The sequence below is a fragment of the Kitasatospora sp. NPDC094028 genome (genome assembly GCF_049543595.1).
Taxonomy (GTDB): Bacteria; Actinomycetota; Actinomycetes; order Streptomycetales; family Streptomycetaceae; genus Kitasatospora.
Window position 1 is genome coordinate 1 of record NZ_JBMVFA010000039.1, and the last position, 55,675, is coordinate 55,675.

The window sequence follows — 55,675 nt, forward strand, 5'->3', positions numbered from 1 at the left end:
GTGTGTGAAGCGGCAAACTCCACTACGCCCGGAGGTCCCTCCTTGATCAACTACCGAGAGCCAGTGTCACTAACGTGTCGGCCGAGTACACCTAGCCGAGCGGGTCCGGAGCCGCGGTGATGCCCAGCTTGGCCAGCTCGGCCTTGCCGCCGTCGAAGGCGGTCAGTACCAGCGGGCCCTGCTCGGTGACGGCCACCGAGTGCTCCCAGTGCGAGGCCCAGGTGCCGTCGTTGGTGACGACCGTCCAGTCGTCCTCCAGCACGGTGGTGTGCGGGGTGCCCAGCGAGACCATCGGCTCGATCGCCAGCACCGTGCCGGGGACGAGCTTCGGGCCCTTGCCCCGGCCGCGCTCGACGTAGTTCAGCACGTGCGGCTCCATGTGCATCGCGGTGCCGATGCCGTGGCCGCCGTAGCCCTCGGTGATGCCCCACTTGCCCTTGGGCGGCAGCGGCTGGCGGCGGATGTAGCCCTCGATCGCCTTGGAGACGTCGACCAGGCGGTTGTTCTTCTTCATCTGGGCGATGCCGGCCCACATCGAGCCCTCGGTGACCCGGCTCAGCATCTCGACCTCGGGGCGGACCTCGCCGACCGCCACGGTGATCGCCGAGTCGCCGTGCCAGCCGTCCAGGATGGCGCCGCAGTCGATCGAGATCACGTCGCCCTCCTGCAGCACCCGGTCGCCCGGGATGCCGTGCACGACCTCGTTGTTCACCGAGGCGCAGATCACGCCCGGGAACCACAGGCCGCCGTGGTGGGCGCGGAAGTTCGAGGTGGCGCCGTGGTCGGTGATCACCTTGTCGGCGATGTCGTTGAGCTCCTGGGTGGTCACCCCGGGAGCGACCGCCTCGCGGCAGGCCTTCAGCGCCTCGGCGACGACCAGTCCGGCCGCTCGCATCTTGGCGATCTGCTCGGGGGTCTTGATCTCCACCATCAGGTCACGCCTTCCAAATCCGGATTACCACTGCCTACCACCGTACGACGTCGAAAACGGCCGGGCCGCCCGCTCCACGGGCGACCCGGCCGTACGTGCGTACGTCGCTGAGGAACCTCAGCCGTTCTGCTTCAGCGCCTCGATCGCGCGCTGGGTGACCTCGTCCACCTTGCCGAGAGCCGAGATCGTGGCCACCAGGTCCTGCTGGACGTAGTAGTCGATGATCGGCTCGGTCTCCGTGTGGTACACCTCCAGGCGGGTGCGCACCTTGTCCTCGGTGTCGTCCGAGCGCTGGTACAGCTCGCCGCCGCACTCGTCGCAGACGCCCTCGACCTTCGGCGGGTTGTAGTCCACGTGGAACACGTGGCCGCCGTCGTTGCGGCACAGCCGGCGACCGGCGATCCGGCGGACGACCTCGTCCTCGGGGACCTCCAGGTCCAGCACGCCGTCCAGCTTGATGCCCTGCTCGGCGAGGAACTCGTCCAGCGCCTTGGCCTGGCCCAGGTTGCGCGGGAAGCCGTCGAGCAGGAAGCCGTTGGCGGCGTCCGGCTGGAGCATGCGGTCCTTGGCCATCCCGATGGTGACCTCGTCCGGAACCAGGCGACCCGCGTCCATGTAGCTCTTGGCCTCGAGCCCCAGCGGGGTGCCCTGACCGATGTTGGCGCGGAACAGGTCTCCGGTCGAGATGTGGGGAATGGACAGGGTCTTGGCGAGCAAGTGCGCCTGAGTACCCTTCCCGGCCCCGGGAGGACCAACGAGGACGATACGCATCAGCGGAGGAACCCTTCGTAATTGCGCTGCTGGAGCTGGCTCTCGATCTGCTTCACAGTTTCGAGTCCGACGCCGACGACGATGAGCACGCTGGTGCCGCCGAACGGGAAGTTGGTCTGCTGTCCGAAGGCGACCAGGGCGATCATCGGGATCAACGCGATCAGGCCCAGGTAGAGCGAACCCGGCCACGTGATTCGGGTCAGCACGTAGTTCAGGTACTCGGCCGTCGGGCGGCCGGCCCGGATGCCCGGGATGAACCCACCATACTTCTTCATATTGTCGGCAACTTCTTCGGGGTTGAAGGAGATGGCGACGTAGAAGAAGGCGAAGAAAACGATCAGCAGGAAGTAGGTGGCCATGTAGATCGGGTGGTCACCCTTGACGAAGTGCCGGTTGATCCACACCGCCCAGCCCGCCTGGCTGTTGGTCAGCTGGACCACCAGGGCCGGGATGTACAGCAGCGACGAGGCGAAGATGACCGGGATGACACCGGCCTGGTTCACCTTGAGCGGGATGTACGTCGAGGTCCCGCCGAAGGACCGGCGGCCGATCATGCGCTTCGCGTACTGCACCGGGATCCGGCGCTGGGCCTGCTCGACGAAGATGACCAGCATCACAACGATGACGCCGACCGCGATCACGGACAGGAACTCGACCCAGCCGCCGCCGATGGTGCCCGACTGCTTGATGTTCCACAGCGAGGACGGGAACTGCGCGGCGATCGAGGTGAAGATCAGCAGCGACATGCCGTTGCCGATGCCGCGGTCGGTGATCAGCTCGCCGAGCCACATGATGACGGTGGTGCCGGCGGTCATGGTGACGACCATGACGGCGATCCGGAACACGCCGGTCTCCGGCACGATCTCGTTCGCCACCGGGCAGCCCGAGAACAGCGCGCCGCTGGAGGCCGTCGCGACGATGCCGGTGCCCTGGAGCACGGCGAGCGCGATGGTCAGGTAGCGGGTGTACTGGGTGATCTTCGCCTGGCCGGCCTGGCCCTCCTTCTTCAGCATCTCCAGTCGCGGGATCACGACGGTGAGGAGCTGGAGGATGATGCTGGCCGTGATGTACGGCATGATGCCGAGCGCGAAGATCGTCAGCTGGAGCAGCGCGCCGCCGCTGAAGAGGTTGACCAGCCCGAACAGGCCGTTCCTCTTGCTGTCGCTCACACAGACGTTGACCGCCTGGAAGTTGACTCCCGGGATCGGGATGTGCGAGCCCAGCCGGAACAGCACCATGATGCCCAGCGTGAACAGCAGCTTCTTGCGCAGGTCGGGCGTCTGGAACGCCCGCGCGAACGCACTGAGCACGGTGCCTCCTGCGCCTCCCGCGCGTCGTCGGCGGGAGGGTCGGTCCTGATTGGGGGAGTTTGCGGTTCGGGCTCCCGTACAGACGGCACAGGCGAGCCTACGCGCAGCCTACAAGGGAACTCCACGGACTCTAACAGTGCGCGGCCACTCCGAAGAAGCGTGAGCCGGGACTCCCCCACTCACGGGGTACGGGATGCCCGGGTTTGCCACACAAAAGAACGAGGGTCGGCACCGGCTGATTTCGGCCCGCCGGTGAAAGCCCGGGTAAAAGGACGAGCCCCGCACCCCCCGGAGGGGGTGCGGGGCTCGAAGCCGGTGATCGGCGGGGTCAGGGAGCTCAGACGAGCTCGGTGACCGTACCGCCGGCGGCCTTGATCTTCTCGGCGGCGGAGCCGGAGACGGCGTCGACCGTCACCTGCAGCGCAACCGAGACCTCGCCGGTGCCGAGCACCTTGACGAGGGAGTTCTTGCGAACCGCGCCCTTGGCGACCAGGTCCTCGACCGTGACCTCGCCACCCTGCGGGTAGAGCTCGGCCAGCTTGTCCAGGTTCACCACCTGGAACGTGATCTTGAACGGGTTCTTGAAGCCCTTCAGCTTCGGCAGACGCATGTGGAGCGGCATCTGGCCACCCTCGAAGCGCTGCGGAACCTGGTAGCGGGCCTTGGTGCCCTTGGTACCACGACCGGCGGTCTTACCCTTGGAGCCCTCACCACGACCCACGCGGATCTTGTCGGTCTTGGCACCCGGGGCGGGACGCAGGTTGTGGATCTTGATCGGGTTGTCGCCCATGATCAGTCCACCTCCTCAACCGTCACCAGGTGACGGACCGTGTGGGCCATCCCGCGGATCTCGGGACGGTCCTCCTTCACCACGACGTCGTGCATGCGCTTGAGACCAAGCGAACGCAGGGTGTCACGGTGGTTCTGCTTGCTGCCGATGTACGACTTGGTCTGCGTGATCTTCAGGCGAGCCATCAGGCGCTCACCCCAGCAGCACGAGCCCGCAGCAGGGCGGCGGGAGCCACGTCCTCCAGCGGCAGGCCACGACGGGCGGCGATCTCCTCGGGGCGAACGAGGCCCTTCAGAGCCACCACGGTGGCGTGCACGATGTTGATCGCGTTGTCCGAGCCGAGCGACTTCGACAGGATGTCGTGGATGCCGGCGCACTCCAGGACGGCGCGCACCGGACCACCGGCGATAACACCGGTACCGGGGGCGGCGGGCTTCAGCAGCACGACGCCGGCGGCCTTCTCACCCTGGATGGGGTGCGGGATGGTGCCCTGGATACGGGGGACCTTGAAGAAGTTCTTCTTGGCCTCCTCGACACCCTTCGCGATGGCGGCCGGAACCTCCTTCGCCTTGCCGTAACCGACACCCACGGTGCCCTCGCCATCGCCCACCACGACGAGCGCGGTGAAGCTGAAGCGACGGCCACCCTTGACAACCTTGGCGACACGGTTGATCGCGACGACGCGCTCGACGTAAGCGGTCTTCTCGACGGCCTGGGCGTTGCCCTGACCGTCACGCTTACGGTCGCGCCGCTCGCCACCCGTGCCGCGACCGGCGCCGCCTTCGCGGCGCTGGGGTCCAGCCATTGGAATTACCTCTCTCGTTTACGTCCGTCGACAGAGTCGACGAGCGGCTTAGAAGTCGAGCCCGGCCTCGCGAGCCGCGTCCGCCAGGGCGGCGATGCGGCCGGCGTACCGGTTGCCCGCGCGGTCGAAGACGACCGACTCGATGCCGGCGGCCTTGGCGCGCTCGGCGACCAGGCTCCCGACCTTCTTGGCCAGCTCGGTCTTGTCGCCCTCGGCGCCCTTGATGGACACGTCGAGGGTGGACGCCGACGCCAGGGTGTGACCCTTGGCGTCGTCGATGACCTGGGCGACCATGTGACGGTTCGAGCGCGTCACGACGAGACGCGGACGCACCTCGGTGCCGACGACGCGCTTGCGAACGCGGATGGCGCGGCGCTTGCGAGCGGCGCTCTTGTAGGCGTTGCCCTTGCCGATCTTGACAGAGACACTCATCGCTTACTTACCACTCTTTCCGACCTTGCGGCGGATGACCTCGCCCGCGTACTTGACGCCCTTGGCCTTGTACGGGTCGGGCTTGCGCAGCTTGCGGATGTTCGCGGCGACCTCGCCGACCTTCTGCTTGTCGATGCCGTCCACGTGGAACTTGGTGGGGGACTCGACGACGAAGGAGATGCCCTCGGGCGCGGTGACCAGGATCGGGTGGCTGTAGCCAAGCGCGAACTCCATGTCGGAGCCCTTCGCGTTGACGCGGTAGCCGACACCGCTGATCTCCAGCGACTTGCGGTAGCCCGCGGTCACACCGGTGATCATGTTCGCCACCAGCGTGCGGGTCAGGCCGTGGAGGGCCTTCGAGCGACGCTCGTCGTTCGGGCGGGTGACGAGCACAGTGCCGTCCTCGCCCTTGCCGATTGCGATGGGCTCGGCGACGACGTGGGTGAGCGAGCCCTTCGGGCCCTTCACCGAGACCGTCTGGCCATCGATGGTGACGTCCACGCCAGCGGGGACCTGGATGGGCAGCCGTCCAATGCGCGACATTGCTGTACCTCCGTTTCCCGAATTACCAGACGTAGGCGAGAACTTCTCCGCCTACGCCCTTCTTGGCGGCCTGCTTGTCGGTCAGGAGGCCGGAGGACGTGGAGATGATCGCCACGCCCAGGCCGCCGAGAACCTTCGGCAGGTTGGTGGACTTTGCGTAAACACGCAGACCCGGCTTGCTGATGCGCTTGATGCCGGCGATGGAGCGCTCACGGTTGGGGCCGAACTTGAGCTCGATGGTCAGCTTCTTGCCGACCTCGCCCTCAGCGGGCTCCTCAACCTTGTAGGAGGAGATGTAACCCTCCTGCTGCAGGATCTCGGCGACGTGCGCCTTGATCTTGCTCGACGGCATCGCGACAGAGTCGTGGTACGCCGAGTTCGCGTTACGCAGACGCGTGAGCATGTCTGCGATGGGGTCGGTCATGGTCATGATGGCCTCAGGCCTCTCTCGCCGTGGTTTCTCCGCGCCAGGTCCCCCTCCCGCACTCCGGGGAGTTCGGTAGGGGCACAAGCGCAGGGGACCTACGTCGTAGTAAGACTGGGTGCGAGCCCTCCCCAAGAGGGCCACGGGCATCCATGGGGAAGCCGTGGCAGGGGGCCCGACCCCACTACCTTACGGGAATCCGTACGGCAGCCCAAAAACGGGCGGTGTGGGATCGGGCACCTCTGCGTCGCTAGCGGTGCCTAGAGCGCTGGATTACCAGGAGCTCTTGGTCACGCCCGGCAGCTCGCCGCGGTGCGCCATCTCACGGAGGCACACACGGCACAGGCCGAACTTGCGGTACACCGAGTGCGGACGGCCGCAGCGCTGGCACCGGGTGTAGGCCCGGACGCCGAACTTCGGCTTGCGCTCGGACTTCGCGATGAGGGACTTCTTCGCCATTGGCTCACGCCTCCTTGAACGGGAAGCCCAGAGCGCGCAGGAGCGCCCGGCCCTCGTCGTCGGTCTGAGCGGTGGTCACGACGGTGATGTCCATACCGCGCTGACGGTCGACCTTGTCCTGGTCGATCTCGTGGAACATAACCTGCTCGGTCAGACCGAAGGTGTAGTTGCCACGGCCGTCGAACTGCTTCGGGGAGAGGCCACGGAAGTCACGGATACGCGGCAGAGCCAGCGACACCAGACGGTCCAGGAACTCCCACATGCGGTCACCACGGAGGGTGACGTGGGTGCCGATCGGCTGGCCCTCGCGCAGCTTGAACTGCGCGATGGACTTGCGAGCCTTGGTCACGGCCGGCTTCTGACCGGTGATCGCGGTCAGGTCGCGGATCGCGCCCTCGATCAGCTTGCTGTCACGGGCGGCCTCGCCGACACCCATGTTGACCACGACCTTGACCAGGCCGGGGATCAGCATGACGTTCTCGTACGAGAACTGCTCCTGCAGCTGGCCCTTGATCTCGGAGTTGTAACGCTCCTTGAGGCGGGGGGCCACCTTCTCAACAGTCGTCTCAGACATCAGATGTCCTCACCGGTCCGCTTGGCAACGCGGATCTTGTTGCCCTGGTCGTCGAAGCGGTAGCCGACGCGGGTGACGACCTTCTTGCCGTCCTTCTCCACGACCAGCTGGACGTTGGAGACGTGCACCGGGGCCTCGACGGTCACGATGCCACCCTGGGTACCCGGACCCGGCTTGGTGTGCTTCTTGACCCGGTTGACACCCTCGACCAGGACCTTGTTCTCAGCCGGCATGGCCTGGATGACCTTGCCCTGCTTGCCCTTGTCCTTGCCGGTGATGACCTGGACCAGGTCACCCTTCTTGATCTTCATGCTGTTCGCCATGGGTTAGAGCACCTCCGGCGCCAGCGAGATGATCTTCATGAACTTCTTGTCGCGCAGCTCGCGGCCGACCGGGCCGAAGATGCGGGTACCGCGGGGGTCACCCTCGGTGTTCTTCAGCACGACAGCGGCGTTCTCGTCGAAGCGGATGTACGAGCCATCCGGACGACGACGCTCCTTGACGGTGCGGACGACGACGCACTTGACGACGTCACCCTTCTTGACCGAACCACCGGGGATCGCGTCCTTGACGGTCGCGACGATGACGTCCCCGATTCCGGCGTAGCGGCGACCGGAGCCACCGAGAACACGGATGCAAAGGATCTCCTTGGCACCAGTGTTGTCGGCAACACGCAGTCGCGACTCCTGCTGGATCACAGCTTTCTCCTGATCGTCAACGAGAGTCGACGGGCCGGCCGCTGCTCACACCGGCGTCCCGGGGGGACCCGCTGCACATACGGCCGTACCACATCGGCTTCGTTACTTGGCCTTCTCGAGGATCTCGACGACGCGCCAGCGCTTCGTCGCGGACAGCGGCCGGGTCTCCATCAGGAGGACACGGTCGCCGACACCGCACGCGTTCTGCTCGTCGTGCGCCTTCAGCTTGTTGGTACGGCGAATGACCTTGCCGTACAGCGCGTGCTTGACGCGGTCCTCGACGGCGACGACGACGGTCTTGTCCATCTTGTCGCTGACGACGAGACCCTCGCGGGTCTTGCGGAAACCGCGCGTCTCGTTGGTGTTCTCAGTCATCAGGCGTTCTCCACCGTCTCGATGCCCAGCTCGCGCTCGCGCATCAGGGTGTAGATCCGCGCGATGTCCTTACGGACCAGCTTGAGCCGGCCGTGGTTGTCGAGCTGCCCGGTCGCCGCCTGGAAGCGGAGGTTGAACAGCTCCTCCTTGGCCTCGCGGAGCTTGGCAACGAGGGCCTCGTTGTCCAGCTGACGAAGCTCAGCAGCCTTGGTAGCGGCCGACATCAGCTTTCACCGTCCTCGCGCCGGACGATCCGGCACTTCATCGGAAGCTTGTGCGCGGCACGGGTGAGCGCCTCGCGCGCAGTCTTCTCGTTCGGGTACGACAGCTCGAACATGACCCGACCCGGGTGCACGTTCGCGATCCACCACTCCGGCGAACCCTTACCGGAACCCATGCGGGTCTCGGCCGGCTTCTTGGTGAGCGGGCGGTCCGGGTAGATGTTGATCCAGACCTTGCCACCACGACGGATGTGACGGGTGATCGCGATACGAGCGGACTCGATCTGACGGTTCGTCACGTAGGCCGGGGTCACGGCCTGGATGCCGTACTGGCCGAACGCCAGCTCGGTGCCACCCTTCGAAGCGCCGCGACGCTTCGGGTGGTGCTGCTTGCGGTGCTTGACCCTACGGGGGATCAGCATTGGGGTCAGGCCTCCGTTCCGGTGTTCTCGGCAGCCGGAGCCTCGGCGACCGGGGCCGCGGGGGCCTCGGCAGCGGCGGGACGACGGCCGCGGCCACCGCGCTCGCCACCACGGCGCTCGCCACCGCGGGCGGGACGACCACCCTCGGGACGGGCCGGGCGGTTGCCCGAGCGGGCAGCGGCGTTCTCAGCGCGGACCTCGGCGATGTTCTTGACGTCGCCCTTGTAGATCCAGACCTTCACGCCGATGCGGCCGAAGGTGGTCTTGGCCTCGAAGAAGCCGTAGTCGACGTTCGCGCGCAGGGTGTGCAGCGGCACACGGCCCTCGCGGTAGAACTCCGAACGGCTCATCTCGGCGCCGCCGAGACGACCGGAGCACTGGACCTTGATGCCCTTGGCGCCGGACTTCATGGTGCCCTGCATCGACTTGCGCATGGCACGGCGGAAGGAGACGCGGGAGGACAGCTGCTCCGCGACGCCCTGAGCCACGAGCTGGGCGTCCAGCTCGGGGTTCTTGACCTCGAGGATGTTCAGCTGGACCTGCTTGCCGGTCAGCTTCTCCAGGTTGCCCCGGATCTTGTCGGCCTCCGCGCCGCGGCGGCCGATCACGATGCCCGGACGGGCGGTGTGGATGTCCACGCGGACGCGGTCACGGGTGCGCTCGATCTCAACCTTCGAGATGCCGGCGCGCTCCATGCCCTTCGTCATGAGACGACGGATCGCGACGTCTTCCTTGACGTAGTCCTTGTACAGCTTGTCGGCGTACCAGCGGGACTTGAAGTCCGTGCTGATGCCGAGGCGGAACCCGTGCGGGTTAACCTTCTGGCCCATTACCGGGTCCCTTCCTTGCTGCTGACGACCACGGTGATGTGGCTGGTCCGCTTGCGGATCCGGTAGGCGCGGCCCTGGGCACGCGGACGGAACCGCTTCAGGGTCGGGCCCTCGTCAACGTACGCCTCGGAGATGTAGAGGTCGTCCACGTTGGAGTGGTTGTAGTTGTGCGCGGCGTTGGCAATGGCGCTGTCGAGCACCTTGCCGACCGGCACGGTGGCGGCCTGCGGAGCGAAACGCAGGACGGCCTGGGCCTCCGTGGCATTCATGCCACGGATGAGGTCCACCACGCGGCGGGCCTTCATGGGCGTCACGCGGATGTACCGCGCCTGTGCCCTGGCTTCCATGGTTGTCCCCTTAATGGAGTAAGTCATTGAGTCGTTCTGGCGCTAAAGCTCAGTACCTCTGCGGCGGAGCCGCAGCAGGGGCACCTAGCGGCGCTTCGACTTCCGGTCTTCCTTCACGTGGCCACGGAAGGTGCGGGTCGGAGCGAACTCGCCGAGCTTGTGGCCGACCATCGACTCGGTGACGAACACCGGGACGTGCTTGCGGCCATCGTGGACCGCGATCGTGTGACCGAGCATGCTCGGCGAGATCACGGAACGACGGGACCAGGTCTTGATGACGTTCTGAGTACCCGCCTCGTTCTGAGCGTCCACCTTCTTGATGAGGTGGCCGTCGATGAAGGGGCCCTTCTTAAGACTGCGCGGCATCTGACCTGCTCCTAGCGCTTCTTGTTGGTCTTGCGGCGGCGCACGATGAGCTTGTCCGACGCCTTGTTCGGGCGACGGGTGCGGCCCTCGGGCTTACCCCACGGCGAGACCGGGTGGCGACCACCGGAGGTCTTACCCTCACCACCACCGTGCGGGTGGTCGATCGGGTTCATGGCGACACCACGCACGGTCGGGCGGACGCCCTTCCAGCGCATACGGCCGGCCTTGCCCCAGTTGATGTTCGACTGCTCGGCGTTGCCGACCTCGCCGACAGTGGCGCGGCAGCGGGCGTCGACCAGACGGATCTCACCGGAGGGCATGCGCAGGTGCGCCATCTTGCCCTCACGCGCCAGCAGCTGGATGCCGGAGCCGGCCGAGCGGGCCAGCTTGGCACCGCCGCCGGGACGCAGCTCCACCGCGTGGATGGTGGTACCGACCGGGATGTTGCGCAGCGGCAGGTTGTTGCCCGGCTTGATGTCGGCGCCAGCGCCGTTCTCAATCCGGTCACCCTGCGTGATGCCACGCGGCGCGATGATGTAGCGCTTCTCGCCGTCCGCGTAGTGCAGGAGCGCGATGCGCGCGGTGCGGTTCGGGTCGTACTCGATGTGCGCGACCTTGGCCGGCACGCCGTCCTTGTCGTGACGACGGAAGTCGATCACGCGGTAGGCGCGCTTGTGACCGCCACCCTGGTGGCGAGCGGTGACACGACCGGCGTTGTTACGGCCGCCCTTGCTGTGCAGCGGGCGAACCAGCGACTTCTCCGGAGTGGACCGCGTGATTTCTACGAAGTCGGCCACGCTGGAGCCGCGACGGCCCGGCGTAGTCGGCTTGTACTTGCGGATGCCCATTTGGCTCTCTCGTCCTCGTCCTAATCGACGATCACGATCTCCTGATTCAGGAGACCGGACCACCGAAGATGTCGATGCGGTTGCCCTCGGCCAGCGTCACGATGGCGCGCTTGGTGTCCTTGCGCTTGCCAAAGCCCGTCTTGGAGCGCTTGCGCTTGCCCTGACGGTTGATCGTGTTGACAGCCTCGACCTTGACCGAGAAGACCGCCTCGACGGCCTGCTTGATCTGGGTCTTGTTGGCGCCCGGCGACACGATGAACGTGTACTTGTTCTCGTCGAGAAGGCTGTAGCTCTTCTCGGAGATGACCGGCTTCACCAGGACGTCACGGGGGTCCGTGAACGTCTTGCTCGTAACGTCGCTCATCAGGCGGCGCTCCCTTCGAGCTCGCCCTCAGCGGCAACGGCCTTGGCGGACGCGGCCGGACCGGCCACGAAACGCTCGAAGGCGGCCTGGGTGAAGACCACATCGTCGGAGACGAGCACGTCGTAGGTGTTCAGCTGACCGGCGTCCAGGATGTGCACGTGCGGCAGGTTGCGAGCGGACTTCAGGCCCAGCTCGTCCTCGCGCTCGACGACCAGGAGGACGTTCTTGCGCTCGGTGATCTTGCCGAACAGGCTCTTGGCGGCCTTGGTCGACGGCGCCTCGGTCGCGGTCACGCCGGTGACGACGTGAATGCGGTTGTGGCGGGCCCGGTCGGTGAGCGCACCGCGCAGGGCGGCGGCGATCATCTTCTTCGGGGTCCGCTGCGAGTAGTCACGCGGCACGGGACCGTGCACGACGCCACCGCCGGCGAACTGCGGCGCACGGGTCGAGCCCTGACGGGCGCGGCCGGTGCCCTTCTGGCGGTACGGCTTCTTGCCGCCACCGCGGACCTCGCCACGAGTCTTGGTCTTGTGGGTGCCCTGACGGGCCGCAGCGAGCTGCGCCACGACGACCTGGTGCATCAGCGGAACGCTGACCTTCGCGTCGAAGATCTCGGCCGGCAGCTCGATGCTGCCGGTCTTGTCGCCAGCCGGCGACAGGATGTCAATGGTGCTCATATCCTTCACAGCCCCTTCGCCGCGGTGCGGACGAGGACGAGGCCGCCGTTCGGGCCCGGGACGGCGCCCTTGATGAGCAGCAGACCCTTCTCCGCGTCGACCGCGTGCACGGTCAGGTTCTGGGTGGTCACACGCTCGTGGCCCATCCGACCGGCCATGCGCAGGCCCTTGAACACACGGCCCGGGGTGGCGCAGCCACCGATGGAACCGGGCGAGCGGTGCTTGCGCTGGGTGCCGTGACCGGCGCCGAGACCCTTGAAGTTGTGACGCTTCATGACACCGGCGAAGCCCTTGCCCTTGGAGGTGCCGGTCACGTCGACCTTGACACCCGCCTCGAACAGCTCGGCGGTGATCTCCTGGCCCAGGGTGTACTCGGACGCGTCCGAGGTACGGAGCTCGACCAGGTGGCGGCGCGGGGTGACACCGGCCTTGGCGAAGTGGCCCGCGAGGGGCTTGTTCACCTTGCGGGGGTCGATCTCGCCGAAGCCGATCTGGACGGCGTCGTAGCCGGCCGGGCTGTCGGCGGTGTGGACCTGGGTCACGACATTGGGCCCAGCCTTGACGACGGTCACCGGAACGACCCGGTTGTTCTCGTCCCAGACCTGGGTCATGCCGAGCTTCTCGCCCAGGATGCCCTTAATCTGCTTAGCCATCTTCGGTGCGCCTCTCAGAGCTTGATCTCGATGTCGACGCCAGCCGGCAGGTCGAGACGCATGAGCGAGTCAACCGTCTTCGGCGTGGGGTCGAGGATGTCGATCAGACGCTTGTGAGTACGCATCTCGAAGTGCTCGCGCGAGTCCTTGTACTTGTGCGGCGAGCGGATGACGCAGTACACGTTCTTCTCAGTGGGCAGCGGCACCGGGCCCGCGACCTGCGCACCAGTACGGATCACCGTCTCGACGATCTTCTTCGCCGAGGAGTCGATGACCTCGTGGTCGTAGGCCTTGAGCCGGATGCGGATCTTCTGTCCCGCCATGGCTACTCAGTAGTCCTTTGTCCTTAGTCACTGCACGACCCCCTCTCCGACCCCCGCGCTCGGGCGTGTCGCCTTCGCGCTTGCAAAAAACCGGCGAAGTACTTCGTCGGTTTCAAACTTTCGGGGTGGGGGGCGCCGGGTCGAGGCCCCGCACACGCTTCCCGGAAGATTCCCGTACGTCCGCCCCGCAGCTGCCGTGGCGTAGAACTCACGCTTGACGGCCATCACGGGAACGACGAGTACATGGGACTCGCTTCCGGTCCTCCCGGCGGGAGGCGCGCAGCATCGGCACTCAACCGAGCAACTTGGACATACTGCCACATGGAGCAGCCCGGATGCCAATCGGGGCCGGTGAGGTGCTCCTCACCGGCCCCGATCGGGTGGTCCGTGCGCCGCTCGGCGGTCAGCGCTGGCGCCAGATGACCCAGCCGCCCTGCTTGTCCGTCCGGTCGACGTACCAGTTCGCCGGGTGGGTCGGCCAGTACGACTCGGGGGTCGCCTTCGGGTCGGTCGGCATCGGCGTCAGGACGGCCGTGGCGCCCTCCGGGACGGGCTGCCAGCGCGGGTCCCGGTACCAGACCCGGCCCGGGTAGATCTCGTAGGTCTGGGTGGCCCGCAGGCCCCAGTCCACGTCCCAGGCGATCACCAGGTTGTCCTTGGGCTTGATCCCGGCGGCCTGGGTGAACCCCGTGGCCGCGGGCTTGCGCCACTTCGAGAACGGCTGGGAGACGTGCTCGGTGATCGTCGAGATCGAGAAGCAGGCGAAGAACGCCAGCGTGACGCCGATCGCCCACATCACCTTGCGGCCGCCCGCGAGCAGCAGCAGCACGACGCCCGCCAGGACCACGAACGCGGCGGCCGTCGTCCGCATCATGTTGAGCTTCGACCAGTCCGCGGCCAGGAAGGCGGCGTCCGGCATGCCCCACAGCACGAACACCTGGGTGCGCAGCTTGGAGCCGGCCGACCAGATGACGCCCTGCGCCAGCAGCAGCGTGAACCCGGCGGTGGCGATCGCCGCGTACCCGAGGCGCTTGCGCGGGAAGCGGGCGAGGATCGCGGTGCCCGCCACGAAGGCGGCCGGGATCAGGTACGAGGTGTACCGGGCGTACACCCAGTCGTCGATCCGGGCGTCGTCCGGCAGCGCCGCGGCGGAGGCCAGCGCGGTGCCGAAGAGCAGCGCCACCATGACGCCGCCGACGATCCGGTCCGGCCGCTGGAAGCGGCCGCTGAACACCGCGAAGACGCAGACCACGATGGCCAGCCCGCCGATGCCCCAGGTCGAGACGATGAAGTACCAGACCTGGCCGACCGTCCGGGTCAGGGTGCGATGGAGGATGCTGAAGTCCTTCAGGCCGTCCATCAGGAAGGTGCCGACCTGGCTCGGCGGCACCGTGAACTGCCGCTCCAGCCACCAGGCGAGCGCCTTCGCGCCGCCCGCGCCGACGCCGAGCGCGCCGAGCCCGACCAGCGTGGTGCGCCAGGGCGCCCAGCGCAGCACCAGCACGCCGACCAGGACCACGCCGGTCACCGCGACCACGACGCCGCCGCGGTCGTGGGTGGCCATCGAGTAGCCGGCCGCGAGGCCCATGCCGATCGCGTACCAGTAGCGCCGCTTCACCGGGCCTTCGGTCAGCCAGCCGTGCATGCACAGCAGCCAGCTCAGGATCAGCACCGGCAGGACCGTGTCCGACATGGCGAACTGCGAGTAGAAGATCACCGGCGGCAGCAGCGCGGCGACGCCGCCGAACACGTACGCCAGCAGTCGGCGCACGCCCAGGCGGCGCAGCGCCAGGTAGGCCAGCGGGAACACCAGCGCGTTGAGCAGCGCGTTGATGCCGAGGATCAGGTGGTAGACCGTGGTCGGGTCGGAGGAGAGCCGCATCGCCGGGGAGATCAGCAGCGGGTAGCCGCCCGGGATGACCACGCCGACCGGGACCTCGGTGGTCGAGCGGCCGGCCAGGACGCGCGACAGCACGAGGTAGGTGTCCTCGTCCGGGTGCACCGAGGGGAAGTCCAGGCCCCGGACGAGCACGAGGCGGAAGACGACCTCCAGCGCGTAGCCGACGACCAGCGCCACCGGCCAGAACCACCGGCGGGTCCGGATCTCGTCGAACCGCCGCACCAGGCGGTCCGTCAGCTCGGACCGCCCCTCCCCCGGCTCGGGTCGTCTGTTCTGCTGGGCACCGCGGTGCTCACCGACGGTGTCTGCTGTTGTCTGCACTGAAGTCCGACTCTTCCCCTGGATGGTCCGGGCTACGAGAGACCCGGCAGGCCGTTCGGCCCCGATCGCGGCCGTGCGGTCGCCCGGAGGCGCCGGCGAGGACGGCCGTTCGTGGAGTTCACGCTAACAAGTTGCACAGAACCCGTGCACGAACACGGGCTGTCCAACCTCCCCCACCCTCGTGACGCCCCGGGCACCCGGCCCGGTTCAGCTCCGCCCGGCGAGCTGCCGGGCGGGCGTCGCCGCCTTCTTGGCGGCGGGCTGGATCGCCTTGATGTGCTTGGGCATCCGGCGGATCATCGCGAGCAGCAGGACCAGGCCGGCCCGGGCGAGGTAGATGGTCGCCTTGATCGGGGAGGCGCTGGGCGTGCCGGTGGTCCGTTCGCGCATCGCGACCGGGACCTGCCGGATGACGAAGCCGCAGCGGGCCGCGCCGACCATGCTCTCGATCGTGTCGCCCAGGTACTCGACCGGGTACCACTGCGAGAAGAACTCGATCATCGGCTTGTTGCAGGCCTTGAAGCCCGAGGTGGTGTCGGTCAGCCGGGTGCGGGCGATCCGGGAGAGCACCACCGAGAGCAGCTTCATCGCCCAGGAGCGCGGGCCGCGCACCCGGTACGAGCCCTCGCCGGCGAAGCGGGCGCCGATGACCAGGTCGGCCTCGTCGAGCTTGGCGATCAGCGACGGCACGTACGAGGGGTCGTGCTGGCCGTCCGCGTCGCACTGCAGGGCGATGTCGTAGTCGTGCAGGTGCGCGTAGCGGTAGCCGAAGCGCATGGCGCCGCCGACGCCCAGGTTGTACGGCAGCTGCGCGACCTTGGAGCCGTGCGCGGCGGCGACGGCCGCGGTGTCGTCGACCGAGCCGTCGTCGACGACCAGGGTGTCCACGCCCGGCAGCTTCTGCTGGATCTCGCGGAGGATCTTGGGCAGTCCCTCGGCCTCGTTCCAGGCCGGGAGGATGATCAGTACCCGCTTGCCGTCGATCATGCCGTCACCCCGGGGTCGGTCGCCTTGGCGGCGTCGTTGTTGCTGCGCGCGATCGGGTAGTCGTGGTGCTCGGCCAGGTACGCGCGCATCATCGCGACGTCCTCGGCCAGGGTGCGGGTCTCCGCCTCCAGCCGGGAGGCCTCCCAGCTCAGGTGCAGCGAGACCAGCAGCAGCAGGACGAAGCCCGCGAACAGGACCAGGCTGACGCCGGAGGCGATGCCCAGCTTCCGGGCGGTCGAGTCCAGGATCGTCGGGAAGAAGCCGAGCGGCGCGACGACGACGCCGATCGCGAGCCAGATCGCCGCGTACTTCTCCCGCAGCTGCTGGCGACGCAGCAGCTCCAGGATGTAGACGAGCACCAGCACGCCGGTGATCGAGGTGATGACGGTGAGATGCACGACTGAGGGCGCCTTTCAGCGACAGTGGCGTGGCCAAGTAATCACAGTGTAAAAGGCGTGGCGCTACGTGCCTGCCGCCGCCGGTTGTGGTAGCCCCGGTCGACGGAGCCTCAGACCTCGGACGACTGAGGAGTCGCCAGCGGTTCCGGCTGTTCCGTCACGGGCCCGGCCGGAGCGGCCAGGGAGCGGTTCAGCGCCCATAGCATGGCAGCCGCGCTCACGGCGGCACCAGCCAGGTAGGCGAGTTCGACCCGGGTCGCGATCGCGCCGGGCACCACGGTGACGGCGACCAGGACCACGGTGCCGGCGAGCCAGGAGGCCAACTGCCGCTGGTGACGGCCGAGCGAGAGCAGCGCCTGGCCGAAGACCGTGGCGAGCATGTAGCAGAGCGTGCCGAGCGACAGCCACAGGAAGTCGACCGGACCGAGCACGTCCTGCGCCTTGAAGAACAGTCGGATGGCCCACGGGCCGAGCACCACGGTCGGCACACCGGCGGCGGTGCACATCAGCACCACGATGCCGCCGGTGCGCAGCAGCACCTTGCGGAACTCCCCGTGGTTGCCGGCCGCCGCGGCGCCGGACAGCGAGGAGACCAGCGAGGCCTGGATGGCGGCGTACGCGAAGAGCGGCACCCGGGCCAGCACCACCGCGTTGAGCAGCGCCGCGATCAGCGCCTTGGAGGACGGCGAGAGCACGCCGACGCTGACCACCGCGGCGTTGACCATGAGCTGCGCCAGCAGCGTCGAGCCGGTCAGCAGGCCGAGGCCGGTGACGACGTCGCGCCAGGCCGGGGCCGGGCCGCCGCGCCGGTCGGCGAGGACCGAGCGCATCCCGATCGCCGAGGCGGCGAGCGGCGCGATCACCAGGATCAGGCTGAACGCGAACGCCGAGTGCACGCCGAACAGCGGGATCAGCGCGGCCAGGCCGATCCGCAGACCGCCGTCGACGCCCAGCTGGAGGCCGTACGCACCGAACTTGCCGAGGCCGGCCAGCGCGCCGCGGGCGACCGAGCTGACCGCCAGGCCGACCAGGGCGCCGCCCATGCCGACCACCAGGCCGAGGTCACCGGAGAAGAACCGGTCGGCGATCGGACGGGCCGCGGCCGCGACGCCGACCAGCACCACGGCGAGCACCGCGACGGTGGCCAGCAGCACCCGCCGGATGGCCGGCCCGGGGCCCTGGCCGGCCACGTCACGGGCGGCCACCAGCCGGTTCAGCTCCAGCTCGACCGGCGAGAAGAGCCCGTACCCGACCGACATGACCAGGGTCCACAGCATCGAGACCCCGGCGACCTGCGTGGTGTCCAAGCCGTGCCCGGCGAGCGCCAGGAAGATGTACGAGGAGGCACCGAGCACGACGGTGCCCCCCGCGACGAGCCGCACACCGGGGGGCAGCGCCCCCAGCAGCTTGGCCACCGGGTTCGTCATCGCAGGGCGGCCTTGGCCTTCAGCGGCTCCCACCAGGCGCGGTTCTCGCGGTACCAGGCGATGGTGGCCGCGAGGCCGTCCTCGAAGCGCACCTGCGGGGTGTAGCCCAGCTCCTCGCTGATCTTGGTGATGTCGAGCGAGTAGCGCAGGTCGTGGCCCTTGCGGTCGGCGACCGGCTCGACCGAGGACCAGTCCGCGCCGGCGGCCTGCAGCAGCAGCTCGGTGAGCTCCTTGTTGGTCAGCTCGGTGCCGCCGCCGATGTTGTAGACCTCGCCGGCCCGGCCCTTGCGCATGGCGAGCTCGATGCCGCGGCAGTGGTCGGAGACGTGCAGCCAGTCGCGGATGTTGCCGCCGGTGCCGTACAGCGGCACCTTCTTGCCGTCCAGCAGGTTCGTGGTGAACAGCGGGATGACCTTCTCCGGGAACTGGTAGTGCCCGTAGTTGTTGGAGCAGCGGGTGACCACCACGTCCATGCCGTGGGTGCGGTGGTAGGCGAGCGCCAGCAGGTCGGAGCCGGCCTTGGAGGCGGAGTACGGGGAGTTGGGGGCCAGCGGCCACTCCTCCGTCCAGGAGCCCTCGGAGATCGAGCCGTACACCTCGTCGGTGGAGACGTGGACGAAGCGGGCGACACCGTGCTTGCGGGCGGCGTCCAGCAGCACCTGGGTGCCGAGGACGTTGGTCACCACGAACGGGCCGGCGCCCTCGATCGAGCGGTCGACGTGCGACTCGGCCGCGAAGTGCACGACCACGTCGTGCCCGGGCATCACCTGGTCGACGGCCTCGGCGTCGCAGATGTCGCCGCGGACGAAGGCGTAGCCCTCGTGCCCGGCGACCGGGGCCAGGTTGGCCTCGACACCGGAGTAGGTGAGCTTGTCGAAGACGGTGATCTGATCCGTTGCGTCGGCGCCGAGCAGCTGCCGGACGAACTCTGAACCGATGAAGCCGGCGCCGCCGGTGACGAGGATGCGCATAGTGCGGGCAGTCTACCGGGGCGAGGAGAACCCTCCGCCCCGGCCCGGCAGAGGCCCGCGGGCCTCACATAAGCTGCGGGGCATGCGTGGAATCCTCTTGGCCGGCGGCACCGGCTCCCGACTCTGGCCGCTGACCCGGGCTGTCTCGAAGCAGCTCCTCCCGGTCTTCGACAAGCCGATGATCTACTACCCGCTGTCCACCCTGGTGATGGCCGGGATCAGCGAGATCCTGATCATCACGACCCCCCAGGACCAGGAGCAGTTCCAGCGTCTGCTCGGCGACGGCTCCCAGTTCGGGCTGAAGCTGGAGTACGCCGTCCAGGAGAAGCCCGAGGGCATCGCCCAGGCCTTCGTCCTCGGCGCCGACTTCATCGGCGACGAGCCGGTCGCGCTGATCCTGGGCGACAACATCTTCCACGGCAGTGGCCTGGGCACCCGGCTCGCCCAGCGCACCGACCCGCAGGGCGGCATGGTGTTCGCCTACCCCGTCGCCGACCCGACCGCCTACGGCGTCGTCGAGTTCGACGAGGCCGGCCAGGTCATCTCGATCGAGGAGAAGCCGACCGCGCCGAAGTCCCGCTACGCGGTGCCCGGCCTGTACTTCTACGACAACCGCGTGGTGGAGATCGCCCGCGACCTGACGCCGAGCGCCCGCGGCGAGCTGGAGATCACCGCCGTCAACGAGGAGTACCTCAAGCTCGGCGAGCTGCACGTCACCGTGCTCGACCGCGGCACCGCCTGGCTGGACACCGGCACCTTCGTCTCGATGGTCCAGGCCTCGGAGTTCGTCCGGGTCATCGAGGAGCGCCAGGGCTTCAAGATCGGCTGCATCGAGGAGGCCGCCTGGCGGGCCGGCCTGATCGACGACGCGCAGCTGCGCGAGCTGGCCGAGCCGCTGTGCAAGAGCGGCTACGGCCAGTACCTGATCGCGCTGCTCGACGAGGAGGCGGCCAAGTGAAGTTCCGCGAGCTGTCCATCGAGGGCGCCGTCGAGGTCACCCCGCAGCTGCACGGCGACCCGCGCGGCCTGTTCATGGAGTGGTACCGCTTCGACCACCTGCAGGAGGTCGTCGGCCACCCGCTGCGGCTGGCCCAGGGCAACCTGTCGGTGTCCGCCAAGGACGTGGTGCGCGGCATCCACTTCGCCGACGTCCCGCCCGGCCAGGCCAAGTACGTCAGCTGCGTGCGCGGCGCCGTCCTGGACGTGATCGTCGACCTGCGGGTGGGCTCCCCCACCTTCGGGAAGTGGGAGTTCGTCCGGCTCGACGACGTCGAGCGCAAGGCGGTCTACATCGCCGAGGGCCTCGGCCACGGGTTCTGCGCCCTGACCGACGACGCCACCCTGTCGTACGTCTGCTCCGAGACCTACAACCCGACCGGCGAGCACGCGGTGCACCCGCTCGACCCGGACCTCGGCATCGAGTGGCCCACCGACGCCCCGCAGCTGTCCGCCCGCGACGCCGCCGCGCCCTCGCTCGCCGAGGCGATCGCGAGCGGTCTGCTGCCGGACTACGAGAAGTGCCGCGCGTACACCGAGGGCCTGCGCAAGGGCTGAGCTCGACCGATGCCCGGACCACGGCCCCACCGGGCGGTGGTCCGGGCATCACCGTCGGTGGGGGCCCGCGCGCGGCTCAGTATGATGGGCGCGCCGCGGGGCCCCGCCCCGCCCGCCGGCCCGAACCGACCTCCGGATGTGCCTCCACCATGACCACCCTGGAAATCCTGCTGCCGTACTACGGCGACGTCGCTCTGATGCAGGAAGCCGTCCGCAGCGTGCTGGCCCAGACCGACCCGGACTGGCGGCTCACCGTCGTGGACGACGGGAAGGAGCCCGGGGTCCCGGAATGGTTCGCCGAGCTGGGCGACTCCCGGGTGCGGTACTTCCGCAACGAGCAGAACCTCGGCGTCACCGGCAACTACCGCAAGTGCCTCGGGCTGGCCGAGTACGAGCACCTGGTGTTCATGGGCACCGACGACGTCATGCTGCCCAACTACGTCGCCACCGTCCGCTCGATCCTGGCCCAGTACCCGGGCGTCGCGATGATCCAGCCCGGCGTCCAGGTCATCGGCAGCGACGGCCGGCCGACCACCTCGCTCGCCGACGAGTCCAAGCGCCGCATCTACGCGCCCAAGCAGCGCGGCCGCGTGCTGATGGGCGGCGAGGACCTCGCGGTCAGCCTGCTGAAGGGCAACTGGCTGTACTTCCCGTCGATCTGCTGGCGCACCGAGGCCGTGAAGACCACCGGCTTCCGCGACAACCTGGAGATCATCCAGGACCTCGCCCTGGTCATCGACCTGCTGCAGGCCGGCGAGCAGATGGTCGTCGACGACGAGCGCGCTTTCCAGTACCGCCGGCACGCCGTCAGCATCTCCTCCTCGTCCGCGTTCAGCGGCACCCGCTTCACCGAGGCCCGGCGCTACTTCCTGGACGCCGCCGACCGCCTCGACGCCCAGGGCTGGCCGCGGGCGGCGCGCGCCTCCCGGGTGCACCTGTCCGCCCGCATCCACGCCCTCACCCTCGTCCCGGGCGCGATGCGCGCCGGCCAGTGGGAGGGCGCGAAGACCCTGCTGCGCAACGCCACCAGCACGGCCCGCCGGCCCCGCTGACCCCTTCGTCTCCCCCTTGGAGTCCTCCGCAATGAGCGCACCGCACACGGCACCGGCCCGGGTGGCCGTCCTCGGCGGCACCGGCTTCATCGGCCGGGTGCTCGGCGCCCGGCTGCTGGAGCGCGGCGCCGAGGTGGTCAGCCTCGCCCGCAAGGCCCCGGCCGAGCCGGCGCCCGGCCGCTTCCTCGCCTTCGACCTCTCCACCGGCGACCCGGCCGAGCTCACCGCGCTGCTGGAGCGCGAGCGGATCGACACCGTCGTCAACGCGGCCGGCGGCATGTGGGGCCTGAACGACGAGCAGATGTACCAGGCCAACGTCGTCCTCACCGAGAAGCTGGTCGAGGCCGTCGCCGCGATGGCCGCCCCGGCCCGGCTCGTCCACCTCGGCACCGTGCACGAGTACGGCATGGCCCCGGTCGGCACCAGCCAGCGCGAGAGCGACCCGGCCGCCCCGGTGATGGAGTACGGCAAGCTCAAGCTGGCCGCCACCGAGGCCGTCGTGCGCGCCGTCGAGGCCGGCCGGATCTCCGGCGTCGTGCTGCGCCTCGGCAACGTCGTCGGCGCCGGCCAGCCCGGCCACAGCCTGCTCGGCGTCATGGCCGGCAAGCTCGACGCCGCCCGCCGGGCCGGCGAGGCCGCGCAGCTCTCGCTCCAGCCGCTCACCGCCCTGCGCGACTTCGTGGACCTCACCGACACCCTCGACGCCGTCCTGCTGGCCGCCGCCGACCGCTCGGCCCCGCCCGTCGTCAACGTCGGCACCGGCTCCGCCTCCACCGCCCGGCACCTGGTCGAGCTGCTGATCGAGGAGAGCGGCGTGCCGACCGAGATCACCGAGGTCCCGGCCCCGGACGGCACCGGCCCGGAGACGGAGTGGCAGCAGCTCGACGTCACCGTCGCCCGGGAGAGCCTCGGCTGGACCCCTCGCCGCACCCTCCGCGACGCCGTCCGCGAGCTCTGGCTCGCTCAGACCGCCGCCCCGGCCGAGTAGGGCAGCGCCCGACAGAGCAGCACCGGCGCCGGACGGACCCACCCGTCCGGCGCCTCCGCCATCGCGGCAGCACCGACCAGTCCCTGAGGAACCCCCATGAGACCGCGCAGTCTGCTCCAATCCCGGGGCACCCTGGCCGAGTTGTTCTCCGGCCGTGCCAACAGCTTCGGCCTGCTGCGGGTGCTGCTGGCCTCCTCCGTGGTGGTCTCGCACGTCTACCCGCTGGCCTGGGGCCACCTGGACCCGCTGTGGAAGAAGAGCGGCGAGCAGACCGACATCGGGAAGATGGCCGTGATCGGCTTCTTCGTGCTCTCCGGGTTCATGATCACGGGCAGCGGCCGGCGCACCACCATCGGCCGCTACTCCTGGCACCGGGCGCTGCGCATCCTCCCCGGCCTCTGGGGCTCGCTGGTCATCTCCACCCTGGTGATCATGCCGCTGCTGTACCGCTGGCAGCACCACACCCTGAACGGCTTCTGGAGCGACCCGAACGGCCCGAAGACCTACCTGCTCGGCACCTGGAACACCTCGCTGACCGGCGGCTGGGACGTCTCCGGCGTGATCCACGAGGGCATCCGGCGCGGCACCAACTTCGACGGCAGCGTCAACGGCGCGCTCTGGTCCCTCAAGTACGAGATCCTCTGCTACATCGTCGTCGGCCTGCTGGCCGCCGGCGGGGTGCTGCTGCGGGCCCGCCGCTTCGTCCCGCTCGCGGCGGTCGCGCTCTGGGTGCTGATCCTCAACGACTGGATGGACGCGCCCGGTTGGCGCGGCATCCCCGGCGACATGGGCTCCGGCGTCAACCTCCCGGGCCTGGGCTCACTGAGCATCCACTTCATCGTCCACCTGGGCTTCGTCTTCCTGATCGGCGCGACCTTCCAGCTCTACCGCGAGCGCATCCCGATCAACGACGCGCTGGCGCTGGCGTCCGCGGTGGCCTTCTTCGCCACCCTGCGCTGGGGCGGCGTCTTCGTGATCGGCTACCCGGCCTTCGCGTACCTGCTGCTGTGGCTGGCGATCCGGCTGCCCGGCCCGTTCCAGCGGATCGGGCGCAAGCGGGACTACTCGTACGGCATCTACATCTACGGCTTCACCGTCGAGCAGGCGCTGGCGATGCTCGGTTACGCCAAGTACGGCAAGCCCGCCTTCCTCGCCTGCGCGCTGGCCGGGACGGTCGTGCTGGCCGCGCTGTCCTGGCACCTGATCGAGTCCCCGGTGATGAAGCTGAAGGACTGGACGCCCGGGCCGATCCGCCGGCTCAAGGCCCGCAAGGCGGCCGCGACCGCCCCGGCGACACCGGACACCGCCGCCGCGCCGACCGAGCGCCGCGAGGCCGAGGCCGTCCGGCCGCCCACCGTGTCCGCGTAGCGCCCGCCCGACGAACGGAAGAGCGCCCGGTGCCTGAGGCACCGGGCGCTCTTCCGTTCCCCGCGGGGCTCAGTCCTTGAAGACCCAGACCTTCATCAGCAGGAAGCGGACCACGGTGGCCAGGCCGTTGGCGACGATCAGGCCGCCGACCTCGACGACCTTGGAGGCGTTCGGCGCCGCGTAGTGCAACAGCGCCAGCACGCCCGAGCTCAGACCGAGCCCGATCAGGAAGGCCACCGCGCCCTGCAGCTGGTGCTTGAGCGCCCCCTCCGAGCCGGTGATGCCGAAGGTGAAGCGGCGGTTGGCGGCGGTGTTGGCGACGGCGCTGACCGCGAGCGCGATCAGGTTGGCGATCTGCGGATCGACCACCAGCCGGGCCACCACGTAGAGGCCGAGGTAGAAGAGCGTGCTCAGCACCCCGATGATCATGAAGGACGGGAGCTGCCGCTTGGCCGCGGAGCCGGACTGCTCCGCGGCCCCCGCCTCGTCGGTGGCCGCGGCGGCCCGCTTGTCGGTGGAGACCATGTCTGTGCCCATGCTTCGTCGTCGGGTCGGGTCGGTGGTCAGGACAGCTCGTACACGGCCACCCGGCCGTTGTCGAACACCTTCGGGGCGAGCTTCGCCAGCAGCGGCGACTCCGTGCCCGCCTTGCGCTGGACCACCAGGTAGCGGACGTGGTGGTCGTCGTGCAGCCGGCGCAGGACGTCGGCGGTCGGGTGGTAGAAGGCGTCCTCGTTGAGCTTGAGCAGCCCCTCGTCCCAGAACGGCGCGGTGGTCGCCGCGGCGCCGGCGGCCGTCGCCATCAGGCGCGGCGCGTACGCCCAGCCCTCGATCAGGACGGACCGCTCCGAGTAGGCCCCCAGCCAGTGCGAGCGGTAGTTGCCGCAGGCCGGGCCGTTCTTGTAGTCCTCGAACTCCCAGCAGTGGCTGTTGGTGGCCAGGACGTCCTTCGGGTCGCTGTGCGCCCGCACCCAGCGGGCGCCGTCGATCTGCGACTTCGGCAGGATCCAGGAGCCCTCCCAGACCACGTGCCGGGCCTGCAGGACGTCCAGCCCGAGGCCGGGCAGGCCGATCGCCAGGGTGGCGGTCAGCAGCACCACGCCGCCGCGCCGCCGCAGCGCCGGCACCGCCCGGGCCACGGCCCACCACAGCACCCCGCAGACGGCGGCGATCGCGGCCAGCACGCTGGCGGCGAGCAGCGCGGGCAGCAGCGGGTCGTACGAGTGCCAGGCCTGCTCGTGGCCGAACAGCTCGACCGCCCACGTCGCCCAGTCCGCGGCGTGCCGGTAGATCAGGTACGTCAGGCCGCCCGCGAGCGCGAGCGCGCCGGCCAGCAGCGCGGCCACGGCCCGGCGCGGCAGCGCGGCCCGCTCGACGGCCTCGCAGTAGCCCCAGGCCGACAGCAGGGCGCCGAACGGCAGGCCGGCGATGGTGAAGTAGCTGGAGTTGAAGCCGTTCACGGCCAGGTAGGCGGCCGGCCCGGCGACCGCGCCGCCGAGCAGGAACCACTGCACCGGCTCCAGCCGGAACCGCCGGTGCCACATCAGCGGCAGCGCGCCGACCACCTTCAGCTGGTGGTTCAGCAGGAAGGCGCCCAGGGTCGCGGCGACCACCACGGCCTGCACCGCCGCCGTCCGGCTGTGCTGCGGATCGGCCCAGTACTGCTGGACGTTGCCGAACGGTATGACCTCCAGGCCGTAGCTCTCGAAGTCGAAGATGACGGCCGTCGCGAACAGCTGTGCGGCGCCGATCACCGCCCCGAGGCCGACGATCGGCCAGGGGATGCGCCGGGTGCCGATCAGCACCATCAGCCCGGCGAAGGCCAGGCCGGCCAGGGTCACCGGCAGCGAACTCGCCTTGGCGGCGCTGGAGGCGAGCGCGAAGAAGGCGGTGAGCACGAACGCGCCGCGGCCCAGCGCCGGAGCGCGCCCGTCGTCCGCGGGCCCGCCGTCCGCCCGGCCGCGCCGCAGCACGTCGCCGACCACGCCGATCAGGGCGATCAGCAGCGGCTGGCTGTAGGTCAGCGAGAGGCTGACGAAGGACATCAGCCGGACGGCGGGTGCGCCGAAGGTCCAGCTGCTGACGTTGTTCGGGTAGGTCGCGGTGAACTCGCCGACCGCGAAGACCAGCACCGCCGCGACCGGAGCGGCCCAGGCCCGGCCGCTCAGCCGCTGGGCGACCACCGCCGTCACCAGGATGCCCAGCGCGGCCAGCGCCGGGACCATCAGCCGCATCTCGATCACGGTCAGGTCGATGTGGCCGACCAGGTCGCCCATCGCCATGTGGACGAAGGTGAACCAGTGGTAGTGCAGCGGCTCCCCCGCCGCCTGCGGCAGGGTGGGCGGGAAGTCGTGCTTGGCGTTGCCCGCGAGCGACAGCAGGTACGGCAGGTCCCCGTACTGCCGGGTGGTGTCACTGTCCGGCAGGATCGGGAAGCGGGAGAGGAAGACCTCGTAGTAGTACAGCGAGGTCAGCGCGACGACGCCGGCCACCGACCAGGACCAGCCCGCCGACTGGCGCCGGTAGCCGCGCGGCCGCCAGTGCCGGCGCAGCCCGGGCACCGCCACGAACGGCACGACCACCAGCAGCGGCCAGGCGATCGCCGCCTTCTGCAGGCCGAGCGGCATCAGCACCGCCCACGCCGCCAGCTCCAGCACCAGGCCGGTGGCGGCGCCGAGCGCCAGGTCCTCGATCAGCGTGTACGGCCGGCGCCGCAGCGCCCGGAACACCAGGGTGCCGGGCAGCAGCACGCCCCAGGCCGCGTAGAAGGTGTAGCGGGCGATGTCGCCGGGCTGGGTGTCCGCGGCCAGCAGCAGGGCGACCAGCAGCAGGTAGGCGGCAGCGGCCGGGGCGAAACGCAGCAGCCGGCGGAGCACCGGTTCCCCGGGCCCGCCGGCCGTCACCGCCGTGGCGCGGGCCGGCGCGTCCCGCAGGCGCACGTCTCCCGGCTCCGGCGAGGTCCCGGTACTGTCGGTGCTCCCCATGCTGTCCATTCCGTTGTCCTGGCCCCTCGGGCCGGTGGCGCCGTGAGACGGCCGACGTCCGCGGCCGGGGCGGTGGGCCCCGGCCGCGGACGGCGGTGGTGCTCAGCCCGCGTAGGTGGCGGTCCGGCGGCTCGTGCGGTTGTTGTCCTCGGCCGAGTCGTAGCCGACGAAGTAGGCCGGGCGGGCCTGGGACGCCGAGTAGATCCGGCCGACGTACTCGCCCAACAGGCCCATGCAGATCAGCTGGACGGCACCGAGGAAGAGCATCCCGATGAACAGCGAGGACCAGCCGGGCACGGTCTTGCCGAGCGCGTACTCGACCGTGGTGTAGATCCCCAGCGCGAAGCAGAGCAGGAAGCTCAGCACGCCCAGCCAGGTCGCCAGCCGCAGCGGGGCGGCGGAGAAGTTGGTGATGCTGTCGACGGCCAGCCGGAGCATCTTCGACAGCGGGTAGTGGGTGCTGCCGGCCACGCGCTCCTCGCGCACGTAGACGACCTCGCCGCTGGGGAAGCCCAGCCACGGCACCAGCAGGCGGTAGACCGGCTGGTGCTCGGGCAGCGCCTTCAGCGCCTCGACGGCGGCCCGGCTCAGCAGGCGGAAGTCGCCGGCCTGGTTGGGCATCTTCTTGCCGACGAGCTTGCGCATCAGCCAGTAGTAGGCACCGGCCGTGCGCCGCTTGAAGACGGTGTCGGTGCCGCGGTCGCCGCGGACGCCGTAGACGATGTCGAGGTTCTGCTCGCGGGCGAGCGAGAGCATCTCGGGGATCTTCTCCGGCGGGTCCTGCAGGTCGGCGTCGATCGAGACGACGTAGTCGCCGAAGGCCCGGTGGATGCCGGCGGTCAGCGCGGCCTGGTGCCCGGAGTTGCGGGCGAAACGGACGATCCGGAACTCCGGCCAGTCCTGGTGGATCTTCTGCATGAGCGCCGGGGTCGCGTCCGTGCTGCCGTCGTCGATGCCGACGACCTCGTAGCTGATGCCGAGGTCGTCGAGGATCGGACGCAGCCGCTCGACGGTCAGGGGCAGCGCCTCCTGCTCGTTGTAGATCGGCATGACGACCGACAACAGCGGCGCGGGCCCCCCGGCCAGACCGTTCTCGGATGCTGCGTTGAACATCGTGCTTGCCTGTCCCCATGTATCGAGTGCGATCGAGAAGGTGCTCCGCCGGGAGAACGCACCGACCGGAGCCTCTCCCAGCGCCCCGGAAATCGTGGACGACAACGAGGGAGAGCCCAATGAGCGGCCAGGATAGCAGTCGGTTCTGGACAAACATTCAACAGGCCGTTACCGGAATCGAACGGAATCACCATGTCCGGACACACCGAAGGGCCCCGCACACCCGGAGGTGTGCGGGGCCCTTCGGCTCAGCCTGTGCGAGGCAGGCAGGTCAGAGCATCAATTACTTGATGATCTTGGTGACCTGGCCGGCGCCGACGGTGCGGCCACCCTCACGGATGGCGAACTTCAGGCCCTCCTCCATGGCGATCGGCTGGATCAGCGCGACCGTCATGGCGGTGTTGTCGCCCGGCATGACCATCTCGGTGCCCTCGGGGAGGGTCACGACGCCGGTCACGTCCGTGGTACGGAAGTAGAACTGCGGGCGGTAGTTGTTGAAGAACGGGGTGTGGCGGCCACCCTCGTCCTTCGACAGGATGTAGGCCTGGGCCTCGAAGTCGGTGTGCGGGGTAACCGAACCCGGCTTGATGATGACCTGGCCGCGCTCGACGTCCTCGCGCTTGATGCCACGGAGCAGCAGACCGACGTTCTCACCGGCCTGGCCCTCGTCGAGCAGCTTGCGGAACATCTCGATGCCGGTGACCGTGGTGGTGGTCTTGGTCTCCTTGATGCCGATGATGTCGACAGTCTCGTTGACCTTGAGGATGCCACGCTCGATGCGGCCGGTGACGACGGTGCCACGACCGGTGATCGTGAAGACGTCCTCGATCGGCATCAGGAACGGCTGGTCCACGGCGCGAGCCGGGGTCGGGATGCTCTCGTCGACGGCCTTCATCAGGCCGAGGAGCTTCTGGCCCCACTCGGCGTCGCCCTCGAGGGCCTTCAGCGCGGAGACGCGGACGACCGGCAGGTCGTCGCCCGGGAACTCGTACTCGGAGAGCAGCTCGCGGACCTCGAGCTCGACGAGCTCCAGGATCTCCTCGTCGTCCACCATGTCGGCCTTGTTCAGGGCGACGACGATGTACGGAACGCCGACCTGGCGGGCCAGGAGGACGTGCTCCTTGGTCTGCGGCATCGGGCCGTCGGTGGCGGCGACCACCAGGATGGCGCCGTCCATCTGGGCGGCACCGGTGATCATGTTCTTGATGTAGTCAGCGTGACCCGGGCAGTCGACGTGCGCGTAGTGACGGTCCTCGGTCTGGTACTCGACGTGCGCGATCGAGATGGTGATACCGCGCTGACGCTCCTCCGGGGCCTTGTCGATCTGGTCGAACGGCGTGAAGGGGTTCAGGTCCGGGTACGCGTCGTGCAGCACCTTGGTGATGGCCGCGGTCAGCGTGGTCTTGCCGTGGTCGATGTGACCGATGGTGCCGATGTTGACGTGGGGCTTCGTCCGCTCGAACTTCGCCTTGGCCACTGAGTCCTCCTGAGGACAGTTCCTGTACGCCGTGCTGACGTCAGTTGGTCTTTGATCGGGCTTGGTCCGGGTGCCGGAAGCACCTCGTACCGTCCCATGGGTGGGGGCCGGAGGCCCTGGGAGAATCCGTCCGGATCCTCCCAGGTCGCCTCCTAATAGCCTAAAGGGTCGGAATCATCCCGAAAGTCGGGACGTCACTCGCCCTTGGACTTGGCGATGATCTCCTCAGCCACGGCCTTGGGGACCTCGGCGTACGAGTCGAACTGCATCGAGTAGCTCGCGCGACCAGAGGTCTTGCTGCGCAGGTCACCGACGTAGCCGAACATCTCGGAGAGGGGCACCAGCGCCGTGACGACGCGGGCACCGTGGCGCTCGTCCATGGACCGGATCTGGCCACGACGAGAGTTGATGTCACCGATCACGTCGCCCATGTAGTCCTCGGGCGTGGTGACCTCGACGGCCATCATCGGCTCAAGAAGGACCGGCTTGGCCTTCCTGGCGCCTTCCTTGAAGGCCATCGAACCGGCGATCTTGAACGCGAGCTCGGAGGAGTCGACGTCGTGCGACTGACCGTCGAGCAGGCTCACGCGGACACCCTGCAGCGGGTAGCCGGCGAGAACACCGAACTCCATGGCCTCCTGGCAACCGGCGTCGACCGACGGGATGTACTCGCGCGGAACGCGGCCACCGGTGACCTTGTTGACGAACTCGTAGCCCTCGGCCTGCTCGAGCGGCTCGATCGCGATCTGCACCTTGGCGAACTGACCGGAACCACCGGTCTGCTTCTTGTGGGTGTAGTCGATGCGCTCGACGGCCTGACGGATCGTCTCGCGGTACGCGACCTGCGGCTTGCCGACGTTGGCCTCGACCTTGAACTCACGCTTCATACGGTCGACCAGCACCTCGAGGTGCAGCTCGCCCATACCCGCGATGATGGTCTGGCCGGTCTCCTCGTCCGTGTTGACCTGGAAGGACGGGTCCTCCTCGGCGAGACGCTGGATGGCGACACCCAGCTTCTCCTGGTCACCCTTGGACTTGGGCTCGATCGCGACGCGGATGACCGGGGCCGGGAAGTCCATGGACTCCAGGATGACCGGGTTCTTCTCGTCGGACAGCGTCTCACCGGTGGTGGTCTGCTTCAGGCCCATGACGGCGACGATGTCGCCGGCGCCCACCGACTCGATCTCCTCACGCTTGTTCGCGTGCATGCGGTAGATCTTGCCGATGCGCTCCTTCTTGCCCTTGACGGCGTTCAGCACCGAGGTGCCGGACTCCAGGCGGCCGGAGTAGATCCGGACGAAGGTGAGCTTGCCCAGGTGCGGGTCGGACATGATCTTGAACGCCAGCGCGGACAGCGGCTCGTCGTCCGACGCCTTGCGGGAGATCTTGGTCTCCGGGTCGTTCGGCTTCGTGCCCTCGATGGACTCGATGTCCAGCGGCGACGGCAGGTACTTGACGACCGCGTCGAGCAGGGGCTGAACGCCCTTGTTCTTGAAGGCGGTACCACAGAAGATCGGGGTGAAGTCCGAGTTCAGGGTGCCCTTGCGGATCGCGTCCTGCAGCAGCTCGACCGGGATCTCGGCCTCTTCGAGGGCGAGCTCCATGATCTCGTCGCTGACGTTGGAGACGGTGTCGATCAGCTGGGTGCGGTACTCCGCGGCCTGCTCCTGCAGCTCGGCCGGGATGTCGACGATGTCGTACATCTCGCCCTTGGCGGCCTCGGCCGACCAGACCAGCGCCTTCATGCGGACCAGGTCGACAACGCCCTGGAAGTCCGCCTCGGCACCGATCGGGAGCTGCATCACCAGCGGGGTGGCGCCGAGGCGCTCCACGATGGTGTCGACGCAGAAGAAGAAGTTCGCGCCCGTGCGGTCCAGCTTGTTGATGAAGCAGATGCGCGGGACGCCGTAGCGGTCAGCCTGCCGCCACACGGTCTCGGACTGGGGCTCGACACCGGCGACACCGTCGAACACCGTCACGGCGCCGTCGAGGACGCGCAGCGAACGCTCCACCTCGACGGTGAAGTCGACGTGACCCGGGGTGTCGATGATGTTGATGGTGTTGTCGACGCCGTCGACGGTCCAGTGACAGGTCGTCGCGGCCGACGTGATCGTGATGCCGCGCTCCTGCTCCTGCTCCATCCAGTCCATGGTGGCAGCGCCATCGTGGACCTCACCGATCTTGTACGACACACCGGTGTAGAACAGGATCCGCTCGGTGGTGGTGGTCTTGCCCGCGTCGATGTGCGCCATGATCCCGATGTTGCGGACCTTGGCGAGGTCAAGGGAGGTTGCAGCCATGGTGGCTCGTTCTCTCTCTGTCTAGTGACGGGGTACGGACTACCAGCGGTAGTGCGCGAAGGCCTTGTTGGACTCGGCCATCTTGTGGGTGTCCTCGCGACGCTTCACGGAAGCGCCCAGGCCGTTGCTGGCGTCGAGGATCTCGTTCATCAGGCGCTCGGTCATGGTCTTCTCGCGACGGGCGCGGGAGTAGCCGACCATCCAGCGCAGCGCCAGGGTGCTGGCGCGGCCGGGGCGGACCTCGACCGGGACCTGGTAGGTCGCGCCACCGACACGGCGGGACTTGACCTCGAGGGCCGGCTTGACGTTCTCCAGCGCACGCTTCAGCGTGACGACCGGGTCCGAGCCGGTCTTCTCACGGACGCCCTCGAGGGCGCCGTAGACGATCCGCTCGGCGGTGGAGCGCTTGCCGTGCAGCAGGATCTTGTTGACCAGCTGGGTGACGACCGGGGAGCCGTAGACCGGGTCGATGATGACCGGGCGCTTCGGGGCGGGGCCCTTACGAGGCATTCTTACTTCTCCTTCTTGGCGCCGTAGCGGCTGCGAGCCTGCTTGCGGTTCTTGACACCCTGGGTGTCGAGCGAACCGCGGATGATCTTGTAGCGGACACCAGGAAGGTCCTTCACACGACCACCGCGAACCAGCACGATGGAGTGCTCCTGCAGGTTGTGGCCCTCGCCCGGGATGTAAGCGGTGACCTCGATCCCGCTGGTGAGGCGCACACGGGCGACCTTGCGGAGAGCCGAGTTCGGCTTCTTCGGGGTGGTCGTGTACACACGCGTGCAGACCCCACGGCGCTGCGGGGAGCCCTTCAGCGCGGGAGTCTTGTTCTTCTCGACCTTGTCCTGCCGGCCCTTTCGGACCAGCTGCTGGATCGTAGGCACCGTTTCTCCGTTTTCTGTGTGCCAAGGCTTGGTGGAACTAACCTGTGGTGATCCCTCGCACTCGGCCCCGTGGTCGACCCACGCGGTCGGGTGTGTTGGGTTTTTTCCGGCACGGAATCCCATGAGCTGATGTACAGCGACGGCGCTCAACGCGCGGAGCGCTGGAGGGCGCTCCGGCTCGGCGCGGCGACCGGTGTGCATGCACGCACAAGGACCCGGGGACACCCCAGGCACAAGGTCAGAGCGTACCTAGCGCATGGGGCGCGGTCAAAACAAATGCAACGCCGCAGGTCGTGACGCCCGGCCGGATGTCGTGGGGGTGTCCCGCACACGACCTGCCGGTGTCGGGCCACCCTTCATCCGCTCTACCACAGCAGGGTGCCGCCCGCCACCCGGGCCGGTCACCGGGGCGACGGCCCGCCGCCCGCGGCGACCGCGACGACGAACAGCAGGAACCCGAGGACCCAGAACACCAGGCCGACGTACCCGATGACCAGCCCGGCGACGGCCGCCCAGTCCCCGTCCAGGTTCCGCCGGCGGATCTGCTGCCGGGCGATGTGGCCGGTGACCACCGCGACCGGCGAGAAGCCGGTCAGGCTCAGCACGAAGGAGGCCACCGCCAGCCCGCTGGTGGGGCCGGGCGGCGGCGGGGGCGGCGGCAGGAAGGTCGCCGGGACGGCGGGCTGCGGCAGCGGCGCGCCTGGCACCGGGCCGGCGGGCAGGTCGGTCACCAGCACGGCCAGCTGGCCGTAGGTGAGGGCGGCGGCGGCCGCCTCGTGGCGCTGCTCGTACTCCTGGGCGGAGAGCCGGCCCTCGGCGAAGGCGGCCTTCAGCACGTCGATCGTGCGGTCCCGGTCCGCGTGCCCGGCGCGCATCCCGGCCTGGCCGCCGGCCTGCGGAACGGGTCCCCAGCCGGCGTGCGGCCGTGCGCCCGGATCTCCCCACGGTTGAACGGACATCCGCCACCTCCCGGCACCGCCTCGCGCTCACGCACGCACTGGCTCTCATAGTGCAGGACGAACGACGCGCCTGAGTAGTTGCCAATTCGACCCATCGGCCCGGCAGATCGGGCCCCGGGGGGCGGCAACGAGAACCCGGTTGGCGGACACGCTCAGGGAATACTCAACTCTGATCACTTCCCGGCCGCCCAGTGCCAGGCTGGGTCGGGAACGATCCATCGTCGACGGGGCCCGTCGACGCACCGTCAACAAGCACCAGTAGAGAAGGCCGCCATGCAGGCGTCAGCGCCGCAGTCGTCGAACCCGCCCGGGCCGGGCAGCCCGTCCGCCGTCAGCATCCAGGGGCTGTGGAAGCACTTCGGCAGCCAGGCCGCCGTCGCCGGGCTGAGCCTGGAGCTGCCGGCCGGCGCCTTCATCGGGCTGGTCGGCCCCAACGGCGCCGGCAAGACCACCACCCTGTCCATGGTCACCGGCCTGCTGCGGCCCGACCAGGGCACCGTGCTGATCCACGGCACCGACGTCTGGGCCGACCCGGTCACCGTCAAGGCCCGGATCGGCATCCTGCCCGAGGGCCTGCGGATGTTCGAACGCCTCAGCGGGCGCGAGCTGCTCCAGTACCTCGGCCGGCTGCGCGGCCTGCCCGGCGCCGAGGTGGACCGCCGGGCCGAGGAGCTGCTGGCCGTCCTGGACCTCGGACGGGACGCCGACAAGCTGGTCGCCGACTACTCCACCGGCATGCGCAAGAAGATCGGCCTGGCCGCCGCCCTGCTGCACAACCCCGACGTGCTGTTCCTGGACGAGCCCTTCGAGGGCGTCGACCCGGTCTCCGCGCAGACCATCCGCGGCGTGCTCAAGCGGTACGCGGCGGCCGGATCCACGGTCGTCTTCTCCAGCCACGTCATGGAGCTCGTCGAACAGCTCTGCGACTGGGTCGCCGTGGTCGACGCCGGCCGGGTCATCGCCCAGGGCCCGCTGGACGCCGTCCGCGGCGGGCGCAGCCTGCACGAGGCCTTCCTCGGCCTGATCGGCGTGCGCGAGGACGACGGCCAGGCCCTCGGCTGGCTCGGGGGCGGGCGATGACCGCTCCCGCCGTCCCGGACGGGCGCACGGTCGTCCGCGGCCTGGTCGCGCTCAAGCTCGCGCTGCTGCGGGGCGGGCTGCGGCGCAGCCCCGGCCGGACCGCCCTGTACGTCGTCGGCGGCGTCCTCGGGGTGCTCCTCGCCTCCGGCGTCGCCCTCGCGATGGCCATGATGAACGGGAAGTTCGAAGGCTCCGGGGACGCCGGCGTGATGCTGCTCGGCGTCCTCACCCTGGGCTGGATCGCGCTGCCGCTGTTCCTGTTCTCCAGCGACGAGAGCGCCGACCCGACCCGGCTCACTATGCTGCCGCTGCGGCCCGGCCCGCTGCTGCGCGGCTCGCTGCTGGCCGCCCTGATCGGGCCCGGGCCGGTGGTCAACCTGGTGCTGGTCACCGGCGCGGCGCTGTCCGGCGCCACCGGCGCCGCCTCGGCCGCGGCCGCGCTGATCGGCGTGCCGCTGACGCTGCTCTGCCTGGTCGTGCTCTCCCGCGCGGTCGCCGCCGGGAACGCCCGGATGCTCTCCAGCCGGCGCGGCAAGGACTTCGCGATCTTCGGCGGGCTCCTCTTCGCCCTGCTCGTCCAGGCCGCCAACGTCGGCTCGCAGAGCATCTTCGGCCGCCCCGGCCCCGACCACGACCTCGACCTCAGCCCGCTGGAGCCGATCGCCTCCGTGCTGCGCTGGATCCCGCCGATCAGCGCCACCGACGCCACCCGCACCGCGGGCGAGGGCCGGTACGGGCTCGCGCTGCTGCAGCTCGCCGCGACCGCGGCCCTGCTCGCCCTGCTGCTGCGCTGGTGGCGCCGCAGCCTGCAGGAGCTGATGGTCACCGCCGACTCCTCCACCCTGGACGTGGCGCGCGGGGTGCAGGGCTCGGGCGTCTGGCGCTTCCTGCCCGAGGGCCGGGTCGGCGCCGTGATGCAGCGCCACCTGCGGTACGCCTGGCGCGAGCCACGGGCCAAGGCCGCGGTCTTCACCAGCATCGGCATGACGCTGGTGCTGTGCGTGATGTCGGTGGTGCAGGGCTGGGCCAGCGTCTACCTGCTGTCGATGACCGGGGTGTTCCTCGGGCTCCAGATGCTCAACCTGTTCGGCATGGACGGCTCGGCGTTCTGGATGGTCGCCGCCGGCCTGCGCGACCGGGCCGACGCCCGGGACGAGCTGCGCGGCCGGGCGTACGCGGTGCTGTCGTACGCCGTCCCGGTCACCGTGCTGCTCGGGCTGGTGCTCGCGGCCGTCACCGGCGACTGGGCCGGGCTGCCGTCCGCGATCGGCCTGGCCCTGGGGCTGCTCGGCTGCGGCGTCGCGCTCGGCGCGGTGTTCAGCGTGATCGCGCCGTACACCATGCCGGCCGACAGCAACCCGATGCGCAACGCCGCCCCCGGGCAGGGCGGGCTGATCCTGCTCAACCAGTTCGGCTCGATGCTCGGCGTCGCGGTGCTCGCCCTGCCGGTCGGCGGCTACCTCGGCTGGGCGCTGCTCTCGGACGGGCCGAGCTGGCCGGTGCTGCTGCTCGGGCCGGCCTACGGCGCGCTGGTCGCCGTGCTCGGCATCCGGGTGGCGGCCGACCTGCTGCTGGAGCGCCTGCCGGAGATCCTGGCCAAGGCCATCGAGCGCTGAACCGCCCCGCTCCCCCGAGCGCCCGGCCCCGCGGTGGGGCCGGGCGCTTCGCCGTCCGGCCCGTGGTCTCCGGGCGGGAGTCTCCGGGCGGGCCTCCGGCATCATGGGCGGGAGGGCCGGAACCGTCGAGGAGAGCAGGGACACACCGTGGGCAAGCGCGCGCAGCAGGGCGGGGACGCCGGGGCGCTGCTGGAGCAGGCGGTGCGGTCCGTCCTCACCGCGTCGGACGGCACGCTGGACCTGGCGCTGGACACCGGGGCATCGCTGCTGGCCGCCTCGGCCGGGCAGTGGTCGGCGGTCAGCCGGGCACTGCTCGGGTACGCGGACACCGCCGTGGGCCGCTGCTGGTCCGCCGGGTGGCGCCCGGCCGACCTGGTGCGGGTGGTGCGGCGCGAGCTCAAGCCCGTGCACCTGGCGCTCGCCGTGGACCTGATCGCCGCCGAGAACCGCCGGCACCCGGCGGCGGGCCCGGACCGGCGCTGGCGGGAGCAGTTGCGCGAGCTGGAGGCCGAGGTGTGGTGGCCGGGCGACGAGCAGTTCCTCGGCGCCTTCGCGCACCGGCACCGGCTGGACCGCTTCGCGCTCGCCACCGCCGCCCTGGAGCTGCTGCGCAGCTGGGGCCGGCTGCCTCCGATCGCCCCGGTCGGTCCGGTGCCGGGTCAGGACGGCCGGAGCGCGCGGTCCGTACCGGCCGAGCGGCCCGCCGGCCCGGTGACCGGCGAGCCGCGGATGCTGGCCCGGATCCGGGCGCTGCTGGCGAAGGCCGAGTCCACCGAGTACCCGGAGGAGGCCGAGGCGCTGACCGCCAAGGCGCAGCAGCTGATGGCCCAGCACAGCATCGACGAGGCTCTGCTGGCGGCGGCCGGCGCCGACCGGGACACCCCGGCGGCGGTGCGGATCGGCGTGGACAACCCGTACGAGGGCCCGAAGACGATGCTGCTGGACGCGGTGGCGGCGGCGAACCGCTGCCGGGTGGTGTGGGCGAAGGAGTTCGGCTTCTGCACCGTGATCGGCTTCGACGGCGACCTGGACGGCGTCGAGCTGCTGTACACCTCGCTGCTGGTGCAGGCCACCCACGCGCTCAACAAGGCGGGCTCCGGCAAGGATTCGCGCAGCAAGGCGTTCCGGCAGTCGTTCCTGGTCGCGTACGCGGCGCGGATCCGCGAGCGGCTGACCGCCGCCACCGAGCGGGCCACCAGCGACGCGGCGGCCGGGCGGCACCTGCGCGAGGACGGCACCGAGGAGCAGCTGCTGCCGGACGCCCGGCTGCTGCCCGCGCTCGCGGCGCGCTCGGCGGCGGTGGACGACGAGGTCGGCCGGCTGTTCCCGAAGCTGGTCTCGCAGCGGGTGCGGGTCAGTGACGGCGAGGGCTGGGCGGCCGGGCGGGCGGCCGCGGACCGCGCCGCGCTGCACGGACGTGCCGGGGAGATCCGCGCGTAGGGCCCGGCCCCGAACCTGGTAGAACGTACACCGCCACGAACGAAGGGGGATTCGACGTGACGGAGCCGACGGCGGAGTCGGGGTACCGGGACCGGGTGCGCGGGGCGCTGCTCGGCGGAGCGATCGGCGACGCGCTGGGCTGGCCGGTGGAGTTCCAGCAACTGCACCAGATCCAGGACCGGTTCGGGCCGGACGGGGTGACGGCGCTGCCCGCCGGGCCCGGCCCGGTGGAGGTCACCGACGACACCCAGATGACGCTGTTCACCGCCGAGGGCCTGATCCGCGGGTTCGTCCGCGGCTGGACGGGCGGCGGCGGCTCGGTGCCGGAGGCCGTCCACGGCGCCTACCGGCGCTGGCTGCAGACGCAGTACCAGCCGAAGCCGGACGCCGAGCCGCAGCAGCGCCCGTACGACGGCTGGCTGCTGCGGCAGCCGTTCCTGTACGCGCGGCGGGCGCCGGGCAACGCGTGCCTGAGCGGGGTGTCGGAGCACCCGGTGTTCGAGGCGCCGTCCGCGATCGGCCGGCCGGGGCCGATCAACCCGGGGTCCAAGGGCTGCGGCACGGTGATGCGCTCGGCGCCGTTCGGGCTGGCCCGGCTCGGGGTCGAGCAGTCCTTCGGACTGGCGGTGCAGTGCGCCCAGTTGACCCACGGGCATCCGACCGGCTACCTCGCGGCGGGTGCCTTCGCGGCGCTGGTCGAGCGGCTGGCGCAGGGCACCGAGCCGTGGGCGGCGGTCGGCGAGACGGTGGACCAGATCCGGGAGCTGCCGAGCTCGAAGGAGACCGTCCAGGCGCTGGCCCGGGCGGTGCGGATCGCCCAGGAGTCCGAGCCCGTGGCGGAGGCGGTGGAGCGGGTCGGGCTGGGCTGGATCGCCGAGGAGTGCCTGGCGATCGCGGTGTACTCGCTGCTGGCGGCCACCCTCGACCCCGACCCGGTGCGCACCGCGCTGCTGCTGTCGGTGAACCACTCCGGGGACAGCGACTCCACCGGCGCGGTCTGCGGCAACCTGGTCGGGGCCGCGTACGGCGCCTCGGCGCTGCCCGCCGAGTGGGCCGGGGCGGTCGAGGGCCGGGCCGAGCTGCTGACGGTCGCGGACGACCTGCTGGTGCTGTTCGGCAGCCGCGACCCGCGGCACCCGGCGCTCGGCGGGCGCTACCCGGCCTGGTGAACTCCGCTACCCGGCCTGGGGGTCGGTGACCTGGCCGAGGAACAGCGGCCGCCCGCCGGCGGTGTCCCGGACCAGGAACAGGAACGGCCGGTCGATGTGCAGCTCGACGGGCTTGCTCGGGGCGGGCGCCGCCGCCGCGCCGACCCCGACGCCGCTGCCGGCCGCCGCGACCGTGCCCTCCTCGTCGACCTGGACGGTGGCCTTCTGCACCACCGTGCTGACGGCGAGCTTCTCCTTGGCGATGCCGCTGAGGTCGGCGTCGTCGAAGACCGAGTGGACGCCGAGCGAGCGCAGCGCGGGGGTGAGTTCGTTGGCCGTGTCGAAGTGGAAGCGCGGCAGCTGCAGGTCGACGGACCGGGTGTCGAGGGCGCCGAGGATCCGGTCGAGCTGGGGCTGGTCCAGCCCCTTGGTGAAGGCCGCGAAGCCGCCCTGCGCGGGGACGATCAGGTCCATCACCAACGTGCCGCCCGCGTAGGGGAGTTCGACGGCCTGCCAGGGTTGGCCGACGATCCCGCCGGAGCCGTCCGCGTACTTGAACTCGCCGGTCTGGCCCATCAGGGGGACGGCCGGGGTGGAGCCGTCGAGCTTGTGGAACGGGCGGTCGGCGGTGTGCCCGGGCTTGAACGCGGAGGCCCACTTCGCCTTGAGGTAGAGCGCGTCGGTGAGGACCAGCCGGGTGTTCGGGTTGATCGCGTCGCGGGCGAAGAGGTCCTTGATCCGTCCCTCGGTGGCCTTCTCCACGGCCGCGTTGACGGCCTTGCGGCTGCCCTCCGGGTCCTTCGTGAAGTCGGTGGTGTGCAGGCCGGCGTCGAAGGCGGCGGCGAGGGTGGCCAGGTAGTCGGGCTCGACGGGGAAGCCCTTCTGCGTCCAGACCTCGTCGCTCTGGCGCAGGGTGAGCCCGTCGCCGGTCGTCGGGGCGGAGCAGTTCAGTGCGCCGGTGGCGAGGGCGTACTGCTTCGGGTCGAGGTCGGTGTGCAGGGCCTTGGCGAGCTCGTCGGCGGTCGCGCCGCGGGCGCCGGGGAGCACCATGGCGAGCGCGGTGGCCAGGCCGGCCGGGGAGAGCACGAGGTTGTGCCCGGCGGCGTCCGGCTTCGCGGTGAGGGTGTGCAGGAGGTCGAGCCCGAAGGCGTCGGTGGCCTTCGCGGTGGCGGCCGCCCGGGCCGGGTCGACGGTGGGCCGGTCGGCCGGCGCGGAGGCCTTCAGCTCGGTGCCGGTGCCGGCCGCGGTGCTGCCGCAGCCGGCGATCAGGGGCGCGGCGAGCGCGGCGGCGAGGAGCAGCGCAGCCGGGCGGCGGACGGTGTGGCGACGGTTTCCCGTGCTGCTGTTCGTCATGGTCCTTCGACGCGGCGCCCCCGGTTCGGGTTCCCCGGCCCGGGTCGCCGGCTCAGTCCCAGAGCGCCCCGAACTCCAGCAGTTCGTCCCGGTGCTCGATCCGCTCGACCCAGTCGGCCGGCCAGGCCGACTCCCCGTGGTGGGCGCCCGCGAAGGCGCCGGTCAGGCAGGCCAGCGAGTCGGAGTCGCCGCTGGAGACGGCGGCCCGGCGGACGGCGGCCACCGGGTCGTCGGGCAGCAGCAGGAAGCAGAGGAGGCCGGTGCCGAAGGCCTCCTCGGCGACCCAGCCCTCGCCGGTGGCCAGGCAGGGGTCGGCCTCCGGGTCGGGGGCGGCGAGCGCGGCCTCCAACTGGTCGAGGACGGCCAGGCAGTCGTCCCAGCCACGGGCGATGACGGCCTGCGGGGAGGCGCCGTGCCAGCGGTCGGCGAGATCGCCGAGCCAGAACTCGTCGTACCGGTCGCGGCCGGCCAGCGCGTAGGAGCGCAGCGCGCCGGGCAGCGCGGCCGGCGCGATGCCCTCGGCGAGCCGGCGGACGGCGTACGCGGTGAGGTCGCTGGCGGCGAGCGCGGTCGGGTGGCCGTGGGTGAGCGCGGACTGCAGCTGGGCGGCGCCGGAGGACTGGCGGGCGTCCAGGTCGCGGATCAGCCCGACCGGGGCGACCCGCATGTTGGCGCCGCAGCCCTTGGAGCCGGTGTCGCTGGCCTGCTGCCAGCGGTACTCGGGGTGGCTGAGCCGCTGGCAGGCACGCAGGCAGGTCATGCCGGGGGCGCGGTTGTTCTGCGGGGAGCGCCACCAGTCGACGAACTCCTCGCGGACCGGCCGCTCCAGCCGCAGCGGCGTCAGCGGTCCGCGCGCCAGGGCGGTGCGCAGGCCGCGGGCGAGGGCGAGGGTCATCTGGGTGTCGTCGGTGACCAGGGCCTTGCGCGGCAGCGGGAGCCGCCGCCAGTCCGGGTGCCGGGCGGTGATCTCCTCGACGTCCTCGAACTCGGTCTCCTTGCCGAGGGCGTCCCCGATCGCCAGCCCCAGCAGTGCCCCGGTCGCCTTGCCCACGGCCGATCCCCCCTGTCGTCTACACCTCGACCAGCAGTTCCTTGAGCCCGCGGATCACGTAGCCGGGGTTCCACTCGGGCTCGCGGACCAGCCGCAGGCCCGGGGCCCGGCGCAGCAGCGCGCCGTAGGACTCGGTGAGCTCCAGTCTGGCAAGCGGGGCGCCCAGACAGAAGTGGATTCCGGCGCCGAAGGTGACGTGCGGGTTGTCGGTGCGGCCGAGGTCGAGCCGGTCCGGGTCGGCGAAGCGGGCGGGGTCGCGGTTGGCGGAGCCGAAGAGCAGGGCGATCTCGGCGCCGCGCGGGACGGTGACGCCGCCGATCTCGATGTCCTCCAGGACCCACCGTTCGAACATCTGCAGCGGGGTGTCCCAGCGCATCAGTTCCTCGATCGCGGTGGGCAGCAGCTCGTCGACGGAGCCGCGCAGCCGGGCCAGCTCCTCGGGGTGGCGGAACAGCGCCCACCAGCCGTTGCCGGTGGTGTTGACGGTGGCCTCGTGGCCGGCGTTGAGCAGCAGTACGCAGGTGGAGACCATCTCCTGCTCGCTGAGCGCGTCGGAGCCCTCCTGGGCCTGGATCAGCGCGCTGATCAGGTCGGTGCCCGGGTCGGCCCGGCGGTCGCGGATCAGGGCGCGCAGGTAGTCGGAGAACTCGGTGCTCGCGGTGACGGCCCGGCGGGCGGTCTCCTCGCTCGGGTTGAGCTCGAACATCCCGGTGATGTCGGCGGACCAGGGCCGCAGCAGGTGCCGGTCGCGCTCCGGGACGCCGAGCATCTCGGCGATCACGGCGACGGGCAGCGGCTCGGCGACGGCGGCGATCAGGTCGCCGCCGCCCTCCGCGAGCAGCCCGTCGACCAGTTCGCCGGCCAGCCGCCGGACGGTCGGGCGCAGGCCCTCGACCATGCGCGGGGTGAAGGCCTTGGAGACGAGCCGGCGGATCCGGGTGTGGTCGGGCGCCTCCAGGTCGAGCAGCCCGTGGTCGTTGAGGGTGTGGAAGGGCTCGTGCGCCGGGTCGGGCTCGGGGCGGCCGAACTCCTGGTGGCTGAACCGGTGGGTGTAGGTGCGGCCGAGCCGCCGGTCGCGCAGCAGCGCGCTGACGTCCTCGTGGCGCGGGACGAGCCACTGGTTGGTCGGCTCGAAGTACGTCGCCGGCGCCTGTGCGCGCAGGTCGGCGTACGCGTCGTACGGGTGGGCCACGAACGCGGCCGACCAGGGGTCGAACTTCGCCGTCGTCGTCATCGCTCGATCACTCCTGGCCGTGCGGGGGGAGCCGGAAAGATCATCGTACGCATGCGGTACGTCCGAAAATAGCCCCTTCCGGCCCCCTGAAGGCCAGCCCCTCAAGGCCGGCCCCGCCGCCGTTCCTCAGGCCCGCTCCAGCACCAGCCGCCGCACCAGCTTGGGCAGCGAGGTGGAGATCGGCTCCCGGATCACCTCGGACGCGGCCACGTCGTACGGCGTCTCCTCGCCGTTGACGATGATCAGCTTCGCGCCGCTCTTCACCGCGTTGTACGGCAGCCCGGCCACCGGGAACACCTGCAGGCTGGTGCCGATCGCGATGAACAGGTCGCAGGCGCGGGCGATCGCGTCGGCCTGGCCGAGCACCTCCGGGTCGAGGTTCTCGCCGAACATCACGATCCGCGGCTTCAGGATGCCGCCGCACTCCCGGCAGTCCGGGTCCGGCTCGCCCGCCTCGATCCGCGCCAGCGCGTCCGCCATCGAGCCGACCGCCCGGCAGCGCAGGCACTGCGTCTCCCGCGTGTTGCCGTGCAGTTCGAGCACCTTGCGGGCGGACAGCCCGGCCCGCTGGTGCAGCCCGTCGATGTTCTGGGTGAGCACCCGCAGCGGCAGCCCGGAGCGCTCCAGGTCGACCAGCGCCCGGTGCCCGGCGTTCGGCTCGGCGGCCAGCGCACCGGTCTCCAGCCGCATCCGCCAGGCCCGCTCGCGCACCTTCGGGTCGTCCCGGTACGGCCCGATGGTGACGAGTTCCTCGGCGCCCGGGTCCTTGCGCCAAAGTCCTTGCGGGCCGCGGTAGTCGGGGATTCCGGAGTCGGTCGAGATACCCGCGCCGGTCAGCACGGCGATCAGCGGACGCTTCGCGTTCATACCCGGGACGGTACGGCCCGCGGCCCCGCTCGGCCACCGAAAATCGCCGGCCCGGACGGCCGGGCCGGCGCGCCCGCTCAGCCCTCCCCCGCCACCACCGCGCCGGCCTCGTACGCGAACACCACCGCGTGCACCCGGTCGCGCAGCCCGAGCTTGCTCAGCACGTTGCTGACGTGCGTCTTCACCGTGTGCTCGCTGACCACGAGTTCGGCCGCGATCTCCGCGTTGGACAGCCCCCGGGCGATCAGCCGCAGCGTCTCGTGCTCGCGCAGCGTCAGCTGCTCCAGCAGCCGCGACGGCGGCCGCACCGCCCGGTCCGGCGCGCCCGGGCGGCGGGCGGCGAACTCGCCGATCAGCCGCCTGGTCACCGAGGGCGCGAGCAGCGCCTCGCCGGAGGCCACCATCCGCACCCCGTGCGCCAGGTCGTCCCGCCGGACGTCCTTGAGCAGGAAGCCGCTGGCGCCCGCGTACAGCGCGTCGAAGACGTAGTCGTCGACGTCGAAGGTGGTCAGCATGATCACCTTGGTGGCCGGGAACTCGGCGCACACCCGGCGGGCCGCCTCCAGCCCGTCCATCACCGGCATCCGGACGTCCAGCAGCAGCACGTCCGGGCCGTGCTCGCGCACCGCCTCGACGGCCTCGGCGCCGTCGCGGGCCTCGGCCACCACCTCGATGTCCGGCTGCGCGTCCAGGATCATCCCGAACCCGGCCCGCACCAGCTCCTGGTCGTCCGCGACGACCACCCGTATCGGCGTCATCCGCCCACCCCCTCCATCACGCCCGCCGCCCCCAGCGGCAGCCGGGCACTCACCAGGAAACCCCTGCCCTCCGGCCCGGGCCCGGCCTCGGCCCGCCCGCCGCATGCCGCCGCCCGCTCCCGGATGCCGACCAGCCCGCGGCCGCCGGACCAGCCCGCCACCGTGCGGCCGGCCGCCGCCGGCACGCCGCACCCGTTGTCGGCGACCACCACCTCCAGCACGTCGCCGCTGCGGGCCACCCGCACCGAGGCCCGCGAGGCGCCGGCGTGCTTGACCGTGTTGGTCAGCGCCTCCTGCACGATCCGGTACGCCGTGGCCTGGACATCGGCGGGCAACGCCTCCGTCCCGTCCGGCAGTTCGAGATCCATCGCCAGTCCCGCAGCACGCACCCGCTCGGCCACCTCGGCGAGTTCGGCCAGCCGCGGCTGCGGCGCGAGCTCGGGACCGACCCCCTCCTCCTTCAAGACTCCCAGGACACGCCGGAGTTGAACCATCGCGTCGCGGCCGGAATCGGCGATGGTGTCGAAGACCCGGACCGCCCGGTCCGGATCGCCGCGCACCACCAGCGGCCCGGCCTCGGCCTGGATCACCATCAACGACACGGCGTGCGCCAGGATGTCGTGCATCTCCCGCGCGATCCGGGCCCGCTCCTCCGCCACCGCCCTGGCCGACTCGCTCGCCGCCCGCTCCCCGGCCTCCCGGGCCCGCTCCGCCTGCACCCGGGCCAGCCGCCGCTGGGCCCGCACCAGCGAGCCGAAGACGAAGCCGCCGACCGAGGTGAGCACGCTGAACAGCGCACCGTTCGGCGAGTGGGTGCCGACCACGTTGGCCGCCACCACCACCGCCAGCACCGCCCAGCGCTCCCGGTCGGAGAAGCGCTCCGCCACCGTGTACATCCCGATCACGGCGTACAGCGGCACCTGCGGGTCGGCCGAGTGCGCGACCACCGTCAGCAGCAGCGAGGCCGGCACGCTCAGGGCCAGCAGCACCGGCAGCGGGGCGACCCGCCGCCACGGCAGGTACAGCGCGGTGGACGCCGACAGCGGGTAGACCCACCACGGCCAGTCCGTGTCGTCGTTGTAGACCGCCCAGAGCGACACCGCCGCCGAGCAGACCGCCAGGAAGGTGTCCAGGACGTACGGGCTGAGCCCGCCCGTCCACGTCCGCCAGCGCGCCACGCGCTCCACCGCCGCACCTCCCCCGTAGCCGGGGACGCCGCCCCCGCGGAGAAGATCATGCCCCACCGGCAGAACCTCCGGGACGGCCCGGTCAGACACCGCTGACCGTCACGCCGCCGGTCTCCGCCCGCGCGGTGATCCGGTGCGCCGCGCCCGGCTGCGAGGGGATCCGCACGTCCGACCCGCCGGTCCTCGCCCGCGCCTCCACCGCGTACGCCTCCCCGGCCGGCACCTTCAGCTCCACCCCGCCGTTGTCGACCGTGGCCTCCACCGCCGTCGGCGCCGCCGAGAAGGAGGCCCGCACCCCGCCGTTGACGGCCTTCAGCCGGGCCTGCGGGGAGGACAGCCCGCTCGCCTCGACCCCGCCGTTCTCCACCGTGGCCTCGACGTCGCCGGACAGCCCGGTCAGCCGTGCCCCGCCGTTGTCCGACTTCACCCGCACCTTGGTCGCGGCCGGCACGTGCACGGTGTAGCCGAGCCCGCAGGAGTCGCAGTCGTAGCGCAGCGTCAGCACGCCGTCCTTCACCTCGTGGGTGCTCTTCGGCGCCGTCCCCTTCCACTTCTGCTCCTCGGTCACCTTGACCGTGTCACCGTCCCCCGCGACCACCACCCCGCCGTTCCCGGCCTCGACCACCAGCTCCCGCACCGGCTCGGCCACCCCGTAGCTCACCGTGCGGTGCTCCTGGTCGTCCCCGAACGGCAGGCACGCCTGCATCCCCAGCACGATCCCGGCGGTGATCGCCACCACACCCAGCACCCGCTTCATCCCCGGCCCCCTTCGCCAGCCCGTCATCCCGACACCGAGAAGCCTCCCGCACCGGCCCCCTCCGCCGCCTCCCTCCTCCGGGCGTTCTCTCCCCCTCCCCCGCACGACGGAGCCGGACGGCCCACACGCCGCCGGGCCCTCCCCCGCACGACGGAGCCGGGCCGGGAAACGCCGCAGGGCGGCCACCCCGTGAGGGGTGACCGCCCTGCGATCAGTACTGCTCGACTCAGCCGGTGTACGGGCCGTAGTCGTAGTCGTCCAGCGGGACCGCCTGGCCGGAGCCGGCGCCGAAGGGCGACAGGTCGTAGTCGTCGTAGCCGACGGCCGAGTACATGGCGGCCTTGGCCTCCTCGGTCGGCTCGACCCGGATGTTGCGGTAGCGGGGCAGACCCGTACCGGCCGGGATGAGCTTACCGAGGATGACGTTCTCCTTGAGGCCCAGCAGCGGGTCCGACTTGGCGTGGATCGCCGCGTCGGTGAGGACCCGGGTCGTCTCCTGGAAGGAGGCGGCCGACAGCCAGGACTCGGTGGCCAGCGAGGCCTTGGTGATACCCATCAGCTGCGGACGGCCGGAGGCGGGGTGACCGCCCTCGGAGACCACGCGACGGTTCTCCTGCTCGAAGCGGCCGCGCTCGACGAGCTCGCCCGGGAGCAGCTCGGCGTCGCCCGACTCGATGATCGTCACGCGGCGGAGCATCTGCCGGATGATGATCTCGATGTGCTTGTCGTGGATCGACACGCCCTGCGAGTTGTAGACCTTCTGGACTTCGGCGACCAGGTGGATCTGGACGGCACGCTGGCCCATGATCCGCAGGACGTCGTGCGGGTTGGTGGCACCCATGGTCAGCTTCTGGCCGACCTCGACCGCCTCGCCCTCGCTGACGAGCAGCTTCACGCGCTTCGAGACCGGGTAGGCGATCTCGTCGCTGCCGTCGTCCGGCGTGATGACGATCTTGCGGGTCTTCTCGGTGTCCTCGATCCGCGCGCGGCCGGTGGCCTCGGAGATCGGGGCCACACCCTTGGGCGTACGGGCCTCGAAGAGCTCGACGACACGCGGCAGACCCTGGGTGATGTCGTCACCGGCCACACCACCGGTGTGGAAGGTACGCATGGTCAGCTGGGTACCGGGCTCACCGATGGACTGGGCGGCGATGATGCCGACCGCCTCACCGATGTCGACCAGCTTGCCGGTGGCCAGCGAACGGCCGTAGCACATGGCGCAGGTGCCGACCGCGGACTCACAGGTCAGGATCGAGCGGACCTTGACCTCGGACACGCCGTGGCGGATCAGCTCGTCCATCAGGACGTCGCCGAGGTCCGTGTTGGCGGTGGCCAGCAGCTTGCCGTCGACGGTGATGTCCTCGGCGAGCATGCGGGCGTACACGCTGGTCTCGACGTCGTCGGCCTTGCGCAGCACGCCGTCGGCGCCCACGTTGCCGATCGACAGCTTCAGGCCGCGCTCGGTGCCGCAGTCCTCCTCGCGAATGATGACGTCCTGGGAGACGTCGACCAGACGACGGGTGAGGTAGCCGGAGTCGGCGGTACGGAGGGCGGTGTCGGCCAGACCCTTACGGGCACCGTGGGTGGAGATGAAGTACTCCAGCACGGTGAGACCCTCACGGAACGACGCCTTGATGGGTCGCGGGATGGTCTCGTTCTTGGCGTTCGACACCAGACCACGCATACCGGCGATCTGGCGCATCTGCATCATGTTTCCACGAGCACCCGAGTCGACCATCATGAAGATGGGGTTCGTCTTCGGGAAGTTCGCGGCCATGGCCTCGGCGACCTCGTTGGTCGCCTGGGTCCAGATGCCGACGAGCTCCTGCTTGCGCTCGTCGTTGGTGATCAGACCGCGCTCGTACTGCTTCTGGACCTTCTCCGCCTTCGCCTCGAAGCCCTCCAGGATCTGGGGCTTGCTCGGCGGGACGATGACGTCCGAGATCGAGACGGTGACACCGGAACGGGTCGACCAGTGGAAGCCGGCCGCCTTCAGGTTGTCCAGGGTCGCCGCGACGACGACCTTGGGGTAGCGCTCCGCCAGGTCGTTGACGATCGCGGAGAGCTGCTTCTTGCCCACCTCGTAGTCGACGAACGGGTAGTCCTCGGGCAGCAGCTCGTTGAAGAGCGCGCGGCCCAGGGTGGTGCTCAGGCGGAAGGGCTCACCGTCGAACCAGGTCGCCTGGCCGTCCTCGTCCACCGGGGCGGTCCAGCCGCGCGGCGGGACGGTGCCGGCGCCGAGGCGCAGCTCGATCGGGGCCTGGACGTCCAGCTCGCGGGCGTCGAAGGCCATGATCGCCTCGGCGGTCGACGAGAAGGTGCGGCCGGCGCCCTTCACGTTGTCGCGGTCCGAGGTCAGGAAGAACAGACCGAGCACCATGTCCTGGGTCGGCATGGTGACGGGGCGACCGTCGGCCGGCTTCAGGATGTTGTTCGAGGACAGCATCAGGATGCGGGCCTCGGCCTGCGCCTCCGCGGAGAGCGGCAGGTGGACGGCCATCTGGTCACCGTCGAAGTCCGCGTTGAACGCGGTGCAGACGAGCGGGTGGATCTGGATGGCCTTGCCCTCGACCAGCTGCGGCTCGAAGGCCTGGATGCCGAGGCGGTGCAGGGTGGGCGCACGGTTCAGCAGGACCGGGTGCTCGGCGATGACCTCTTCGAGCACGTCCCACACGACCGGGCGGGCGCGCTCGACCATGCGCTTGGCCGACTTGATGTTCTGCGCGTGGTTCAGGTCGACCAGGCGCTTCATCACGAACGGCTTGAAGAGCTCCAGCGCCATGGCCTTCGGCAGACCGCACTGGTGCAGCTTGAGCTGCGGGCCGACGACGATGACCGAACGGGCCGAGTAGTCGACTCGCTTGCCGAGCAGGTTCTGGCGGAAACGACCCTGCTTGCCCTTCAGCATGTCGCTGAGGGACTTCAGCGGGCGGTTGCCCGGACCGGTGACCGGACGGCCGCGGCGGCCGTTGTCGAACAGCGCGTCGACGGCCTCCTGGAGCATGCGCTTCTCGTTGTTCACGATGATCTCGGGGGCACCGAGGTCGAGCAGGCGCTTCAGGCGGTTGTTGCGGTTGATGACGCGGCGGTACAGGTCGTTCAGGTCGGAGGTCGCGAAGCGGCCACCGTCCAGCTGCACCATCGGACGCAGGTCCGGCGGGATGACCGGGACGCAGTCCAGCACCATGCCGTTGGGCTTGTTGCTGGTCTGCAGGAAGGCGGAGACGACCTTGAGGCGCTTGAGCGCACGGGTCTTCTTCTGGCCCTTGCCGGTGCGGATGATCTCGCGCAGGCGCTCGGCCTCGGCCGCCAGGTCGAAGGTCTCCAGGCGGTCCTTGAGGGCCGCGGCGCCCATCGAGCCGGAGAAGTAGGTGCCGAAGCGGTCGCGCAGCTCGCGGTAGAGCAGCTCGTCGCCCTCGAGGTCCTGGACCTTGAGGTTCTTGAAGCGGGCCCACACCTCGTCGAGGCGGTCCAGCTCGCGCTGCGCGCGGTCGCGCAGCTGCTTCATCTCGCGCTCGGCACCCTCGCGCACCTTGCGGCGCACGTCGGCCTTGGCGCCCTCGGCCTCCAGCTCGGCCAGGTCGGTCTCGGCCTTCTTGGCGCGGGCCTCGAGGTCGGAGTCGCGGCGGTTCTCGATCTGCTGGCGCTCGACCGAGACGTGCGCCTCCAGGGACGGCAGGTCGCGCTGGCGGCGCTCGTCGTCGACCCAGGTGATCATGTAGGCGGCGAAGTAGATGACCTTCTCGAGGTCCTTCGGCGCCAGGTCGAGCAGGTAGCCCAGGCGGGACGGCACGCCCTTGAAGTACCAGATGTGCGTGACCGGGGCGGCCAGCTCGATGTGGCCCATCCGCTCGCGGCGCACCTTGGCGCGGGTCACCTCGACGCCGCAGCGCTCGCAGATGATGCCCTTGAAGCGGACGCGCTTGTACTTACCGCAGTAGCACTCCCAGTCCCGAGTGGGGCCGAAGATCTTCTCGCAGAAGAGTCCGTCCTTTTCGGGCTTCAGGGTGCGGTAGTTGATGGTCTCCGGCTTCTTGACCTCGCCGTGGGACCACTGGCGGATGTCGTCGGCGGTGGCCAGGCCGATGCGGAGCTCGTCGAAGAAGTTGACGTCAAGCACTGGTCGTCAAGCCCTCTTTCGTGATTCGAGAGTTTGTCTGTGGTCTGAGGGGGGCCTGGGGGACGGGCCGGCTGCCGCGGGGGCAGCCGGCCCGGCCTCCGTCAGACCTCTTCGACGCTGCTCGGCTCGCGCCGGGACAGGTCGATGCCGAGCTCCTCGGCGGCGCGGAAGACGTCCTCGTCGGAGTCCCGCATCTCGATGGACTGGCCGTCCGAGGACAGCACCTCCACGTTGAGGCAGAGCGACTGCATTTCCTTGATGAGAACCTTGAAGGACTCGGGAATGCCGGGCTCGGGGATGTTCTCGCCCTTGACGATCGCCTCGTAGACCTTCACGCGGCCCAGGACGTCGTCGGACTTGATGGTGAGCAGCTCCTGCAGCGCGTACGCAGCGCCGTACGCCTCCAGGGCCCACACCTCCATCTCACCGAAGCGCTGACCACCGAACTGCGCCTTACCACCGAGCGGCTGCTGGGTGATCATCGAGTACGGACCGGTCGAACGGGCGTGCAGCTTGTCGTCGACCAGGTGGTGCAGCTTGAGGATGTACATGTAGCCGACCGAGACCGGCATCGGGAACGGCTCGCCGGAGCGGCCGTCGAACAGCCGGGCCTTGCCGGTGGAGTTCACCAGGCGCTCACCGTCACGGGTGAGGGTGGTGTTGTCCAGCAGGCCGGTGATCTCGTCCTCGCGGGCGCCGTCGAAGACCGGGGTGGCGAGGTTGGTGCCACCCTCGACCTGGTCGGCGCCGATCGCCTGCAGGCGCTGGGCCCACTCGTCGGCGAGGCCGGAGACGTCCCAACCCTGCTTGGCGAGCCACCCGAGGTGGATCTCCAGGACCTGTCCCGGGTTCATTCGGGACGGGACACCCAGCGGGTTGAGGATGATGTCGACCGGGGTGCCGTCCTCCAGGAAGGGCATGTCCTCGACCGGCAGGATCTTGGAGATGACACCCTTGTTGCCGTGGCGGCCGGCGAGCTTGTCACCGTTGGTGATCTTGCGCTTCTGGGCCACGTAGACGCGGACCAGCTGGTTGACACCCGGGGGAAGCTCGTCGCCCTCCTCGCGGTCGAACACGCGCACGCCGATGACCTTGCCGGACTCACCGTGCGGGACCTTCAGCGAGGTGTCGCGGACCTCACGGGCCTTCTCGCCGAAGATCGCGCGGAGCAGGCGCTCCTCGGGGGTCAGCTCGGTCTCACCCTTCGGGGTGACCTTGCCGACGAGGATGTCGCCGGTGACGACGTCGGCGCCGATCCGGATGATGCCGCGCTCGTCGAGGTCGGCCAGGACCTCCTCGGAGACGTTCGGGATGTCCCGGGTGATCTCCTCGGGGCCGAGCTTGGTGTCACGGGCGTCGACCTCGTGCTCCTCGATGTGGATCGAGGAGAGGACGTCGTCCTGCACGAGGCGCTGCGACAGGATGATCGCGTCCTCGTAGTTGTGACCCTCCCACGACATGAACGCCACGAGCAGGTTCTTGCCGAGGGCCATCTCGCCCTCGTCGGTGCAGGGGCCGTCGGCCAGCACCTGGTTGACCTCGACCCGGGCGCCCTCGTCCACGAGCACCTTCTGGTTGAAGGCGGTGCCCTGGTTGGAGCGGGTGAACTTGGCGGCGCGGTACGTGGTGTACGTGCCGTCGTCGTTGGCCACGGTGACGTAGTCGGCCGAGACCTCCTGGACGACACCGGACTTCTCGGCGGTGATGACGTCCGCGGCGTCGACGGCGCAGCGGTACTCCATGCCGGTACCGACCAGCGGGGCCTCGCTCTTCAGCAGCGGCACCGCCTGGCGCATCATGTTCGAGCCCATGAGCGCGCGGTTGGCGTCGTCGTGCTCGAGGAAGGGGATCATGGCGGTCGCGACCGACACCATCTGGCGCGGCGAGACGTCCATGTAGTCGATCTCGGTACCGGGGATGTAGTCGATCTCGCCGCCACGGCGGCGGACCAGGACGCGCGGCTCGGCGAAGGTCAGCTCCGCCGTCAGCGGGGCGTTGGCCTGCGCGATGACGTAGCGGTCCTCCTCGTCGGCCGTGAGGTAGTCGACCTGCTCCGTGACGACACCCTCGATGACCTTGCGGTACGGGGTCTCGATGAAGCCGAAGGCGTTGACCCGGCCGTACGAGGCCAGCGACCCGATCAGACCGATGTTCGGGCCTTCCGGGGTCTCGATCGGACACATGCGGCCGTAGTGCGAGGGGTGCACGTCACGGACCTCGAAGCCGGCGCGCTCACGGGAGAGACCGCCGGGGCCGAGGGCGGACAGACGACGCTTGTGGGTCAGGCCCGACAGCGGGTTCGTCTGGTCCATGAACTGCGACAGCTGGCTGGTGCCGAAGAACTCCTTGATGGAGGCGACGACCGGCCGGATGTTGATCAGGGTCTGCGGCGTGATCGCCTCGACGTCCTGGGTGGTCATGCGCTCGCGCACGACGCGCTCCATACGGGCGAGACCCGTACGGACCTGGTTCTGGATGAGCTCGCCGACGTTGCGCAGGCGGCGGTTGCCGAAGTGGTCGATGTCGTCGACCTCGACCACGATGTCGCGGCCGGTCTCGTCACGCCACTCGGTCTCACCGGCGTGCAGCTTCACCAGGTACTTGATCGCACCGATGATGTCGGGCTCGGTGAGCACGCCGGAGTCCAGCGACTCGGCGTTGCCCAGCTTGCGGTTGAGCTTGTACCGGCCGACCTTCGCGAGGTCGTAGCGCTTCGGGTTGAAGTACAGGTTCTCCAGAAGCGTCTGCGCGGCCTCGCGCGTGGGCGGCTCGCCCGGGCGCAGCTTGCGGTAGATGTCGAGCAGCGCGTCGTCCTGGCCCTGGGTGTGGTCCTTCTCCAGGGTGTTGCGCATCGACTCGTACTCGCCGAACTCCTCGAGAATCATCTCGTTGGTCCAGCCGAGAGCCTTCAGCAGCACGGTGACGGACTGCTTGCGCTTGCGGTCGATGCGGACGCCGACCATGTCGCGCTTGTCGATCTCCATCTCCAGCCAGGCACCACGCGAGGGGATGACCTTGCAGGAGTAGATGTCCTTGTCGGACACCTTGTCCAGGGTGGAGTCGAAGTACACACCCGGGGAGCGGACGAGCTGCGACACGACGACACGCTCGGTGCCGTTGATCACGAACGTGCCCTTGTGGGTCATGAGCGGGAAGTCGCCCATGAAGACCGTCTGAGACTTGATCTCACCGGTCTCGTTGTTGGTGAACTCGGCCGTGACGAAGAGCGGGGCCGCGTACGTGAAGTCGCGGTCCTTGCACTCGTCAATGGAGTTCTTCGGCGGCTCGAAACGGTGGTCGCGGAAGGTCAGCGACATCGACCCGCTGAAGTCCTCGATCGGGGAGATCTCCTCGAAGATCTCCTCCAGACCGGACTTGGTGGGGACGTCCTGACCGGACTCCAGCGCCTCCTCGACCCGGGCCTTCCAGGCCGCGTTGCCGAGCAGCCAGTCAAAGCTCTCGGTCTGCAGGGCCAGGAGGTTCGGGACCTCGAGGGGCTCCTTGATCTTCGCGAACGAGACGCGGAGCGGGGCGGTGGATGCGGCGGAATTGTTCGAGGCGTTGCGCGGCGCGGCCAAGAGGGGGGTCCTTCCGAGGGCTCGGAGCTCACTACGCGCGTACCAGCCGGGCCTGCTTGAGCCTTGGTCCCGCCTCCCTCGCCACTGGCCTCTGCCGGAGTCGAAACCCCAGGTCAGAGCCGCTTTGCGGAGGCGATGCCAGACCCCTTCAGGGCAACGCAAACTCCGGGCGACGAGTCACGGAGAAGCTAACAGGCAGCGCAAAGGGACAGTGTAGCCAAAGGCCACACTGCTGTCCAGCTCTGATTCGGAAACCGAATCGGAGACTCCTCCCGGTAGCCGGCGGACGCGGACGCCCACCGGGTACTGCACTAACTCACGTCGAGTCATTTCCCGCCGGAGCCACTGGTTATGCATCCAGCAGAGGACCAACCCGGTGGACTCGCGCCTTGAGAATCGCGCGCCGCGTCGGGTTCGTCAAGGGCCCGCCGGCGGGGCGGACCTCGCCCTCTCCATCGCCCGTGACCCCGCCGGCGTTACAGAAGCCGTGGTGGGGGCCACCGTCGATGACCGTGATCACCTTACTCCTCGCGACCGACAGTGCCGAGTGAGCGATCGGCCACACCGGTGGTCCGGACCTGTCGGGCGGCGGGGCGTTCCCGGGGCCCCGCCCGGCCCGGGGAACGCGAAAAGGCCGGGCCGACCACCCGCAAGGGTGATCGGCCCGGCCTCAGGCCCCCTCAGAGGGGGCGTGAAGTCACTTGACGGTGACCTTGGCGCCGGCGCCCTCGAGAGCGGCCTTGGCCTTCTCGGCAACGTCCTTGGCAACCTTCTCCAGGACCTTGGCACCAGCGGTGTCAACGAGGTCCTTGGCCTCCTTCAGGCCGAGGGAGGTCAGGGTGCGCACCTCCTTGATGACCTGGATCTTCTTGTCGCCAGCGGCCTCGAGGATGACGTCGAACTCGTCCTGCTCCTCAACGGCCTCGGCGCCACCGGCGGCACCGCCGGCAACGACGACAGCGGCAGCCGGGGCGGCAGCGGTGACGTCGAACTTCTCCTCGAAGGCCTTCACGAAGGCGGCGAGCTCGATGAGGGTGAGCTCCTCGAACTGCGCGAGCAGCTCGTCCTGGGTCAGCTTCGCCATGATGGCGTCCTTCCACTAAATCGGCAGGTGGTGCCGGATGTACGGGTTGGCGGGCGTACGGGCCCGCAGCGAGGCGTGAGCCTGCCGATTACTCGGCGGCGGCGTCCTCGGCGGCGGGAGCCGGCGTACCGGCACCGCCCTGCTCGACCTTGTCGCGCAGCGCGTCCACGGTGCGGACGAGCTTCGACGGCAGGGCCTGGAAGAGCGCGGCAGCCTGGGACTGCTTGGCCTTCAGGGCACCCGCCAGCTTGGCGAGCAGCACCTCGCGGGACTCGAGGTCCGCGAGCTTCTTGATCTCATCGGCGGACAGCGCCTTACCATCAAGGACACCGCCCTTGATGATGAGAGCGGGGTTCTCCTTGGCGAAGTCACGCAGAGCCTTCGCCGACTCCACCGGGTCACCGGTGACGAAGGCGGCAGCAGTCGGACCGTTGAACAGTCCGTCCAGCTCCGTGATCCCGACCTCGTTGGCCGCGATCTTGGTCAGCGTGTTCTTCACCACGGCGTACTCGGCGTTGTCGCCGAGCGAGCGACGCAGGGTCTTGACCTGCTTCAC

At 70.0% G+C, this 55,675-nt stretch carries 57 protein-coding genes (1 of these 57 cut by a window edge); 9 read left to right on the forward strand and 48 right to left on the reverse strand.

Going from position 1 to position 55,675, the window contains the following annotated elements; genetic code table 11:
• Positions 1 to 91: 91 nt before the first annotated feature.
• The 29 genes from map to rfbB all read right to left on the reverse strand — a co-directional run bounded on the left by map (position 92) and on the right by rfbB (position 19,167).
• Positions 92 to 931 (reverse strand): type I methionyl aminopeptidase, encoded by an 840-nt coding sequence (map, locus tag ACPC54_RS35860; RefSeq protein WP_498970837.1) that lies wholly within the window; start codon positions 929 to 931, stop codon positions 92 to 94.
• Positions 932 to 1,048: 117 nt separating this feature from the next.
• Positions 1,049 to 1,702 carry an adenylate kinase gene (locus tag ACPC54_RS35865; RefSeq protein ID WP_045693039.1) on the reverse strand — a complete coding sequence of 218 codons (654 nt, stop codon included), beginning with the start codon at positions 1,700 to 1,702 and terminating at the stop codon, positions 1,049 to 1,051.
• Complete coding sequence (secY, locus tag ACPC54_RS35870) at positions 1,702 to 3,012, reverse strand: preprotein translocase subunit SecY (protein ID WP_498970839.1); 1,311 nt, start codon at positions 3,010 to 3,012, stop codon at positions 1,702 to 1,704. Before secY ends, ACPC54_RS35865 begins: the two co-directional genes overlap by 1 nt.
• A gap of 337 nt (positions 3,013 to 3,349) precedes the next feature.
• Positions 3,350 to 3,802 (reverse strand): 50S ribosomal protein L15, encoded by a 453-nt coding sequence (gene rplO / locus ACPC54_RS35875; RefSeq protein ID WP_030280790.1) that lies wholly within the window; start codon positions 3,800 to 3,802, stop codon positions 3,350 to 3,352.
• A gap of 2 nt (positions 3,803 to 3,804) precedes the next feature.
• A complete protein-coding gene (gene rpmD / locus ACPC54_RS35880; RefSeq protein WP_030055835.1) occupies positions 3,805 to 3,987 on the reverse strand; it encodes a 50S ribosomal protein L30 in 183 nt (60 codons plus the stop codon).
• On the reverse strand, positions 3,987 to 4,607 hold the full coding sequence (gene rpsE, locus ACPC54_RS35885) for a 30S ribosomal protein S5 (protein ID WP_045693041.1): 621 nt from the start codon (positions 4,605 to 4,607) through the stop codon (positions 3,987 to 3,989). Before rpsE ends, rpmD begins: the two co-directional genes overlap by 1 nt.
• 48 nt (positions 4,608 to 4,655) lie before the next feature.
• On the reverse strand, positions 4,656 to 5,039 hold the full coding sequence (gene rplR / locus ACPC54_RS35890; protein ID WP_030280785.1) for a 50S ribosomal protein L18: 384 nt from the start codon (positions 5,037 to 5,039) through the stop codon (positions 4,656 to 4,658).
• 3 nt (positions 5,040 to 5,042) lie between these two features.
• Entirely contained in the window at positions 5,043 to 5,582 is a 540-nt protein-coding gene (gene rplF / locus ACPC54_RS35895) for a 50S ribosomal protein L6 (RefSeq protein WP_498970843.1), read from the reverse strand.
• Between the two features lie 22 nt (positions 5,583 to 5,604).
• Positions 5,605 to 6,012: a 30S ribosomal protein S8 gene (gene rpsH, locus ACPC54_RS35900; RefSeq protein WP_207810340.1), complete on the reverse strand. Its 408-nt coding sequence runs from the start codon at positions 6,010 to 6,012 to the stop codon at positions 5,605 to 5,607.
• A 267-nt stretch (positions 6,013 to 6,279) separates the two neighbouring features.
• The gene (locus tag ACPC54_RS35905; RefSeq protein WP_030055830.1) at positions 6,280 to 6,465 is read right to left on the reverse strand and encodes a type Z 30S ribosomal protein S14; all 186 of its coding nucleotides are present in this window, start codon (positions 6,463 to 6,465) and stop codon (positions 6,280 to 6,282) included.
• 4 nt (positions 6,466 to 6,469) lie between these two features.
• Entirely contained in the window at positions 6,470 to 7,039 is a 570-nt protein-coding gene (rplE, locus tag ACPC54_RS35910) for a 50S ribosomal protein L5 (RefSeq protein WP_030280779.1), read from the reverse strand.
• Positions 7,039 to 7,350 carry a 50S ribosomal protein L24 gene (rplX, locus tag ACPC54_RS35915; protein ID WP_030263484.1) on the reverse strand — a complete coding sequence of 104 codons (312 nt, stop codon included), beginning with the start codon at positions 7,348 to 7,350 and terminating at the stop codon, positions 7,039 to 7,041. Before rplX ends, rplE begins: the two co-directional genes overlap by 1 nt.
• Positions 7,351 to 7,365: 15 nt before the next feature.
• The gene (gene rplN, locus ACPC54_RS35920; protein ID WP_030232481.1) at positions 7,366 to 7,737 is read right to left on the reverse strand and encodes a 50S ribosomal protein L14; all 372 of its coding nucleotides are present in this window, start codon (positions 7,735 to 7,737) and stop codon (positions 7,366 to 7,368) included.
• Between the two features lie 102 nt (positions 7,738 to 7,839).
• Positions 7,840 to 8,112, reverse strand: a complete 273-nt coding sequence (gene rpsQ, locus ACPC54_RS35925; protein WP_014136278.1) for a 30S ribosomal protein S17 — start codon at positions 8,110 to 8,112, stop codon at positions 7,840 to 7,842.
• Positions 8,112 to 8,336, reverse strand: a complete 225-nt coding sequence (rpmC, locus tag ACPC54_RS35930) for a 50S ribosomal protein L29 (RefSeq protein ID WP_031063040.1) — start codon at positions 8,334 to 8,336, stop codon at positions 8,112 to 8,114. The genes rpsQ and rpmC overlap by 1 nt, the downstream gene beginning before the upstream one ends.
• Positions 8,336 to 8,755, reverse strand: a complete 420-nt coding sequence (gene rplP, locus ACPC54_RS35935) for a 50S ribosomal protein L16 (RefSeq protein ID WP_045693044.1) — start codon at positions 8,753 to 8,755, stop codon at positions 8,336 to 8,338. The genes rpmC and rplP overlap by 1 nt, the downstream gene beginning before the upstream one ends.
• 5 nt (positions 8,756 to 8,760) lie before the next feature.
• On the reverse strand, positions 8,761 to 9,585 hold the full coding sequence (gene rpsC, locus ACPC54_RS35940) for a 30S ribosomal protein S3 (RefSeq protein ID WP_498970847.1): 825 nt from the start codon (positions 9,583 to 9,585) through the stop codon (positions 8,761 to 8,763).
• Positions 9,585 to 9,932 carry a 50S ribosomal protein L22 gene (gene rplV / locus ACPC54_RS35945; protein ID WP_030280773.1) on the reverse strand — a complete coding sequence of 116 codons (348 nt, stop codon included), beginning with the start codon at positions 9,930 to 9,932 and terminating at the stop codon, positions 9,585 to 9,587. Before rplV ends, rpsC begins: the two co-directional genes overlap by 1 nt.
• A gap of 84 nt (positions 9,933 to 10,016) precedes the next feature.
• Positions 10,017 to 10,298: a 30S ribosomal protein S19 gene (gene rpsS / locus ACPC54_RS35950; protein ID WP_030280772.1), complete on the reverse strand. Its 282-nt coding sequence runs from the start codon at positions 10,296 to 10,298 to the stop codon at positions 10,017 to 10,019.
• Between the two features lie 11 nt (positions 10,299 to 10,309).
• The gene (rplB, locus tag ACPC54_RS35955) at positions 10,310 to 11,146 is read right to left on the reverse strand and encodes a 50S ribosomal protein L2 (protein WP_207810337.1); all 837 of its coding nucleotides are present in this window, start codon (positions 11,144 to 11,146) and stop codon (positions 10,310 to 10,312) included.
• Between the two features lie 46 nt (positions 11,147 to 11,192).
• Complete coding sequence (rplW, locus tag ACPC54_RS35960) at positions 11,193 to 11,510, reverse strand: 50S ribosomal protein L23 (protein ID WP_030280768.1); 318 nt, start codon at positions 11,508 to 11,510, stop codon at positions 11,193 to 11,195.
• Positions 11,510 to 12,187 (reverse strand): 50S ribosomal protein L4, encoded by a 678-nt coding sequence (rplD, locus tag ACPC54_RS35965; RefSeq protein WP_097237486.1) that lies wholly within the window; start codon positions 12,185 to 12,187, stop codon positions 11,510 to 11,512. Before rplD ends, rplW begins: the two co-directional genes overlap by 1 nt.
• Positions 12,188 to 12,192: 5 nt before the next feature.
• On the reverse strand, positions 12,193 to 12,840 hold the full coding sequence (rplC, locus tag ACPC54_RS35970; RefSeq protein ID WP_031063055.1) for a 50S ribosomal protein L3: 648 nt from the start codon (positions 12,838 to 12,840) through the stop codon (positions 12,193 to 12,195).
• Between the two features lie 14 nt (positions 12,841 to 12,854).
• On the reverse strand, positions 12,855 to 13,163 hold the full coding sequence (rpsJ, locus tag ACPC54_RS35975) for a 30S ribosomal protein S10 (protein WP_012785157.1): 309 nt from the start codon (positions 13,161 to 13,163) through the stop codon (positions 12,855 to 12,857).
• A 403-nt stretch (positions 13,164 to 13,566) separates the two neighbouring features.
• The gene (locus tag ACPC54_RS35980) at positions 13,567 to 15,384 is read right to left on the reverse strand and encodes a phospholipid carrier-dependent glycosyltransferase (protein ID WP_498970851.1); all 1,818 of its coding nucleotides are present in this window, start codon (positions 15,382 to 15,384) and stop codon (positions 13,567 to 13,569) included.
• A 207-nt stretch (positions 15,385 to 15,591) separates the two neighbouring features.
• A complete protein-coding gene (locus ACPC54_RS35985; RefSeq protein WP_498970853.1) occupies positions 15,592 to 16,371 on the reverse strand; it encodes a glycosyltransferase family 2 protein in 780 nt (259 codons plus the stop codon).
• Positions 16,368 to 16,769: a DUF2304 domain-containing protein gene (locus ACPC54_RS35990; protein ID WP_063773458.1), complete on the reverse strand. Its 402-nt coding sequence runs from the start codon at positions 16,767 to 16,769 to the stop codon at positions 16,368 to 16,370. The genes ACPC54_RS35985 and ACPC54_RS35990 overlap by 4 nt, the downstream gene beginning before the upstream one ends.
• Positions 16,770 to 16,879: 110 nt before the next feature.
• Positions 16,880 to 18,196 (reverse strand): hypothetical protein, encoded by a 1,317-nt coding sequence (locus ACPC54_RS35995; protein ID WP_498970855.1) that lies wholly within the window; start codon positions 18,194 to 18,196, stop codon positions 16,880 to 16,882.
• On the reverse strand, positions 18,193 to 19,167 hold the full coding sequence (rfbB, locus tag ACPC54_RS36000; protein ID WP_498970857.1) for a dTDP-glucose 4,6-dehydratase: 975 nt from the start codon (positions 19,165 to 19,167) through the stop codon (positions 18,193 to 18,195). The genes ACPC54_RS35995 and rfbB overlap by 4 nt, the downstream gene beginning before the upstream one ends.
• A gap of 82 nt (positions 19,168 to 19,249) precedes the next feature.
• Here rfbB and rfbA point away from each other — a divergent pair, with 82 nt between their 5' ends.
• From rfbA to ACPC54_RS36025, 5 genes are all read left to right on the forward strand, one after another.
• On the forward strand, positions 19,250 to 20,125 hold the full coding sequence (gene rfbA / locus ACPC54_RS36005; protein ID WP_498970859.1) for a glucose-1-phosphate thymidylyltransferase RfbA: 876 nt from the start codon (positions 19,250 to 19,252) through the stop codon (positions 20,123 to 20,125).
• Entirely contained in the window at positions 20,122 to 20,721 is a 600-nt protein-coding gene (gene rfbC / locus ACPC54_RS36010; RefSeq protein WP_498970861.1) for a dTDP-4-dehydrorhamnose 3,5-epimerase, read from the forward strand. The genes rfbA and rfbC overlap by 4 nt, the downstream gene beginning before the upstream one ends.
• Before the next feature lie 149 nt (positions 20,722 to 20,870).
• Positions 20,871 to 21,773 (forward strand): glycosyltransferase family 2 protein, encoded by a 903-nt coding sequence (locus ACPC54_RS36015; protein ID WP_498970863.1) that lies wholly within the window; start codon positions 20,871 to 20,873, stop codon positions 21,771 to 21,773.
• 31 nt (positions 21,774 to 21,804) lie between these two features.
• Entirely contained in the window at positions 21,805 to 22,761 is a 957-nt protein-coding gene (locus ACPC54_RS36020; protein WP_498970865.1) for an NAD-dependent epimerase/dehydratase family protein, read from the forward strand.
• Between the two features lie 96 nt (positions 22,762 to 22,857).
• The gene (locus tag ACPC54_RS36025) at positions 22,858 to 24,129 is read left to right on the forward strand and encodes an acyltransferase family protein (protein WP_498970867.1); all 1,272 of its coding nucleotides are present in this window, start codon (positions 22,858 to 22,860) and stop codon (positions 24,127 to 24,129) included.
• Positions 24,130 to 24,198: 69 nt separating this feature from the next.
• On the opposite strand, the gene ACPC54_RS36030 is transcribed toward ACPC54_RS36025, so the two are convergent.
• From ACPC54_RS36030 to ACPC54_RS36065, 8 genes are all read right to left on the reverse strand, one after another.
• Positions 24,199 to 24,666, reverse strand: coding sequence for a GtrA family protein (locus ACPC54_RS36030; RefSeq protein WP_498970869.1), 468 nt, complete (start codon positions 24,664 to 24,666; stop codon positions 24,199 to 24,201).
• Positions 24,667 to 24,692: 26 nt separating this feature from the next.
• Complete coding sequence (locus tag ACPC54_RS36035) at positions 24,693 to 27,113, reverse strand: hypothetical protein (protein ID WP_498970871.1); 2,421 nt, start codon at positions 27,111 to 27,113, stop codon at positions 24,693 to 24,695.
• A gap of 102 nt (positions 27,114 to 27,215) precedes the next feature.
• Positions 27,216 to 28,226 carry a glycosyltransferase family 2 protein gene (locus tag ACPC54_RS36040; protein WP_498970873.1) on the reverse strand — a complete coding sequence of 337 codons (1,011 nt, stop codon included), beginning with the start codon at positions 28,224 to 28,226 and terminating at the stop codon, positions 27,216 to 27,218.
• A gap of 283 nt (positions 28,227 to 28,509) precedes the next feature.
• Positions 28,510 to 29,703, reverse strand: a complete 1,194-nt coding sequence (tuf, locus tag ACPC54_RS36045) for an elongation factor Tu (protein WP_359820291.1) — start codon at positions 29,701 to 29,703, stop codon at positions 28,510 to 28,512.
• 194 nt (positions 29,704 to 29,897) lie between these two features.
• Positions 29,898 to 32,003, reverse strand: a complete 2,106-nt coding sequence (gene fusA / locus ACPC54_RS36050) for an elongation factor G (RefSeq protein WP_498970875.1) — start codon at positions 32,001 to 32,003, stop codon at positions 29,898 to 29,900.
• A 39-nt stretch (positions 32,004 to 32,042) separates the two neighbouring features.
• The gene (gene rpsG / locus ACPC54_RS36055) at positions 32,043 to 32,513 is read right to left on the reverse strand and encodes a 30S ribosomal protein S7 (protein ID WP_030055803.1); all 471 of its coding nucleotides are present in this window, start codon (positions 32,511 to 32,513) and stop codon (positions 32,043 to 32,045) included.
• Between the two features lie 2 nt (positions 32,514 to 32,515).
• On the reverse strand, positions 32,516 to 32,887 hold the full coding sequence (gene rpsL, locus ACPC54_RS36060; protein ID WP_014144289.1) for a 30S ribosomal protein S12: 372 nt from the start codon (positions 32,885 to 32,887) through the stop codon (positions 32,516 to 32,518).
• A 401-nt stretch (positions 32,888 to 33,288) separates the two neighbouring features.
• Positions 33,289 to 33,846, reverse strand: a complete 558-nt coding sequence (locus ACPC54_RS36065) for a DUF1707 and DUF4190 domain-containing protein (RefSeq protein ID WP_498970878.1) — start codon at positions 33,844 to 33,846, stop codon at positions 33,289 to 33,291.
• Positions 33,847 to 34,119: 273 nt separating this feature from the next.
• Here ACPC54_RS36065 and ACPC54_RS36070 point away from each other — a divergent pair, with 273 nt between their 5' ends.
• The 4 genes from ACPC54_RS36070 to ACPC54_RS36085 all read left to right on the forward strand — a co-directional run bounded on the left by ACPC54_RS36070 (position 34,120) and on the right by ACPC54_RS36085 (position 39,151).
• The gene (locus ACPC54_RS36070; protein WP_498970880.1) at positions 34,120 to 34,926 is read left to right on the forward strand and encodes an ABC transporter ATP-binding protein; all 807 of its coding nucleotides are present in this window, start codon (positions 34,120 to 34,122) and stop codon (positions 34,924 to 34,926) included.
• Positions 34,923 to 36,542 carry a transporter gene (locus tag ACPC54_RS36075; RefSeq protein ID WP_498970882.1) on the forward strand — a complete coding sequence of 540 codons (1,620 nt, stop codon included), beginning with the start codon at positions 34,923 to 34,925 and terminating at the stop codon, positions 36,540 to 36,542. The genes ACPC54_RS36070 and ACPC54_RS36075 overlap by 4 nt, the downstream gene beginning before the upstream one ends.
• A 147-nt stretch (positions 36,543 to 36,689) precedes the next feature.
• Positions 36,690 to 37,982 (forward strand): DUF2786 domain-containing protein, encoded by a 1,293-nt coding sequence (locus ACPC54_RS36080; RefSeq protein ID WP_498970884.1) that lies wholly within the window; start codon positions 36,690 to 36,692, stop codon positions 37,980 to 37,982.
• 56 nt (positions 37,983 to 38,038) lie between these two features.
• On the forward strand, positions 38,039 to 39,151 hold the full coding sequence (locus ACPC54_RS36085) for an ADP-ribosylglycohydrolase family protein (RefSeq protein ID WP_498970886.1): 1,113 nt from the start codon (positions 38,039 to 38,041) through the stop codon (positions 39,149 to 39,151).
• Positions 39,152 to 39,157: 6 nt separating this feature from the next.
• On the opposite strand, the gene ACPC54_RS36090 is transcribed toward ACPC54_RS36085, so the two are convergent.
• The 11 genes from ACPC54_RS36090 to rplJ form a co-directional block, all read right to left on the reverse strand.
• Entirely contained in the window at positions 39,158 to 40,483 is a 1,326-nt protein-coding gene (locus ACPC54_RS36090; protein ID WP_498970888.1) for a serpin family protein, read from the reverse strand.
• A 52-nt stretch (positions 40,484 to 40,535) separates the two neighbouring features.
• Entirely contained in the window at positions 40,536 to 41,534 is a 999-nt protein-coding gene (locus ACPC54_RS36095) for an ADP-ribosylglycohydrolase family protein (protein ID WP_498970890.1), read from the reverse strand.
• 19 nt (positions 41,535 to 41,553) lie between these two features.
• A complete protein-coding gene (locus tag ACPC54_RS36100) occupies positions 41,554 to 42,768 on the reverse strand; it encodes a cytochrome P450 (protein WP_498970891.1) in 1,215 nt (404 codons plus the stop codon).
• A gap of 126 nt (positions 42,769 to 42,894) precedes the next feature.
• Positions 42,895 to 43,635, reverse strand: a complete 741-nt coding sequence (locus ACPC54_RS36105) for an SIR2 family NAD-dependent protein deacylase (RefSeq protein WP_498970893.1) — start codon at positions 43,633 to 43,635, stop codon at positions 42,895 to 42,897.
• 77 nt (positions 43,636 to 43,712) lie between these two features.
• Positions 43,713 to 44,393 carry a response regulator gene (locus ACPC54_RS36110; RefSeq protein ID WP_498970895.1) on the reverse strand — a complete coding sequence of 227 codons (681 nt, stop codon included), beginning with the start codon at positions 44,391 to 44,393 and terminating at the stop codon, positions 43,713 to 43,715.
• Positions 44,390 to 45,580, reverse strand: coding sequence for a sensor histidine kinase (locus tag ACPC54_RS36115; RefSeq protein WP_498970897.1), 1,191 nt, complete (start codon positions 45,578 to 45,580; stop codon positions 44,390 to 44,392). Before ACPC54_RS36115 ends, ACPC54_RS36110 begins: the two co-directional genes overlap by 4 nt.
• Positions 45,581 to 45,662: 82 nt before the next feature.
• On the reverse strand, positions 45,663 to 46,337 hold the full coding sequence (locus ACPC54_RS36120; protein WP_498970899.1) for a DUF4097 family beta strand repeat-containing protein: 675 nt from the start codon (positions 46,335 to 46,337) through the stop codon (positions 45,663 to 45,665).
• A gap of 226 nt (positions 46,338 to 46,563) precedes the next feature.
• Positions 46,564 to 50,457, reverse strand: coding sequence for a DNA-directed RNA polymerase subunit beta' (locus ACPC54_RS36125; RefSeq protein ID WP_498970901.1), 3,894 nt, complete (start codon positions 50,455 to 50,457; stop codon positions 46,564 to 46,566).
• Between the two features lie 101 nt (positions 50,458 to 50,558).
• Entirely contained in the window at positions 50,559 to 54,035 is a 3,477-nt protein-coding gene (rpoB, locus tag ACPC54_RS36130) for a DNA-directed RNA polymerase subunit beta (protein WP_498970903.1), read from the reverse strand.
• Positions 54,036 to 54,732: 697 nt separating this feature from the next.
• The gene (gene rplL, locus ACPC54_RS36135) at positions 54,733 to 55,119 is read right to left on the reverse strand and encodes a 50S ribosomal protein L7/L12 (protein WP_498970905.1); all 387 of its coding nucleotides are present in this window, start codon (positions 55,117 to 55,119) and stop codon (positions 54,733 to 54,735) included.
• 88 nt (positions 55,120 to 55,207) lie between these two features.
• Positions 55,208 to 55,675, reverse strand: partial view of a 50S ribosomal protein L10 gene (gene rplJ / locus ACPC54_RS36140; RefSeq protein WP_498970907.1) — the 3' portion only. It continues 96 nt past the right edge of the window; the window shows 468 of its 564 coding nt (coding positions 97-564); its start codon lies off the right edge, out of view; it ends in the stop codon at positions 55,208 to 55,210.

Bases quoted from the DNA above. Each gene is read 5' to 3' on its own strand.
- ACPC54_RS36105 (WP_498970893.1), bottom strand. From the start codon at position 43,635: ATGAACGCGAAGCGTCCGCTGATCGCCGTGCTGACCGGCGCGGGTATC.
- ACPC54_RS36120 (WP_498970899.1), bottom strand. From the start codon at position 46,337: ATGAAGCGGGTGCTGGGTGTGGTGGCGATCACCGCCGGGATCGTGCTG.
- rpsE (WP_045693041.1), bottom strand. From the start codon at position 4,607: ATGGCTGGACCCCAGCGCCGCGAAGGCGGCGCCGGTCGCGGCACGGGT.
- ACPC54_RS35865 (WP_045693039.1), bottom strand. From the start codon at position 1,702: ATGCGTATCGTCCTCGTTGGTCCTCCCGGGGCCGGGAAGGGTACTCAG.
- ACPC54_RS36040 (WP_498970873.1), bottom strand. From the start codon at position 28,226: ATGTTCAACGCAGCATCCGAGAACGGTCTGGCCGGGGGGCCCGCGCCG.
- rplE (WP_030280779.1), bottom strand. From the start codon at position 7,039: ATGTCTGAGACGACTGTTGAGAAGGTGGCCCCCCGCCTCAAGGAGCGT.
- ACPC54_RS36075 (WP_498970882.1), top strand. From the start codon at position 34,923: ATGACCGCTCCCGCCGTCCCGGACGGGCGCACGGTCGTCCGCGGCCTG.
- ACPC54_RS35995 (WP_498970855.1), bottom strand. From the start codon at position 18,196: ATGACGAACCCGGTGGCCAAGCTGCTGGGGGCGCTGCCCCCCGGTGTG.
- rpsJ (WP_012785157.1), bottom strand. From the start codon at position 13,163: ATGGCGGGACAGAAGATCCGCATCCGGCTCAAGGCCTACGACCACGAG.
- ACPC54_RS36090 (WP_498970888.1), bottom strand. From the start codon at position 40,483: ATGACGAACAGCAGCACGGGAAACCGTCGCCACACCGTCCGCCGCCCG.
- ACPC54_RS36035 (WP_498970871.1), bottom strand. From the start codon at position 27,113: ATGGGGAGCACCGACAGTACCGGGACCTCGCCGGAGCCGGGAGACGTG.
- ACPC54_RS36110 (WP_498970895.1), bottom strand. From the start codon at position 44,393: ATGACGCCGATACGGGTGGTCGTCGCGGACGACCAGGAGCTGGTGCGG.
- rplO (WP_030280790.1), bottom strand. From the start codon at position 3,802: ATGGGCGACAACCCGATCAAGATCCACAACCTGCGTCCCGCCCCGGGT.
- rplP (WP_045693044.1), bottom strand. From the start codon at position 8,755: ATGCTGATCCCCCGTAGGGTCAAGCACCGCAAGCAGCACCACCCGAAG.
- rplB (WP_207810337.1), bottom strand. From the start codon at position 11,146: ATGGGCATCCGCAAGTACAAGCCGACTACGCCGGGCCGTCGCGGCTCC.
- ACPC54_RS36020 (WP_498970865.1), top strand. From the start codon at position 21,805: ATGAGCGCACCGCACACGGCACCGGCCCGGGTGGCCGTCCTCGGCGGC.
- rpsC (WP_498970847.1), bottom strand. From the start codon at position 9,585: ATGGGCCAGAAGGTTAACCCGCACGGGTTCCGCCTCGGCATCAGCACG.
- rplF (WP_498970843.1), bottom strand. From the start codon at position 5,582: ATGTCGCGCATTGGACGGCTGCCCATCCAGGTCCCCGCTGGCGTGGAC.
- ACPC54_RS36100 (WP_498970891.1), bottom strand. From the start codon at position 42,768: ATGACGACGACGGCGAAGTTCGACCCCTGGTCGGCCGCGTTCGTGGCC.
- rfbB (WP_498970857.1), bottom strand. From the start codon at position 19,167: ATGCGCATCCTCGTCACCGGCGGCGCCGGCTTCATCGGTTCAGAGTTC.
- rpmC (WP_031063040.1), bottom strand. From the start codon at position 8,336: ATGTCGGCCGCTACCAAGGCTGCTGAGCTTCGTCAGCTGGACAACGAG.
- rplC (WP_031063055.1), bottom strand. From the start codon at position 12,840: ATGGCTAAGCAGATTAAGGGCATCCTGGGCGAGAAGCTCGGCATGACC.
- rplW (WP_030280768.1), bottom strand. From the start codon at position 11,510: ATGAGCGACGTTACGAGCAAGACGTTCACGGACCCCCGTGACGTCCTG.
- rplL (WP_498970905.1), bottom strand. From the start codon at position 55,119: ATGGCGAAGCTGACCCAGGACGAGCTGCTCGCGCAGTTCGAGGAGCTC.
- rpsG (WP_030055803.1), bottom strand. From the start codon at position 32,513: ATGCCTCGTAAGGGCCCCGCCCCGAAGCGCCCGGTCATCATCGACCCG.
- rpsH (WP_207810340.1), bottom strand. From the start codon at position 6,012: ATGACCATGACCGACCCCATCGCAGACATGCTCACGCGTCTGCGTAAC.
- fusA (WP_498970875.1), bottom strand. From the start codon at position 32,003: ATGGCTGCAACCTCCCTTGACCTCGCCAAGGTCCGCAACATCGGGATC.
- rplV (WP_030280773.1), bottom strand. From the start codon at position 9,932: ATGGAAGCCAGGGCACAGGCGCGGTACATCCGCGTGACGCCCATGAAG.
- map (WP_498970837.1), bottom strand. From the start codon at position 931: ATGGTGGAGATCAAGACCCCCGAGCAGATCGCCAAGATGCGAGCGGCC.
- rpmD (WP_030055835.1), bottom strand. From the start codon at position 3,987: ATGGCTCGCCTGAAGATCACGCAGACCAAGTCGTACATCGGCAGCAAG.
- ACPC54_RS36030 (WP_498970869.1), bottom strand. From the start codon at position 24,666: ATGGGCACAGACATGGTCTCCACCGACAAGCGGGCCGCCGCGGCCACC.
- ACPC54_RS36015 (WP_498970863.1), top strand. From the start codon at position 20,871: ATGACCACCCTGGAAATCCTGCTGCCGTACTACGGCGACGTCGCTCTG.
- rplR (WP_030280785.1), bottom strand. From the start codon at position 5,039: ATGAGTGTCTCTGTCAAGATCGGCAAGGGCAACGCCTACAAGAGCGCC.
- rpsQ (WP_014136278.1), bottom strand. From the start codon at position 8,112: ATGACTGAGAACACCAACGAGACGCGCGGTTTCCGCAAGACCCGCGAG.
- ACPC54_RS35985 (WP_498970853.1), bottom strand. From the start codon at position 16,371: ATGATCGACGGCAAGCGGGTACTGATCATCCTCCCGGCCTGGAACGAG.
- rplX (WP_030263484.1), bottom strand. From the start codon at position 7,350: ATGAAGATCAAGAAGGGTGACCTGGTCCAGGTCATCACCGGCAAGGAC.
- rfbA (WP_498970859.1), top strand. From the start codon at position 19,250: ATGCGTGGAATCCTCTTGGCCGGCGGCACCGGCTCCCGACTCTGGCCG.
- rpsS (WP_030280772.1), bottom strand. From the start codon at position 10,298: ATGCCGCGCAGTCTTAAGAAGGGCCCCTTCATCGACGGCCACCTCATC.
- rplD (WP_097237486.1), bottom strand. From the start codon at position 12,187: ATGAGCACCATTGACATCCTGTCGCCGGCTGGCGACAAGACCGGCAGC.
- ACPC54_RS35905 (WP_030055830.1), bottom strand. From the start codon at position 6,465: ATGGCGAAGAAGTCCCTCATCGCGAAGTCCGAGCGCAAGCCGAAGTTC.
- ACPC54_RS36065 (WP_498970878.1), bottom strand. From the start codon at position 33,846: ATGTCCGTTCAACCGTGGGGAGATCCGGGCGCACGGCCGCACGCCGGC.
- ACPC54_RS36070 (WP_498970880.1), top strand. From the start codon at position 34,120: ATGCAGGCGTCAGCGCCGCAGTCGTCGAACCCGCCCGGGCCGGGCAGC.
- ACPC54_RS36025 (WP_498970867.1), top strand. From the start codon at position 22,858: ATGAGACCGCGCAGTCTGCTCCAATCCCGGGGCACCCTGGCCGAGTTG.